Source organism: Micromonospora sp. LOL_024, assembly GCF_048060415.1.
Taxonomy (GTDB): domain Bacteria; phylum Actinomycetota; class Actinomycetes; order Mycobacteriales; family Micromonosporaceae; genus Micromonospora.
Window position 1 is genome coordinate 111,039 of sequence record NZ_JBHMIS010000004.1, and the last position, 56,082, is coordinate 167,120.

Sequence of the window (56,082 nt, forward strand, 5' to 3'; positions counted from 1 at the left end):
GCCCTCGGCGACGACGCCGCACGGGCACTGGGCGCCCGCCCGGCGCTGGTCCGGGCGGCGGTGATCGTCGCCATCACCCTGCTCTGCGGTGCGGCCACAGCCGCCTGCGGGCCGATCGTCTTCGTCGGGCTGCTGGTGCCGCACCTGGTCCGCGTCCTGACCGGGCCGGACCTGCGCTGGCTGCTGCCCTACTGCGCGCTGCTCGCCCCGGTGCTGCTGCTCGGCGCCGACGTGCTCGGCCGGGTGCTCGGCCGCCCCGGCGAACTCCAGGTCGGGCTGGTGACCGCCGTGCTCGGCGGCCCGCTCTTCCTGTCGCTGGTGACCCGGACGAGGACGACCCAACCATGATCGTTATTCGTACCGCCCGCCGGTTCTCACTGCGGCTGCGCCCCCGCGCCCTCGCCGTCGGCGCCGCCGGCCTGCTGCTCGCCCTCGCCGCCGGAGTGCTGGCCGTCGGTCACGGCGACTACCCGATGTCCCCGGCCGACGTGCTGCGCACCCTCACCGGCGGCGGTAGCCCCGCCGAAAAGTTCATCGTCACCGAGCTGCGGCTGCCCCGGCTGGTCACCGCGCTGTCCGTCGGCGCCGCGCTCGGACTGGCCGGGGCGGTGTTCCAGTCGCTGGTCCGCAACCCGCTGGGCAGCCCGGACGTGCTCGGCTTCACCCAGGGCGCGGCGACCGGCGCACTCGTCGTCGTGGCCGTCGGCGGCAGCAGCGCCGCTCTCGCCGGCTCCGCGGCCCTCGGCGGCATCGCGACCGGCGTGCTCATCTACCTGGTCGCCTGGCGGCGTGGCGTGCACGGCTACCGACTGGTCCTGGTCGGTATCGGCATGTCGGCCATCCTCACCGGCGTCAACGGCTACCTGATGACCCGGGTACCGCTGATGAGCGCCTCCCGGGCGATGCTCTGGCTCACCGGCAGCCTGGACGGCCGCGGCTGGTCCGACGCCGCGCCGCTGCTGGCCGCCCTCGCGGTGCTGGTGCCGGTGCTGCTCGCCTGCTCTCCGGCGCTACGGATGACCGAACTGGGCGACGAGGCCGCCAGCGGGCTGGGGGTGAACGTGCACCGGCTCCGGATGCTGCTGCTCGCCGCGGCCGTACTGCTGGTCGCCCTGGCGGCGGCCGCCGCCGGACCGGTCTCGTTCGTCGCGCTCACCGCACCGCACCTGGCCCGCCGGCTGACCCGGGCGCCCGGAGTCAACCTGCTGCCGGCGGCGATGATCGGTGCGCTGATCATCGTCCTGGCCGACCAGGTGGCGCTGCGCGTCCTACCCGGCCAACTCCCGGTCGGTGTGGTCACCGGCGTGATCGGCGGCGGCTACCTGGCCTGGCTGCTGGCCACCGAACGCCGGGCAGGCCGGCTGTGACGACGACCAGGCCGGCGGGCCCGCTGTGACGAACCCCAACCAGAACGGAGCAACCAGCATGCCGATCTCCCGGCTTGGTGGCAGCGGGCTGCGGCTCGCCTACGACCGGCGGATCGTCGCCGAGGAGCTGACCGTCGCCGTGCCCGACCACTCGTTCACCGTCATCATCGGCCCCAACGCGTGCGGCAAGTCCACCCTGCTGCGTGCCCTGTCCCGGCTGCTCAAGCCGGCCGCCGGGTCGGTGCTGCTCGACGGTGAGGACATCCACCGGCGGCCCGCCCGCTCCGTGGCCCGTACGCTCGGGCTGCTCCCACAGTCGCCGACCGCCCCGGACGGCATCGGCGTCGCCGAACTGGTGGCCCGGGGTCGCTATCCGCACCAGGGGCTGCTGCGGCAGTGGTCCCGCGACGACGAGCGGGTGGTGGCCGAGTCGATGGCCGCCACCGGAGTCGGCGACCTGGCCGACCGGCTGGTCGACGAGCTCTCCGGCGGCCAACGGCAGCGAGTCTGGCTGGCCATGGCGCTGGCCCAACAAACTCCGCTGCTGCTGCTGGACGAACCGACCACCTACCTCGACATCGCCCACCAGGTCGAGGTGCTCGACCTGTGCGCGCGGCTGCACGAGGAGCAGGACCGCACCCTGGTCGCGGTGCTGCACGACCTCAACCACGCCGCCCGCTACGCCAGCCACCTGATCGCGATGCGCGACGGGCGGGTGGTTGCCGCCGGTGAACCCCGGCAGATCGTCACCGCCGAACTGGTCGAGGAGGTCTTCGGGCTACCCTGCCGGATCATCGACGACCCCGAGACCGGCACCCCGCTGGTGATCCCGGCGGCCCGTGCCCGAGTCGGTACGGTGGCACCGTGAGCGAGCGGCGTTATCGCGACGCGTACGGCATCCCGCACCTGCGCGCCGACGACCACGTGTCGCTGGCCTTCGCCCAGGGCCGGGTCACCGCGCTGGACCGGGCCTGGCAGATCGAGGTCGAACGGCACCGCTCCCAGGGTACCTCCGCCTCCTTCCTCGGCGCCGAGGCGGTGGCCTGGGACTACTTCGCCCGTCGGGCCCGGCTCGACGACACCGCGCGACGCTGCCACGCCGCTCTCGATCCGGCCACCGCGCAGTGGATGGGTCGCTACGTCGACGGGGTCAACGCCACTCTGGCCGTCGGTGCGGCGCGGGCCCCGGAGTTCTCCGCCACCGGCCTGCGACCGGGCCGCTGGCAGCCGTGGACGCCGCTCGGGGTCTGGCTCAGCCACCACGTGCTGTTCGCCGGTTTCGGCACCAAACTCTGGCGCGACCACGTGGCCCGCCGACTCGGCCCGCAGGCGACCGGCCTGTTCGCCGCTGACAGCCACGTCACCTCGGGCAGCAACGGATGGCTGCTTTCCGCCGAACGCACCGCTGCGGGTGCCGCCCTGATCGCCGGTGATCCACACCGGTTCATCGAGGCGCCCGGCATCTACCAGCAAATCCGCCTGGCCTGCCCGGAGTACGACGTGCTCGGCTTCGCCGTGCCCGGTGTTCCGGGCATCCCGCACTTCGGCCATGCTGGCGGAGTCGCCTGGGCCATCACCAACGCGATGGCCGACTACCAGGACGGGTACGCCGAACGACTACGCCGCCAGGGCGACCGGGTGGAGGCGTACGGGCCGGAGGGCTGGCGGCCCGCGCACCGGCACGTCGAGACAATCGAGGTCACCGGCGCCGACGCGGTCGAGGTCGAGGTGATCGAAACCGAGCGGGGGCCACTGGTGTCCGGCGGACCGGACGACGACCCGGCCGTCACGCTCAGCCTGCGGTACCCGCCCCGGGTCCTCGGTGAGCTGGGCTTCGGCGTGCTGCCGGCGCTACTACGGGCGCGTACCGTCGGCGACGTCGACGCGGCGCTGGACGGCTGGGTCGAGCCGGTCAACGTGGTGCTGGCCGCCGACACCGCTGGCGGCCTGCTGCACCGGGTGGCCGGCCGGGTGCCTCGGCGACATCCCGACAACGCGCTGCGGATGGTCCCCGGCTGGGCGGCCGACCACACCTGGCAGGGCTGGCACCCGATGCCGAAGACACCGGTCGACCAGGTGGCGGTGATGGCCAACGACCGTGGCATCGCCGCCGCGCTCGGCGTGGAGTTCGCACCGCCGTACCGGGCCGACCGGATCCGCGAGCTGCTGGACACCGCCGGCGACTGGCGCTCCGAGCAGTTGGCGGCCGTGCACGCCGACACCTACCTGGCCGCCGCAGCGCCGCTGCTGGAGCTGCTCGCCGCGCCCGACGGGCTCGGTCCTGCCGCCGTCGGGCTGCGGGAACGCCTGCTGGCGTGGGACCGACGGATGGCCACCGACAGCGTCGACGCCGCGTCCTTCGCCGACCTGCGGGCGGCCGTGACCCGCCGGCTCGCCGCCCACCCCGCGTTCGCGGCGCTGACCGAACCCTCCGCCCACCCGGAGGTGTTCCGGCCATGGCTGGCCCTGCTGCCCCGGATCGGGTACGCCGTGGTCCCCCTGCTGCACGCCGACCTGCCCGGCCTCGACCGCGCCGAGGTGCTGCGCGAGGCCCTGGAGGAGGTGGCCGCCGACGGGGACAACCGCCGCTGGGGTGAGCGGCACCGGCTGGTGCCGTGGCAGGCGCTGCCCGACCCGGCCGCGCCCCCGGGGCCGCAACTATCCGGTGACCACGACTGCGTGCTTGCCACCTCCAGCGTTCCCGGCGTCACCGACCTGTGCCTGCGCGGGCCGGCGGCCCGCTACGTGTGGGACCTGGCCGAGCGGGCGGACAGCCGGTGGGTGGTGCCGCTCGGCGCCACTGGCGCCGGGCCGCACCACGCCGATCAGCTGCCGCTGTGGGTACAGGGCGACCTGATCCAGGCCACCTGCGACTGGGACCGACTGACCGAGGAGCACGATGACTGACCGCCATCACTACGAACGGCAGGTGCCCCGATTCGGTGTGGTCACCTTCCGGCCGGTCGACCCGGACGCCGACGCCGATGTGATCCATTCCTGGATCAGCCAGGAACGGGCCCGGTTCTGGGGGATGCGGGACGCCGACCGGGACCGGGTCACCGAAACCTACCGGTTCGTCGACTCACTGCCCACCCATCACGCGTACCTCACCCTGCGCGACGGGAAGCCGGTGGCCTTGTTCCAGACCTACGAACCGGAGCACGACCCGGTCGGCGAGTGCTACCCGGTGCGCCCCGGCGACCACGGCGGGCACCTGCTGATCGGTACCCCGGTGCGGCCCGAGCCAGGATTCACCGGCGTCCTGCTGGACGAGTTCGTCGCCTTCGTCTTCACCGACCGTCGCCGCCGACGGCTCGTGATGGAGCCGGACGCCCGCAACGACAAGGCGGTCGCCCGGCTGCGCCGGGCCGGCTTCGTCGAAGGCCCCCTGATCGAACTGCCGCACAAGCAGGCCCGCCTGATGTTCCTCGACCGCCCCGCCACGCCAGGCGACCGGTACCGCTGATGTCACTTCAGGACAGGTCTGCTGCTTCTGTCTGCTGCTTCTCGAAGCTGAAGGACGAGGACATCCATCGGTGGTATACCGAGTGGATAGGCGTGGCGACGGGTTGCCAGCCCCAGTGTTGGTAGATGTGGCGAGCTGACGCGGCGGGGTTTGAGCACAGTGTTGCCAGGTGTTCCACCGCCGCGATCACCGCCAGCCGGGCACCGCTGCTGCTCAATCTCGGCGGTGACCCGCTGTCCGAAGCCGTGTCATCGGCCGCGAGCAATCGTCATGTCGCGTTCGTGCAGACCAACCTCGACCAAGCCGACAGCCTCGCCACCGCGCTCCACGAGCGAATCGCCGCCGACACCATCGTCATCACCCTCGGCAGGCACGGCGTTTTCGCCCGCACCGCCACCGGAACGGTTCACGTCAGCACCGACTCGCCATCGGGCTCGGGCTGGTGTGAGCGCGACCGCGCCGTTCCTGTTCCCGGTGCTCAGTCCGCCGGGCAGCGCTCGGACAGGGCGTAACGGGTCAGCACCACGTCACCGATCTGACGCGCCTCCAGCACCCTGGCCCGCCGCCCCGGATGCCACGGGAAGCTGCCCTCGCCGACGAACCTCGGCGCCCGCCTGTCCCCCACGAAGAACGGTGCCACCACCAGGTGAAGCTCGTCGGCCAGGCCCGCGGCGAGGAACTGGCCGTGCATCACCGCGCCGCCCTCCACCAGCAGCCGGCGTACACCCCGGTCGGCGAGGTCGGCCAACACGCGTACCAGGTCGAGCGGGTCACCGGCATCGACAACGGTGGCCAGCTCACCCAGCCGGTATCGGGTCTTCTCCACCCCACCGCTGGCGCTGTAGACGATCCGATCGGTGTCACCGACGGTGAAGAGCCGGGCACCGGGGTCCAGGTCGCCGCAGCCCGTCACGGTCACCCGGGTCGGCGAGGCCGGCAGCCCACCGGCGAGGCGTTCGGCCCGGCGGCGGTCACTCCGCACCAGTAGCCGGGGATCGTCGCGGCGGACGGTGCCGGCGCCCACCAGGATCGCATCGCAGTCGGCCCGGACCGCGTCGACGCGGTCGAGGTCCGCGTCGTTGGACAGCAGCAGCCGCTCGTCGGTGGCGTCGTCGATATAACCGTCGATCGAGGTGGCGCAGCTGAGCAGCACGTACGGCTGGGTGGCCGTGGGCGAGCCGGTCACCGCACGAACGGCAGGTCGGCGGCGCGGGCGGCCCGGTCGGCCTTGGCCGCGAGATAGTCGGCGTTGGCCGGAGAGAGGAAGACGCCGGTGGGTACCTGCTCGGTCACGGTCACCCCGAGCCGACCCAACTGCTCGGTCTTCTCCGGATTGTTGCTCAGCACCGCGACCGGTCCGACGCCGAGCGCGGCGAGCATCTGGACGGCCACCGTGTAGTCGCGCTCGTCCTCGTCGTGGCCGAGCGCCACGTTGGCCTCGTAGGTGTCCAACCCGGCGTCCTGCAACGCGTACGCGTCGAGCTTGGCGTACAGGCCGATGCCCCGGCCCTCCTGGCGCAGGTACAGCAAGTAGCCGCCGACGTCGGCGATCCGCTGCACCGCCTCCCGTAGCTGCGGGCCGCAGTCGCACCGTTGACTGCCGAACACGTCACCGGTGAGGCACTCGCTGTGCGGACGGACCAGTGGCACCCGCGCGTCCCGCTCCCTCGAGCCGCTGGTGTCACCGAGGGCGAAAGCCAGGTGTTCCCGGCCGTCGACGAGCCCGTCGAAGGTGTACAACCGGGCCGTGGTGGTGTAGCCGTCAGAGAACCGCAGCGGCACGGTGACCTGCGTCCGGACGGTGGCGGCAGGCAGTGATTCGGACATGGTTCTCCTCGTCAGACGGTGGCTGGTACACGGAGGCGTCGAGCCAGCAGCACGGCGGCTCCGGGCAGGCTCGCGACGAGCACGAGAGCGCCGTACACCGTCGCGGTGGCCACCCCCTCGGCGGCGGTCAGGCCGGCGGCGGCGAACGCCCACGCGGCCACCCCCTCGCGGGGACCGAACCCGGCGACGTTGGCCGGTACCCCCATCGCGAGCAGGGCCAGCAGGGTCAGTGGCAGCAGCAGGCTCAACGGTGCGGTGGACCCCGCGGTGCGCGCCGCCACCAGGAACGTCGCGAGGTGTCCGGCGATCGCGAGCGCCGAGGCGAGCAGCACACCGAACCAGGTACGCCGGGCCAGCAGTCCACTTCGCACGTCGGACACGGCGGTGCCCACCGTCCGGGTGAAGCGGGAGGCGCCGGTGTGTGGGAGCAACCGGCCGGCCAGCAGGACGGCGACAAGCAACGCCACCACCACGGCGGTCGCCACCGGCAGGAACGGCCGCACCGGCGACGGGAAGGCGAACAACAGCACCACGGCTACGGCGACCAGCACCACCTGCCCGGCGATCCGTTCCCACACGACCGCCCGGATGCCGCGACCGACGTCACCGACGTCCCGGCCGTGCCGCACCGCGCGGTGCACGTCACCGAGGATCCCGCCGGGCAGGGTCGCGTTGAGAAACACCGCCCGGTAGGAGTGAGCCACCGCGTCCCGCAGCGGCAGCCCCACGCCGAGACCACCGGCGACGAGGCTCCAGCGCCAGGCGGTGCAGAACGTGGTGAGCACACCGATGGCGAGCGCGGCGGCCAGCGCAGGCGCGTCGATCAGCCGCAGACCGGCCAGGAACGGTCCGGTGCCGAGCCAGCACAGCAGCCCCACGATCACGCAGAGCCCCAGCGCCAGCCGTACCCCTGCCCAGAACGACCGGCCCAGCGGGGCGGCCGTGGACACGGCGCCACCAGCTTCGTCCCCCACTCGCGCCTCCCCAGGCATGACGATCTTTCCTGACTGTAGGCACGCAGCGGGCGGGCCGCCGGTTCAACGGCCCAGGGCCAGCAGGTCAACATGATCGACCATTACCCCGAGCCGGCCGGTTTCAGCCTCAGCCAGCCGACGTCGCGCGTACTCGCCGGTGCGGTCGGTCAGCTCCGGTCGTTGGGCGCGGGCGGCGGCGAGCCAACCGGTGAACCAGTGGGCCGCCAGGGTGGCCTCTCCCGGGCCGAGCAGCCACGGGCTGGGGCGGACGTCGGCGACCACGCCGTTTCGGGCGAAGGCGGCTGCGCAGTGCTCGGCGGCGTCCGGGCCGAGCAGCCGCCGGCCGCCGACGGCACGGCGCTGGTGGGCGTTGAACGCCGCACCGACCTCGGCGTCCAACGGATCGGCCGGGGTCAGTCGCACCGTACCGGTCACCGAGATCAGGAACAGCGTCGGGCAGCCGGCCTTCGCGCAGGCGGCGACCAGTTGGTCAACCTCCTCGGCGGTCAGCATGTCGAGCAGCGCCGAGGCGGTGACCAGGGAGGCGTCGGCCAGTTCGGTGGCGGTCAGCCGGGTCAGGTCACCCCGGCGCGTCTCGACCGTCACCGGCGTGCCGTCGGCGGCGGTACCGGGCATGCCGGCGCGGGCCCGGGCCAGCAGGTCCAGATCCTGGTCGTAGAGGATCCAGTGCTGCGGCCCCGGCAGCAGCGGGGCCAGCCAGCGGCCCAGCGAGCCGGTGCCGGCACCGAGGTCGTGCACGACGAACGGTGCACCGCCGGCCAGCGCCGCGCGGACCGTGTCGACCAGATCCGTCGACCGGGCCGCCACGTCGGCGGGTTCCCGCAACGCGAGCCACCACGCGAAGTCGGGTGGGAGATCGATGCTCATGTCGACGCCTCCTTGAGGGCCATGGTGATCAGGGCCACAGTGCTCGTCCAGTCGTGCAGGGCGGCACGCCGGTGGCGGGCGGCACGCCGCAGGTCCTCACGTAGGGCCGCGTCGTCGAGCCACCGGCCGAGCGCGGCGCCCAGGGCCGATGGGTCATCGGGTGGCACCAGCAGGCCGGGACGTTCTCCGGTGGCCGTGTGCCCGAGGGTGTCGGGCAGCCCGCCGACGGCTGTGGCGAGCACCGGGACGCCGCGGGCCAACGCCTCGGTGACGACCATCCCGTACGTCTCGCCGCGTGAGGGGTGCACCAGCAGGTCGGCGGCGGCGTACGCGGCGTCGAGCCCGGCACCGGTACGCGGGCCGGTGAACCGGACCCGGTCGCCGAGCCGGTGGACGGCGATCCGGTCACGCAGCCGGTCGACGAACTCCGGTTCCCGGTGCAGCGGTCCGACACAGGTCAGCGTGCAGGATCGGTCGGCGACCGCGGCGAGCGCCTCGACCAGCACGTCGTGCCCCTTGTGTGCGGCGACCGCCGCGACGCAGAGCAGCGCCGACCCGGCCGGTGAGCCCGGCGCGGGTGCCGCCGGATCCACCCCGGGCGCGGCGACGTGCACCCGGTGGGCGGGCAGCGCGTACCGCCGCACCAGCGCATCGCGGGTCCAGGTGCTGGTGGCGACGACGGCGGTCGCGGCGGCCAGGGCGCGGGCCTCGCTGGCGTCGTCACGGGGCAGGTGCACCAGCGCGACCAGGCGCAGCCGGCGGGCGTGCGCGGCGAGGGCGTCCGGCACCACCGAGGCGACCAGGCCGTCGATCAGGATGAGCGCGGCGTCCGGAAGGCCCGCCAGCAGATGGGCCACCGCGGCCCGCTCCGCCGGGGTCGGGTCGGGCCAGGCACCGGGCACCGCACGTTCGCGCACCGACCAGCCGGCGTCGGCGAGCCCCGCGCAGATCCGTCGGTCGTAGCCGTTGCCGCCGCTGGGCGACGCCGGGTCGTCGATGTCGCCCGGCAGGACCACGTGCAGGATCGGCACGTCAGGCGGTGCCCACACCGGCGTCGGCGGCCGGCAGTGACCGTTCGTAGCTGGCCCACGCGACGTGTGACTCGCGCAGGGTGACGGTGAGCCCGGTGAGCCCGTGGGCTCCGACGCCGAGACCGCCGGCGCGCACCCGGTCGGCGAGCCGGTCGGCGACGGTGCGGGCCAGCACCTCGGTGGTGGTGTTGGTGCCGGCGAAGGCGGGCTCCTCGTCGAGGTTGCGGTAGTTCAGCTCGCCGAGCACCGCCTTGAGCTGGTCGGCGGCCAACCCGATGTCGACCACGATGCCGTCGTCGTCGAGGTCGGGGCGACGGAAGGCGGCGTCCACCACGAAGGTCGCGCCGTGCAGCCGCTGAGCGGGGCCGAAGACGTCGCCGCGGAAGCTGTGGGCGATCATGATGTGGTCACGGACAGTCACGCTGAACATGGGTCACTCCCCGTCGTAGGTAATGAGGTGGCACAGGGCGGGCAGAGTACCCCCGCTGAGCCGGGCGAGCACGTCGGGTAGCTCCGCGAACGGCGACCGCCCGGTGACCAGCGCGTCGAACGCCGGATCGGCGAGCAGATCGAGGGCGAGCGCCATCCGGTCGGCATAACTGCGGCTGCCGCGCCGCGCGGGGGCGACCATGCCGACCTGGCTGCCGCGGATCGTCAACCGTCCGGAGTGGAACGCCCCACCGAGCGCGAGCTGAACCGGTCGGTCGCCGTACCAGCTCAGTTCGAGCAGGGTGCCCTCCGGCGCGAGCAGGTCCAGGCCGCGTTGCAGCCCGGCCGCGGTGGCGCTGGCGTGCACCACGAGATCACGCCCGCCGGTGGCAGTTTCTCCGGTGGCGAAGTCGACGCCGAGGGCGGCGGCCACCCCGGCGCGGGTCGCGTCGGCGTCGACCAGCTCCACCCGGACGCCGGGGAAGCGGGCCAGCAGGGCCGCCACCGCGCAGCCGACCATGCCGCCACCGACGACGCTGACCCGGTCGCCGACCAGTGGTGCGGCATCCCACAGCGCGTTGACGGCGGTCTCCACGGTGCCGGCGAGCACCGCGCGGGCCGCCGGCACCCGGTCCGGGACGACGGTTACCGCATCCGCCGGCACCACGTAGGCGCTCTGGTGCGGATGCAGACAGAACACCGTCCGGCCGAGCAGGTGCGCCGGCCCGTGTTCGACCGCGCCGACACTGAGGTAGCCGTACTTGACCGGGGCCGGGAAGTCGCCCTCCTGAAACGGCGCGCGCATGGAGTCGTACTGGCTGACGGGTACGCCACCGGCGAAGACCAACGTCTCGGTGCCCCGACTGATCCCGGAGTAACGGCTGCGTACCAGGACCTCACCGGCGCCCGGCTCGGTCAGCGTCAACGGACGGATCTCACCCTCGCCCGGTGCGCGTAGCCAGAAGGCGTGGGCGATTCGCGTCACGGTATTTTTCTCCCAAACTGCGTCCGGACCGATCCGATCCGTCGTATTTTCCGTAGTTCCCTGACAGGGTCGTCGATCATAAACACGGAGGCACTGTGTCAACAGTTCGAACCGGTCCGCAGATCGGGTTGATTGTCCAGATTGTCCTACTGGTGGCGCTCGCCACGACGGTCGATCTCGGCATCGCGGGCTGGCTGGCTGGCCTGGCGTACGGTGCCGGGACCTGCCTCGCGCTCGTACGTGGCCTGCGTCATGCCGGCTCGAACCGACTGGGTCCGGCCGACTGGGTGACGATGGGACGCGGTCTGCTGGTCGGCGGGGTGACCGCGCTGATCACCGACGCGCTGATCGGCGGCCGTCCGGCGCCCGTGGCCGTGCTGGTGACGCTGACCACGGTAGCGCTGGCGCTCGACGCCGTCGACGGCAAGGTGGCGCGCCGCACGAAGACGGTCAGCGCCCTCGGCGCCCGCTTCGACATGGAGGTCGACTCGTTCCTGGTGCTGATACTGAGCCTCTACGTCGCCCCCTCGGCCGGGATCTGGGTGCTCGCCATCGGCGTGATGCGGTACGCGTTTCTCGCCGCCAGCTGGGTACTGCCCTGGATGAACAAGCAGTTGCCGCACCGGTACTGGCGTAAGGTGGTCGCCGCGGTTCAGGGGATCATGCTCGCGGTCGCCGCCTCCCAGGTGCTGCCGGGCCTGGCGACCACCCTCGTGCTGATGACAGCGCTCTGCCTGCTGGTCGAGTCGTTCGGGCGGGACGTCACCTGGCTGTGGCGGCGGCGGACCGCGACGGTCCGGCCGGTACCTGCCCTGCTGGTGCCGACGGTGCCGATCGGCGCCCGCCGGACCGAGCGGGCAGAGGACCGTGACCTGTCCACCGCGCCCGTACTGTCGCTGCGCTGACCTGGGAGACCCCATTGTCGATCTCCGACCCGAGATCCGTACCCGGCGCCGACCCCGCCGGTCCCGCCACCGCGCCGCTTGACGTCGAGCCAGGCACGGCCGACGAGGACGGATCACCCGGCCCCGGAGCCGACGGCGAGACCGAGCCGGGCACCCGCCGGCACCGGATCGCCACCCGGGTGGTCACGGTCCTGGCCGCGATGCTGGTGCTGGGCGCGCTGACCCTACCCAACCGGCCGTGGCAGCTGGAGCCCGGCGCGTTCCTGCGCATCCCGCTGGAGGCGCTGCTGCTGGCCGCCCTCCTGCTCGCACTGCCCGGCCGACCCCGCCGGGTGGTGGCGGTGGCGGCCGGGGTACTGCTCGGACTCGTCGCCGTGGTGAAGGTCGGCGACCTGGGCTTCTACTCGTCGCTGGGCCGCCCGTTCGACCTGGTACTGGACTGGTCGCTGCTCGACGAGGCGTTCGGCTTCGTGGCCGAGTCGATCGGCCGGCCCGGCGCGATCGGCATCGCGATCGGTGTCGGGCTGCTGCTGCTGGCCGTGCCGGTGCTGACCGCACTGTCCGCCGTACGGCTGTCCGGGTTCCTGGTCCGACACCGGACCGGCACCACGCGGGCCGTCGCGACGCTGGTCGTGGTGTGGGCGGTGGTCGCCGCCTTCGGGATACGCATCCTGCCCGCCATGCCGGTGGCCGACAGCAACGCCACCACCGTCGTCTACGAGCACGCCGCCGAGATCCGCGACCGGCTCCACGACCGCCAGAAGTTCGCCGACGAGGTCGGGATCGACCCGTTCCGCGACATGCCCGGCGACCAGCTGCTGACCGGGCTGCGCGACAAGAACGTGCTGTTCGCCTTCGTGGAGAGCTACGGCCGCGACGCGGTCATCGATCCGGATTTCGCCTCGATCCAGCGGGTGCTGGACGACGGCGCGGGCCGGCTGGAGGCAGCTGGTTTCGCCTCCCGCAGCGGCTTTCTCACCTCACCGACCATCGGCGGGGCGAGCTGGCTGGCCCACGCCACCCTGCTGTCCGGGCTGTGGGTCGACAACAACCAGCGGCATCGCAACCTGCTCGCCACCGACCGGTTCACCCTCGGCGAGGCGTTCCAACGGGCGGCCTGGCGGACGGTCGGGGTGATGCCGGCAGTGAACCAGGCGTGGCCGGAGGGGGCGTTCTACGGTTACGAGCAGTTCTACAGCGGGCCGGACCTGGGCTACCAGGGTCCGAAGTTCGCCTTCGCCCCGATGCCCGACCAGTTCGCCGTGCACGCCTTCCACCAGCGGGAACTCGCCGGTGAGCGGAACCGGCCGGTGATGGCCGAGCTGGCCCTGGTCTCCAGCCACTCGCCGTGGACCAAAGTGCCGTCGCTGGTCGGCTGGGACGACATCGACGACGGGGAGGTGTTCCGCCAGGGCATCATCGGCACCCCGACCGCGCAGGCCCGGACCGGCTACCGGCACTCGGTCAGCTACACGCTGCGTACCCTGATCTCCTACCTGGAGACGTACGGCGACGACGACACGGTGCTGGTCTTCCTGGGTGACCACCAGCCGGCGCCGGTGGTGACGGGCGAGAATCCCAGCCCTGACGTGCCGATCCACATCGTGGCCAAGGACCCGACGGTACTGGAGCGGATCGATGACTGGGGTTGGCAGGAGGGTCTGACCCCCGACGCGAGCGCCCCGGTCTGGCGGATGGACGCCTTCCGCGACCGCTTCCTCACCGCCTTCGGCCCCACCAACACCCGCCCCCAGGCCCAACCCCGCTAGCCCCCTCGCCGATCTAGGGGTAATCGCCGTCGCAGGAGATCACCTGGCAGCGGTTGTCCCTAGATCGGCGAGGGAGGGCTTGGCTGGCCGGGTTTGTGGGCTACCAGGATGTCGCGGACTATGGCCTGGTCCACGCGGTGGCTCAGCGCCTGCCAGGGGCCGTGGTCGAGGACGGTGAGGCCGGCGGCGGTCAACTGCTCGGCGGCGGCCTCGCGCCGGGCCACGTTGGTGTTCCACGAGATGCCGAGAGCGCCGCCGGGGCGCAGCAGCCGCACCCAGCCCGGCACGGCGGCGTCGAGCAGCGCGAGCGGGTCGCGGGCCAGCCCCGTCTCGGCGGTACGGCTGCCGTGCTGCACTCCGTACGGCGCGTCGGCGACCACCAGGTCGACGCTCTCCGGCCGGAAGAACTCGCCGACCCGGGTGGTGTCAGCGTTGACCACGTCGACCGACTGCACGTCGCCGGCCTTCTGCGCCTCCTTCGAGGCGGCCACCTCCATCCGCAGCCGCCGGCCGACGACCTTGCGTTCCCGGCGTACCGGTCCGGATTCCAGCACCCGGTGCTTGATCCGCTTGCGCTTGAGCCAGGTGGTGAGGAACGCCTGGTACGCCTCGAAGTCCTTGCTGTCGCGGTCCAGTCCGGCGGCGTCGAAGCCGTACATCATCGCCTGGTTGACGGTGGTGCCCCGGCCACACAGCGGGTCGATCACCCGGAACCGCCTGGTCAGCAGGTCACCGGCCCAGTCCGAGGCGAGCAGCGTCACATTGAGCAGCAGCTTGGTGAACTGCTCGTTGGTCTTGCCCTGGTACTTCTGAATGGTAATCAGATCGTCGTCGAAACGGTCCAGTCGACTGAGCGGCACCGGGCGCAGCAGGTCATCGACGAACTCGAAGAGCGCGTACACGCTGGAGAGGTTGCCGAGCAGCGCGGCGTCCCGCTCGCTCAGTCCGCCCTCGACGTCGAACGTGACGTAGCGGGCCCCGCCGATGGTCGCCGTCCGCACCGCACCGATCCGCCCGCCGAGCACCGAGCCGCCGAAGATTTCCAGCTCCGCCCGCGTCAGCTCGACGGCGGCGCCCGCGTAAACCCGATTGCTCGCGGGCAGAATCAATACCCCATACCTGTTCACGACCAGCAACTATCCCACCCTCTTCCGCCCGCTCGACCACCCGCCCCGACGGGCATCCGCACCCTTCCCGGACGGATCTCGCTCGCCGCCATAAGAACCTCCGCCACCCACCCCGTCGATCATGCAGTTGTGGCACCCGGATTGCCCCGGATCGGGACTTTCATCAGGTGCCACAACTGCTTGATCGACAAGAGCGTCAGGCGGGGAGGCCGCCGACCTGGGTGTTGATCCAGGAGCGGATGGAGGAGAGGTCACCGTAGATGGACGGGCCGGTGGCGCAGGTGGCGTTGTTGTTGCCGGAGCGGCTGGTCGCGCCGATCACCTGCCAGACTCCGTTGACGCGGCGCACCTGCGGGCCGCCGGAGTCGCCGTAGCAGGCACCGGAGCTGTTGGGGTTGTTGGTGCAGATCTCGTAGGTGGCGTTGATGCCGCTGCACCGGCTGTCCGACACGATCGACGTGTCCAGTTCGTACGCGGTCGTCGGTGCCGAGCCGCAGCCGCGTACCGGGCAGGTCAGGCCCCAGCCGATGATCCGGGTCGCGGTGCCGACCGCGCCGGAACTGGTCGGGATCCGCGCCGGGGCGTAACTGACGGAGCTGGACAACTGGAACAGCTTCACGTCGATGCTCGGGTGGTTGACCGCCCGGCTCACCTGGACCACCGTGCCGCCGCTGCTGCGGTTGGTGCTGCCCACCCGGACCGACGACGGGGTCGGGCAGTGCTTCGCGGTGACCACCCAGTTGGCCTTGATCAGAGTGCCGGTGCAGCCGGAGGTGTAGACCAGCCAGGGGTAGTTCTCTGTGGCCGGCCGGCCACCGACCACGAACGTGCCGAAGTCCGCGTCGTCCTCCTCCGTCCAGGTGTACGTGGCGGAGGCCTCCGACGCGCTCCGGCTGCCGGCGAAGAGCTGGTTGACCCGGCTCGCCTCGGCGGCGCTCGGGTTCGCGTTGGTGCAGGAGACCAGGGCGCTGCTGCCGGACATGAGGTCGGAGCAGAGTCCGGTGCGCCGGTCGGGCAGGCCGAGGATGTGGCCGAACTCGTGGGTGGCGATCCGGGTGCGGTGATAGCCCTGGTTGACCGCCTGCCAGCCCATCCAGATCCGGCCGGAACCGAGCCCGGTGACCTGCGCCCGAGGCCAGCCGCTGTCGACCAGGATGGTGACGTTGGCGGGCGTACCCGGCACCAGCCGGACGTTGCTGACCCGGCTGTTCCAGATCTGCGCGGCCTGGTCGAAGTTGGTCCGGAACTCGCCGGCCCGACTGGCGTCGTAGTAGACGGTCCGGGCGGCCGAGGCGGCGGTCGCGGTGGTGGCCACCTGCACACCGGTCGCCGCCAGTACCGCCGCCAGCGCGGCGGTTGCCGCGCGCAGCAGTTGTCGTCGGATCATCAGATACTCCCCTGGGGACTACGCGGCGCGCCGACACGTCGCGATCGATGTTTGTAAATATAGATCCTTACCGTTCGATGTTTGTCATCGCGAAAGCGTCATACCTCCCGCCCCTGTTACCCGGCGGTCACGCCCTGGTGAAGCCGGGCTCGGCGGCCTGCAGAAGTGCCGGGAGATCCCCGTGCCGGTGACCCTCAACGCCACCGCGCCGCTCGGCACGACACCCCGGTGAGCTAGCCGGCGGCTGCTCCGCCGGCGATGCTGGACGGCAGTGCGAACAGGGCGAAGTAGTCACTGCCGACGAACGAGGTGATGCCGGCGATCTGTTCGCCGCGTAGCGTCAGCACGGTGATCGACCAGCCATGATGTTCACTGATGCGGTCGGCACCCAGGTAGAACGCGACGGCCGGCTGACCGTTTGCGCTGGTTGACAGGGGACGCCAGCTGGGGCAGCGGCCCAGCGGTACCTGTGCGGCGAAGTCGACGACCGCGTCCAGCCCGGCGTACCACTGCGCCAGCGGTGGCATCGACCACGTGACGTCCTCGGTCAGCAGCGCGACCAGGGCGTCCACGTCCTGGCGTTCGAACGCCGCCGCGAACGCGGTGACGATCTGTCGTAGTCGCGCGTCTCCGATGTCGCGCAGCGTCTGTTGTTGCGTCGGTGCCGGCACCCGCTCGGCGACGACCCGGCGTGCCCGCGCCAACGCCGAGTTCACCGACGTGACGGAGGTGCCCATCATCGCCGCGATCTCGGCGACCGAGAAGCCGAGGACCTCGAAGAGCAGCAGCGCGGCCCGCTGGTTGCCGGGCAGGTGTTGCAGGGCGGCGACGAAGGCGAGCTCGACGGCTTCCCGCTGCTCGTAGCGGGCATGCGGCCCAGTCGCTCCGCCGGCCGCCCCGACGTCCGGGTACGGGCCCAGCCAGGCCGTGTCGGTCCGGGGTACGCCGTCGAGAACCACCCGTTCGCTGGACGGACCGAGATCGACCGGCATCGCGCGTCGCCGGCGCGTCTCGACGGCGTCGAGGCAGATGCGGGTGGCAATGGCGTAGAGCCACGCCCGCAGCGAGCCGCGACCCTCGAAGCGACCGATCCCCCGCCAGGCCCTTAGCAGGGCCTCCTGCACGGCGTCGTCGGCGTCGTGCACGGAACCGAGCATCCGGTAGCAGTGCACGTGCAGTTCCCGGCGCAGCGGCGCCACCGCCCGACCGAACGCGGTATCGTCCCCCGCTCGCGCCCGGACGAGATCGGCATCGTCGGCGCCGCGCGGCGCGGCGGCGCCCGGCTCCGAGGAATGGTCGTTCACGAGCGACGATTCTGCCCCACGCCGGGAGTCTTCTCCTCGACAGGGCACGACCGCCGACCCGACAGGAGATCCACCGACATGACCGAGCCGACGACGAAACTCGACCGCATCCACGACTGGTCGCTGGTCCACGCCGAGCGGGCGGCACTGGCGGCCGACCTCACCGGCCTGGTCACCGACCGCTGGTCGACGCCGTCGCTGTGTGCGGGGTTGACGGTGCGTGAGGTTCTCGCCCACCTCACCGCAGCGGCGAGCCTCACCCCGGCTCGCTGGATGCTGGGCGTGCTCCGGTGCCGGTTCGACTTCGACCGACAGGTGGCCATGCGGTTGGCCGAGCAGTTGGGCGTCAGCCCCGAAGAAACCCTCGACCGGTTTCGGCGGGTCATCGCCAGCACCACCAAGCCGCCACTGCCGGTGCTGGCGATGCTCGGGGAGCAGATCGTGCACGGCGAGGACATCCGCCGACCGCTGGGCATCCGTCGCCCGTACCCGATCGGCACCGTCACGCGGGTCGCCGGGTACTTCGCCGGCTCCGACCTCACCGTGCTCGCGAAGGGCCGGATCGGCGGGTTGCGCCTGGCGGCGGACGACGGGCCCTTCACCACCGGCTCGGGGCCCCTGGTGGCCGGATCGACGCTCGCCCTCACGATGGCGATGACCGGGCGCGGAGCCTACTGCGGGGACCTCACCGGCGACGGGGTCGCGATCCTGCTCGACCGCTGCGGTCCGGCGTGATCCGGCGTACCACATCCGCCCCGGTCACACCGGGGGCGGCTCAGGTGGGCGGACGCCGGCAACCGGCCATTGATGAGCCATTCTCGCGTTCGGTGTTGACCTTGGCGTCGGACCCTTGAGATATAGATACTCACGCATCGGCAGGACGTGCGGACGACGCACGCCCGCAGAGAAGGGCACGGATTGGAACACCCGTTGGAACACTCCGAGAACGGAGGCTAGGAGCCTGCCTGACCGTCGACGTCTACCTGAAGGCACCGTTCCATCTGGTCGCGAGTCTCGCGCCTGGCTCTACGGGGCGGGCAAGGCGCCCCGGACCTACTGACCAAGAGACGGGACGCCGAGTTCGGCCCGGCCGGAGTGCGCGTGAACCCGCATCGGGATACGACCGGCGCCCGCCCCCCGACGGGCGCCGGTCCAACCTGTCAACCCTTCACGCGGATTACCTGCTTGAGGTGCGCGACCACCTCGACCAGGTCCTGCTGCTGTGCCATCACCTCGTTGATGTCCTTGTACGCGCCGGGGATCTCGTCGACCACGCCGGCATCCTTACGGCACTGGACACCCGACGTCTGCGCCGCCAGGTCCTCGACGCTGAACGTCCGCTTCGCCTGCGCCCGGGACGTCCGCCGCCCCGCCCCGTGCGAGGCCGAGCAGTACGCCCATTCGTGGCCGGCGCCCCGCACGATGTACGAGCCGGTGCCCATCGACCCGGGGATGATGCCCAGGTCACCGCGGACCGCCCGGATCGCTCCCTTACCCGTCACCAACACGTCCACCCCCTCGTAGTGCTCCTCGGATACGTAGTTGTGGTGGCAGCTGATCGGCTCGTTGTAGCCGACCCGCAGGAACCGCTCCCGCACCAGGTTCATCAGCACGGCGAGCAGCACCGCACGGTTGCGGCGCGCGTACTCCTGCGCCCACCACAGGTCCCGGCGGTAGGCGTCCATCTCCGGCGTGCCGGCGAGGAAGACCGCCAGGTCCCGGTCGGGCGGGCCGGCGTTGTGCGGCAGCCGGCGGGCCACCGCGATGTGCCGCTCGGCCAGTTCCTTGCCGATGTTGCGGGACCCGGAGTGCAGCATCAGCCAGACCCTTCCGTGGCCGACGCCGCCCTGCTCCAGACAGACCTCGATGAAGTGGTTCCCACCGCCGAGCGTGCCCATGGCGATGACCAAGCCCACGGTGGCGCCCTTGCCGAAGCGCACGTCCGGCATGACCGCGACGCCCTGCACCCACGGCAGCGCACCGATGTCGCGCAACGCGCGTAGGCGCAGTGAGCCTGCCCACAGGCGGTGGGGTGAGGTGGCCGATCGGGGGCGCGCTGGCTAGGTGGTGTCCACCCGCCGCGCCGAGAAACCGCAGGCTTGGGCAGGTCCCTCCGGCCTTCTTGCGTCAGCGCAGGCTGTCGAGGACGTCCCGGCGGGAGTGGTCGCGGTCAGCCGGCCGAGGAGCGGGCGACCGGCAGGTCGAAGTAGGTGTCCGGCCAGGGTTCGTCCCGGTAGCGGAAGTGCCACCACTCCCGGTCGTAGCCGACGAACCCGCCGTCGGTCATCAGCTGCCGCAGCAACCGCCGGTTCTCCCGGGCGGTGGCGTCGATCCGGGCCGAGCCGACATGCGCCGACGGGTCGAAGCAGTCGAAGCCGGTTCCCATGTCGACGCTGTTGTCGGCGAAGCGCTGGGCACGGCCGGCGGTGCAGGCGACGAGCGGCTGCCCCGGGACGTACCGGGGCTGCTCGGGCGCCGGCACGTCGACCAGCGTGACGTCGACGGTGCTGCCCCGGCTGTGGGCGCTGGGCGCGCCGAGGTACCCGAGGTCGAACAGCTCCGACTTCGCCACCGAGGGGTAGAACTCGGTCTTCATCGCGTCCTGGCCGGGCTCGCCGGCCCAGCGGACGAAGTCGTCGGTGGCGCGCGTGGGGCGGTAGCAGTCGTACACCTTGAGGCTGTGCCCGGCGGCCAGCGCGGCATCCTGTACCCCGCGCAACGCCTCGGCGGCCGGGGTGGTGAGCAGACACAGTGCCTCCGGGTAGCCGTCCACCGGCCGGCCAGTGAAGTTGTGCGCCGTGGCGTACCTGATGTCGGAGAGGATGCGCTGATCCATCTCGGACAGCACCACGAGGCCGGGCTGCGGCGGCGCCGGCGACGGCCGGGGCGACGGTGGCGGCTCCGGCGTCGCCCGCCCGCACCCGGCCACCACCAACGCCACCGCGACGCCCGTGGCCAGTTTCGCCACCCGTCTACGCCAGGCCGACGGCGGGCGGGACACCTGCACGGTCACACCCTGCGGGACGAAATCGCCTTGCCTGCGGTGCGCACCCGGCAGCCAAACAAACCGGCCACGAGCAGAGCTAGGCCGACTGCGAGGCCGATCAGGGAGGCCGATCGGAGCTGTCCGGCGAAGACGAGCTGGTCACCCTGCTCGGCACCGGACGCGCCGCCGGGCAGCGCCTGCGGCGGTACCGAGGCGGGCGGCGGCGAAGCGGACGGCGCCGCGGCGTTGGCGGCGCCTGGGCTTACCAGCACACCGACCGAGGCGGTCCGGGGCAGCGCGAATCCCCAGTCGAGCAGCGCGGCACCCTGCTGCCAGCCCCGTTTGTCGATCACGTCCGCGCCGAGCAGGGTGACCACGAGTCGCCGCCCACCTCGTTCGGCGGCACCGACGTAGGTGTGCCGGGCCAGGTCCGTGTACCCGGTCTTGCCGCCCAGCGCGCCGGGATAGTGGTAGAGCAACTGGTTGTCGTTGTCGATGGTGAAGCTCTTCGCGCGTTGCCTCGGCTGGGCCGGGATGACCGCCTCCCGGGCGGCGACGTAGCGGCGGAAGTCGGCGTCGCCGAAGCAGGCCCGCGCGATCAGCGCGAGGTCGTACGCGCTGGTGAACTGCCCGGGACCGTCCAGGCCGGAGGGGGTCGCGGCATGCGTCTGGTAGGCACCGAGCAGCCTGGCCTGCTCGTTCATCGCCCGCAGCCCGCCGGCCATGCCGTCCGCGCCGCCGCCGAGGCGCGCCAGCGCGTTCGCCACCTCGTTGCCAGAGCGCAGCAACAGCCCCAGCCAGAGCGTGTCGACCCGGTACCGGCCGCCGTCGACCAACCCCACGGCCGAGCTACCCGGCTCGATGTCGAGGTCACCTGCGGTGATGGTGACGAGGTCGGCCGGGTCCAGTCGGGGCAGCATGGTCGCGGCAAGCAGCAGTTTCTGCACGCTGGCCGGTGTCGCGTACTCGTGCGGGCCACAGCCGCCCAGCACCTCGCCGCTGTCCAGGTCGGCCACCAGCCACGAGGTGGCGGCCACCTCGGGTGGCGGCGGCACACCGGGCGGCACGACCAGGCCGGGCGTGGCCAGCCGGGCTCCGCCGAGGGCCCGCTGCACCGGATCCGGCGAGGGCGTCACCGATGGTGTGGGACCGGGAGCGGGCGGCGCCGGACGCGGACACGGCAGCGGTGCCGCGACGGTGGCGGCAGGGACGAGTGGCGACGCCAGCAGCACGGCGGTCAGCGCGACGGCCAGGCCGGGGACTCTCACAGTCAGCGACACTATCGGGTGAATTCCGGTGGGTCCGGCAAATCGATCAGCTTCGCCGGTTCGGCCGGCGGCGGCTACTCCGAGGCGGCCGGACGGTCGGCGATCTGGGCGCCGGACGGGTCGGTGCTCGCCCGGGCCGGGACCGCGCCGGGCGAGTTCACCCGCACGACGGTGACCTGACATCGGGCAGGAGTCAGTCGTCGGCAGGCAGCGTCGTCTCCAGCCGGTCGAGCAGATCGTCCAGCCGGCCGGCGACGTCCTCCGGGAGCCGCCCGCGATCCACCTCGTGGTCGAGGCGGTCCCGGAGGTCCTCGATCTGCTTCTCGTGATCCTTCGGCCGGCCCCCGACGAACTCGCCGAACTCCTTGCGGAGCCGGTCGGCGGCCTTGTTGTCGATCTCGCCGGTGAGCTGTGCCGCGGCGAGCAACGCGACGAGTTCGGCAGCCGCCTGCCGCAGGCTCACCGGCGCCGGCCGGTCAGTCGGCGGCGTGGCACTGGGCGTGGGAGCGGCGGGCGCGGTCGTGGTCGGCGGGGCGGCCGACGAGGCGCTGGGTGCGGCAGCCCGCGTCCCGTCGTCCCGGTCGCCGAGGGCGAACACCGCGGTCAGGCCGACGAGCAGCGCCAGCCCGGCCGCCACCAGGGCACCCACGGGCGGTCGGGCCGGCCGCGGCTGGCGCTGCGGCCCTGCGCCGCGTGCCGTCGTCCGGCGTGGACCACCGGCCCCGGCCGTCGCGGGCCAGCTGCCGGCAGCCGCCACCAGGGTCGGTGGATGTCCCGGCAGCGGCCGGGTGACGGAGTCGTCCGCCGCGTCGTGACTGCTGGCGGTCGCCGCCGTAGCGGACACGAGAGGCAGCACGGCGGTGGACGGGCCCGCCGCAGCACCGGCGGCCCCGGCACGGAACCGGGCGGCCACCTGCCCGGCCGTGGGGCGTCGCTGCGGGTCGGGGTCGAGGCAGGCCCGCGCCAGTTCGGCGAATTCGGCCGGCAGGCCCGGCGCCCGCAGCGGCGGTACCGGTGGACGGCGCGTGTGCACCACCACCGCGTCCTCCCAACTGTGCACCGGCAGCGGAACCTCACCGGTCACGGCGCGGTACAGCAGCACGCCGAGGGCATAGAGGTCGCTGGCCGGGTCCGGCACGTCGGCGCTCAGCCGCTCCGGTGCCGTGTACGCGGGCGTGCCCATGATGGTGCCGTCGGCGGGCCCGGACCCGGCTTGCTCTGGACCGGTGGGCGCGGCGATGCCGAAGTCGAGCACCTTGGCACCGGTCTCGGTGAGCATGACGTTGCCGGGCTTGATGTCGCGGTGTACCACGCCGATGCGGTGCGCGGCGGCCAGGGCGGCGGCGACCTCGGCGGCCATCCGGAACGCCGGCTGCCAGTCCAGTGGCCCGGCGGCCAGCCGGTCGGCCAGGTTCTGCCCGTCGACCAGCTCCATCACCAGGTACGGCACGACCGTGCCGCCGGCCAGGGCCGCCTCGCCGTAGTCGTAGACCTGGGTGACGTGCGGGTGAGCCAGGCGCGCCGCGGCGCGGGCCTCGCGCCGGATGGTGGCCCGCAGGTCCGGGTCCACGGCGTACGTGCCGGCGAGGACCTTCACCGCGACTTCTCGGCCCAGGATCTCGTCCTCGGCGCGCCACACCTCGGACATTCCGCCGAGGCCGATGCGGTCGTGCAGCACGTAGCGGTCGTGCAACCGCAGGCTGGGGGTGAACGGCGACATGGGCCTCCAGTCTGCCTGCTCCCCACCCGGCGCACCACCCACCCGCCGGTCAGGGCCGGCAGGCGGATGGTGCACGCCGACCACCGCTACTGCGTGCAGGTGGTCCGTGCCGGCCGGGCGGCCGGCTGGATCTGGTCGGCGAGCCGGCGCAGAGCCCCGGCGGCGAGCCGGCGGGTGGCCACCAGCCGCACCGCGCGGGGCGGGTCGGGACGGACTGGCGCGTCCGGCCGGGCGGACATCACGTGACGCGTGACGGCGTCAACGGCGAAGACGAAGCCGGCGGGCTGTTCCATGGTCAACTCCTCGGTACGGGTCCGGAGCTGGTCCGGACCACGAGCGTGGTGGGCAGCAGAATCTCGCGCGTGGTGGCGTCCGGCGGCGGATCGAGCAGCAGCGCGGCGGCTCTGCGCCCCTTGTCCTCGCCGGATTGGCGCACGGTGGTCAGCCCGGCCGGCGCGGCCTCGGCGATGTCGTCGAAGCCGGTCACCGAAACCCGCCGCGCGGCCGGGCCGGCGGTGCGCAGCACGTCGAGTGCGCCGAGTGCGAGAACGTCGGAACAGGCCAGCAGCGCGGTCGGCGGCTCGGACCCGGCGTGCAGTTCCCGGACGGCTGCGGCGCCGGCCACCCGGGTGTTGTCGGGGGCGGTGAGCACCGTGATCTCGGGCCAGCCGACGCCGACCGCCGCGAAGGCGTCGGCGAAGCCGGCCAGCCGGTCACGGGTGGTGGGATGCGGCACACCGGCGACGCCGGTCACCCGCAGCGGCCCGGTGGGGGCGTCGGGTAGCACATCGTGGCCGAGCAGGGCGACCCGTCGGTGACCGAGGCCGGTCAGGTGCTCGGCGACCGATCGAGCGGCGGCCCGCTCGTCGATGCCGACCCACCGGTCGCCCGCCAGGGGTCGCGCCGAGGTGGTGACGAAGGGCAACCCACGGCCGCGGATCGTGCCAGCCGGGTCGGTCAGCAGCGCCGGCCGGTCACCGTGGGGCGAGGTCGGCGATGATGCCTTCGAGGATGGCCGGCGTCCGCTCCGGCGGCTCGGCCTCGACGCAGAGCCGTTCCATGGCCACCGCGTAGAAGTCGAGATCCTCGCGTTTGTCCAGGTAGAGGGCGCTGGTCAGCTGCTCGATGTAGACGATGTCGGGCAGATCCTGGTCACCGAAACGCAGGATGGTGAAGGCGCCACCGGCGGCGGCGTGACCTCCGGCGGCGAACGGGATCACCTGCAGCCGGACGTTCGGCGTCCGGGTCGTCTCGAGCAGCGCGTCCAACTGGCCACGCATCACCTGGGGCCCACCGATCGGGCGGCGCAGCGCCGCCTCGTCGACCACCACCCAGAGTCGCGGTGGATGTGGTCGGTGCAGCAGGTCCTGGCGTCGCATCCGCAGATCCACCCGACGGTCGATCTCGGCCGCGCCGGCACCGCCGTGACCGAGCAGCACCACGGCCCGGGCGTACTCCCGGGTCTGCAACAGGCCGGGCACGAACTGGACCTCGTAACTGCGGATGAGCGCCGCCGCGGCCTCCAGGCCGAGGTACGACTGGAACCAGGATGGGAGGACGTCGCCGTAGCGGTGCCACCAGCCCGGATTGTTCGCCTCCCGGGCCAACTTGAGCAGGGCCGTGCGTTCCTGCTCGGCAGTCACTCCGTAGAGCGTGAGCAGGTCGGCGACGTCGCGTTCCTTGAACCCGACCCGCCCCAGCTCCATCCGGCTGATTTTCGATTCGGAGGAACGGATCTCCCAGCCGGCGCTCTCCCGGCTCACCCCGCGTGATTCCCGGAGCCGCCGCAACTGGGCGCCCAGCAGCATCCGCAGCACAGTCGGGCCCGCCGCTGGGCTCTCCTCGGCGGATACCATGGTCACCTGCCGTCCTCCGCATGCTGTCGTCGGTCGAATCGGTGGACCGACCCGACCGACGTGTAAGCATGCCATGAACCGTCGGTGGGATGAACCTCCGTCCCGGTGCGGCGAATCCCGCTGATGGGACGGAGATCTCAGCCGATCAGGTGATCGAAGTCACCGTCCCGAGCACCGAGCACGAACGCCGCGATCTCGGCCACTGTGTAGATCAGCGCGGGACCGTCAGGATGCCGGGAGTTACGCATCGCGATACCCCCGCCCCCGGGCAGCTCCGCCAACTCGACGCAGTTCCCACTGGGATTGCTGCGCCGGCTCTTCTGCCAGGCGAGGGGCGGCAACTGGTGGACGTGAACACCGTTGGGCGGCTGCTGCTGCATGGTGGCGTCTGGTCTCTCCGTTAGGCGCCGGTGCCGTGGGAGGAGCGGTAGCGGCAAGAGGGGCGGCATCGACTCATTCTGCACGTGCATCTGCTATTGCATCTGCATTGGACAACGAGCATGATAACGCACGTACGCTGTGCGTACCTGCTCACGTTCTGTATCGCGATCCCGGCCGCCATCAGGGGAAACGAGGTGTCTGGCAGCACCTGTTCACCGGTGCTGGGTCCGCTTCGCGGCGAAGGGAGATGTCGGTGCCGGATCCGCTGACCGTCGCGTCCGGTATCTGCGCCGCAGGGGCGCTGCTCTCGTCCTGGCAACTGGGCCGTCGGGCCGTCCGCGCCGAGGCCGAAATCGACCGGCTTCAGGCCGAACTCACCGCAGAACGCCACGCCGCCAGCCACGATCCGCTGACTGGGCTGCCCAACCGGCGCGCCTTCTACCGCCTCGCCGCCACCCTGCTGACCGACGGCTCCGGCCGACCACTGGTCGCGGTCGTGCTGGACCTCGACGACTTCAAGCAGGTGAACGACCGATACGGGCACGCCGCCGGCGACCAAGTGCTGATCAGCGTCGCCGAACGGCTGGCCGCCTTTGCCGGCGACAACCTGGTGGCCCGGCTCGGCGGTGACGAGTTCGCCGGCCTGCTGGCCAGCCCGACCCTCGATCGGCGGTGGATCGAGCACGCCACCCGACGGCTGTGCAACATGCTCGCCGCGCCGATCCCGGTCGGCACGACAAGCCTCCAGGTGACCGCCTCGGTCGGTCTGGCACCAGTGCACGGGAGGCAACTCACCGAAGCACTCGACCGCGCCGACGCGGCGATGTACGAGGCCAAGGGAATCGGCGCCGGCCGCCCGGATCGGGTACTGCGCGACACCGCACACCTGGCCGAGTGCTGACGGCGGTCGAACCGTGATCAGTGCCAGCCGTACCCGGCGCGCAACGCCTGCCCCACCCGGTCGAACCTGGCCCGGTCCAGCACCGCGCCCTCGCGGCGGATGCTGTCCTCGCGCATGGTGAGCACCCGGTCAAGCCGTACCCAACTCGGACGCTTGTCCCGGTCCCACCCACCCGGTCCGAGAGCCAGCCAGTGCCGCTGCCCATCGCGATCACCCTGGCTGGAGAGCATCAACCCGAACAGCGTGCGGCTGCGCCGGCCCACCACCAGCACCGGCCGGTCCTTGCCCTGTCGGGGATCGTCCTCGTAGGGGACCCAGGTCCACACGATCTCACCCGGATCGGCGTGCCCGTCGGGCTCCGGCGCGTACGACAACTCGCGGCGCTGCAACGCGGTGACCTGACGCGGTCGCGCGAGCTTCGCCGGACTCGGACCCACCCGCCGCGGCGTCGGGATGACCGCGCCGACCCGAGCTGCCATGCTCCTCAACAGACCTGCCACGGCGGCAGCCTATCTGCCAGGACCGACCGCGCCGACGGCAGGGACCCGGTGCCGGCGCAGGGATCACCTACACGTCAGGGACCCGCTGGGCCCAGTCCGGCGGTCGCGTCGATTCCGTCGCCCCCGGCAGGTCCCCGCAGCCGGGCCACCATCTCCTCGAACTCGCCGACGGTCACCGTCTCGCGCAGCGTCGCGAAGACCGCCGCGGCACCGACCGCCGCGGTCTTCTCGTCGACCCCGGCCCGCCGGCCCACCCGGCGCAGGAAATCGGCGGGTTCGGCCGCCGATGCCCGGCCAGCGCCGGTCAGCTCGGCTGGCAAGTAGCCGGTCGGATCGGCCGTCGGGCCGCCGGTCATCCGCTGCACCACGGTCTGCAGCACCACCCGTGCCACGGTCGCGGCGAGCTCAGGCGCCAGCCCGGAGCGACGCGACACCGCAGCGACGAATAGGGGAAACCGCACGGCGCCCTCCTGTCCTCGGCGCCCGGCTGGTTACCCGGACCACCACCCGACAAACAACCACCGCGGCTATCAGGGCGGGACGTCGCCAGCGGCGACGACATCCCCTAGATCGACGGGGCTGGCGGGGGTAGGGAGGGGGGTAATTGGCGGGCCTCGCGCCAGCGCTCGGACCGGGTGCGGTCCATGGTGTAGCACAGTTCCCGAGGAGCCTCCGGCCGACCGGCGACCCGGACGAACGGCAGCCCACGGCCGGCGTAGTCGTAGTACGCCTTCAACAGCCGGGTCAGCCCGGCCATCGCCCCGACGATCTTCTTTCGGGGTCGGCCGGTGGCCTGGGCCAGGTCCGGCACCGTGAACAGCCGATCCGGCTCGGCGGCGAGCACCACCGTCACCGTCCGATACGTGGCGCGGCCGCCCTGGCTGAGCCGGCGCAGGTCCTCGACCCCCCACTGGGCGGCCGGCGTCGGGTGACCGGCCCGAAGTGCCGCACGCCGCCGCGGCACCGGCTCGACCCACTGCCGGGCGTCGAGGTCGGCCAGCAGGCGAGCCACCTGCGGGACGTACGCCAGCGGCACCGCCACCAGGACCATCCCCTCCGCAGACGCGCCCACCGGCGACGGGTACGGCGGCGGAGCCGGCCCACTCACGACATCGACTGCGTTGCCGTGGCGGGCACGAACCGGTACCCGAGGCCGCGTACCGTGACGATTGTCGGGACCTGCTCGCCGTCGCGCGCGAGCCTCCGACGCAGCCGCTTGATGTGCACCGTGAGCGTGTTCGACGTGTCGTCGGAGATCCCACCCCACACGTTGGCGAGCAGCTGCTCGCGGGTGACGGTCCGCTCGGCGTGGCTCATGAAGAAGTAGAGGAGCCGGAACTCCTTCAACGGCAGGGCCACCGCCTGACCGTGCAGGCTCACCTCGAACGTCGCCGGGTCGGCCCGCAGTCCGCCCAGCTCGATCGGCGGATCCAGCGCACCGGCGGTCTCCGGGCGGATCGCCCGCAGGATCGGCAGCACCTCCTCGGGCCGGTACGGCCGCCGGACGCAGGCGGTGGCGCCAGCCTTGAGCGCGGCCACCGCGACCGCGCCGTCGTCGTCGCCCACCCCGACGACGGTGGGGATGCCGGCCCGACCGGCGAGCAGTCGCACCAGTTCCGTACAGCTCATGGTGGCCAGTCCGGCTGCGACGACGGCCGCGTCCGGTTGCAGGGCACCGGTCGCCAGCAGGGCCTCGGCGGCGTGCGGGAAGTGATGTCCGCGTACCCGGTGGTCGGCCAGCTGGGCGACCAGCGCGGCGCCGACGCTCTCGTCGTCGTCCACCACGAGCAGCACGAAACGCCCGTCGGACCGAGGGTCACCCCTGGTGACCTCGACGAGATTGTTCATCGCACACCGGCTCCGGTTCAGTAGAGGCCCATCGCGACACCTTCGGCCACCCAGGACGGCCGCTGTACTACGACCGTGCGGCGGGTGGGCACGCTCGAGCGCCAGCCCGGTGATCCACCCCTGACCGCGACCTCGCCGTCAGCCGAAGCGTCCGGTGATGTAGTCCTCCGTGCGCTTGTCGCCCGGATTCGTGAACAACCTGCCGGTCTGGGTGAACTCGACGAGCCGGCCGTGCCGCTCCTGCTCCTCGTCCACCTCGGCGGTGAAGAAGGCGGTGTAGTTGCTGACCCGAGCGGCCTGCTGCATATTGTGCGTGACGATCACGATCGTGTACTCGCTGGCCAGCTCGAACATCAGATCCTCGATCTTCGCGGTGGCGATCGGGTCCAGCGCCGAACAGGGCTCGTCCATGAGGATGATCTCGGGCCGTACGGCGATCGTCCGGGCGATGCAGAGCCGCTGCTGCTGCCCGCCGGACAACGACAGGCCACTTGACTTGAGCTTGTCCTTGACCTCGTCCCACAACGCCGCGTCACGCAGCGCCTTCTCCACCACCTCGTCCATGTTGGAGACCTTCATACCGGTAACCCGAGGACCGTACGCCACGTTGTCGTAGATCGACTTCGGGAACGGGTTCGGCTTCTGGAACACCATGCCGATCCGACGCCGCACCTCGATCGGGTCGACGTCCTTCGCGTACAGGTCCTGGCCGTGGTACGTGACCGAGCCGGTGACCCGGGCACCGGGGATCAGGTCGTTCATCCGGTTCAGCGATCGCAGGATGGTGGACTTGCCGCATCCCGACGGGCCGATCATCGCGGTGATCTGCTTCTCCTGGATCGGCATCGAGGTGTCCCGGACGGCCTGGTAGCCGCCGTAGAAGACATCGACGCCGTTGAGCTCCATAACCGGCACGGTCGACGTGGGCTGGCGACCTGCGGTCTCGTTCCCGCCGACGGCGGAGATGCTGACCGCCGGGCGGCTGGTGGTACCGGGGGTGTTCACAGTGGTCACCTCTGGGTCGTGGTCGGGGCGGCGATACTGCTGATCTGTTGACACAAACGTCACCACCGCTTCTCGAAGCGGTTCCGCACGAAGATCGCCACCGAGTTCATCGCCAGCACGATGGCCAGCAGTAGGACGATCGCGCCGGCCGCAAGCTCGGTGAACTCAGCCTGCGGACGGGTGATGAAGGTGTAGATCTGGATCGGCAGTGCCGTGTAGGCGCTGTCCAGCCCGGTCGGGTTGAAGGTGATGAAGGTGACCGCGCCGAGCACGATCAGCGGCGCTGCCTCGCCGATGGCCCGGGACAGGGCCAGGATGGATCCGGTCGCGATGCCGGGCACCGCCGAGGGCAGCACCTGCCGGGACACCGTCTGCCACTTGGTGGCGCCGAGTGCGTACGAGGCCTGCCGAATCGACTGCGGCACGGCCCGGATGGCCTCCCGAGTGGCGATGATGACCACCGGCAACACCAGCAGCGACAACACGATCGCAGCGGTGGTGATGGTGAAGCCGAACCCGAGCGCCCGGGCGATGATGCCGAGGCCGAGGATGCCGAAGATGATCGACGGCACACCGGCCAGGTTCTGGATGTTCAACTCCAGCAGCCGGTTGTACCAGCGGGTGTTGTCGGCGTACTCCTCCAGGTAGATGGCGGAGAGGATGCCGATCGGCAGGCAGATCACCGCGACCAGTGAGATGATCCAAAGCGTGCCGACCAGGGCGGACTGCACCCCGGCACCGTCCAGTCGGCTGGTCAGGCCGGTGGGCATCTCGGTCCACAGCCGGGAGTCGAGCCGGTTCCAGCCCTTGACCAGGACCCAGGTGAGCAGCGCGGCGAGCACGCCGAAGGCGATCAACAGGCAGGACTGCATGGCCAGCCGGAAGGCCAACTCGCCGGGCCTGCTGCGACGCTGGGTCAGCGCGGCACCCGGCGCGGAGGGTTCCGGCCGGGTGAGGGTGGGGGCGCTCACTCGTAGACCTCCCTGAAACGACGGACCATCCGGATCGACACGGCGTTGAGCGCGAAGGTGATGAGGAACAGCAGCGCGCCGACGGCGAAGACCGAGTCGTAGTCGAGCGAACCGATAGGAATGTCACCGGAGGAGATGTTGGCGATGAACGCGGTCATGGTGGCCGCACCCTCCAGCGGGTTCACCACCACCCGGTCGGAGGTCAAGCCACCGGCGATGGTGACGATCATCGTCTCGCCCACCGCGCGGGAGATGCCCAGCACGATCGCGGCGACGATGCCGGAGATGGCCGCCGGGACCACCACCCGGGTCGACACCTGCATCTTCGTCGAGGCCAGCGCGTAGGCGCCCTCCCGCAGGCTGCGGGGAACGGCGGCCATCGAGTCCTCGGAGATGCTGGCAATCGTCGGCACGATCATGATGCCCATCGCGATGCCCGCGATGAGCAGGTTCTGGAAGCCAGGACCGTTCTCGGTGGGCCACCACCGCTGCAACAGCGGGTTCAGCGCGAAGAGCGCCACGAAGCCGTACACCACGGTCGGCACCCCGGCGAGTAGCTCGACGATCGGCTTGAGCACCCTACGGGTGGCCGGCCTGGCGTACTCGGACAGGTAGATCGCCGAACCGAGACCGATCGGCACCGCGATGATCAGCGCGATGACCGTCACCACGAGGGTCGCCGAGAGCAGCGGCAACACGCCGTACGCCTTCTGCGCGAAAGTGGGCGTCCAGCTGGTGCTGGTGACGAACTCCACGATGCTGACCTGCTGGAAGAACTCGATCGTCGGTTCGGCCAGCGCGATGATGATGCCAACCGTGGTCACGATCGACACGGACGCGGCGGCGACGAGCAGCACCTTGACGATGCTCTCCACGGGGCGGCGCTGGCCCCGCCGCAGGGAGTTCCCTGCGGCGGGGCCGACACTCTGGGTGCTGGTGGTCACGTCAGATCGCAGCCTTCAGCGCGTCGAACTCGGACTTCAGGGTGGTCTTCTGCTCCTCGGTCAGCGGGACGAACTTCGCCTCCTTGACGATGTCGTCGATCGTCTCGATGTAGAAGGTCACGAAGTCGGCGACCTGTGCCTTCTTGGCACCGGCGTCGCTGACGTAGATGAACAGTGGGCGAGACAGCGGCTTGTACGTGTTCGCCTGCGCGGTCTCCAGGCTCGGCTCGACGCAGCCGTCGCCACCGTCGACCTTGAGAGGCTTGAGCTTGTCGGCGTTCTCCTCGTAGTAGGAGAAGCCGAAGTAGCCGAGGCCGCCCTTGGTACCTCCCACGCCCTGGACCGTGACGTTGTCGTTCTCCGAGGCGGTGTAGTCGGTACGGCTGGCACCTTCCTCACCGTTGATCTCGTCGGTGAAGTAGTCGAAGGTGCCCGAGTCGGTGCCCGCGCCGAAGAGCTTCAGCGGCTCGTTCGGGAAGGACGGGTCAACCTGGTTCCAGCTGGCGACCTTGGAGTTGGGCTCCCAGATCTTCTTCAGCTGGTCGACGGTGAGACAATCGGCCCAGGTGTTCTCCTTGTTGACAACGACGGTGAGGGCGTCGTTGGCGACGATAAGTTCCTTGTACTGGATGCCGGCCGCCTCACAGGCCGCCTTCTCGGTGTCCTTGATCGGTCGCGAGGCATCGGAGATGTCGGTCTCACCCTTGCAGAACTTCTCGAAACCACCACCGGTGCCGGAGGTGCCGACCGCGACCCGAACGTCGGGCTGCCCGGCCTGCTCGCCGTAGAGCGAGGCCGCGGCCTCGCTCAGCGGAGCCACGGTGCTCGAGCCGTCGACCTTGACCTCGCCCGAAAGCGCCTCGCCGCCAGCGGCGGAGTCACTCTCGGCGTTATTACCACAGCCGGTAAGCGCGAGCGCGGCCAGCGCGACGCCGGCGAGGACGCGCCGCGAAAGCACGTTGCGGTTCACCAGGTAAGCCTCTCTATCGGGGTGCATCAGCCCGTTCGGGCCGTACGCCAGTCAAGGTAGGAGGCGCAGGTAGCCGGACTCCCGGACCCAGGTGAACGAAAAGTGAACTTGGCGGCTCCGGCGGTGGCCGCAGCAATGCCGGGATGTGACGTTCGGACCATCACCGCACCGGATGACCGAAATGAGCCACCCGGGTAACCCCGGTGGCGCACTCAGAGACGGATCGTCCCGGTGACCAGGAAGACGACCTGACGGGCGACGTTGACCGCGTTGTCGGCGTACCGCTCGTAGTAGCGGCCGAGCAGCGCCAGGTCGATCGCCGACTCCACCCCGTACGGCCAGCCGGCCACCAGCATCGACAGCAGGCGTTCCTGGGCGGCGTCGACCTCGTCGTCGTCCAGCCCGAGCTGCATCGCGTCGAGCCGGTCACGGGTGGCCAGCACGACGGCGGTCTTGTCGGCGATCCGGACCGCCGCGTCGGCCATGCCGGTGATGACCGGCAGCGCCGGCTCGGGCACCACCCCCACCGGATGCCGCATCAAGGCGATCTTCGCGATGTGCACCGCCAGGTCACCCATCCGGTCGAGTGCGCTGGCGATCCGCAGCGCGCACACCACCAGGCGCAGGTCGGAGGCGACCGGCTGGTGCCGGATAAGCACCTCGGGAATCATCGCCTCGACCTCGGCCCGCCGGACGTCGAGCACGGCGTCGCCGGCCACCACCATTTCGGCCGCACCCCGGTCCACCTCGAGCAGGGCGGTGCTCGCGCCCCGGATGGCCGCACCGGCGTCCCGACTCATCGCCGCCAGCACTCCGGTGAGCCGGTCGAGCTGTTCGTCGAAGTTGTCCCGACTCATCGCGCGCTCCCTCCGTCCGATCAGGCCGGCGCACGACCGGGCCCGTCGCGAGCATCCTGTCAGGCGGCCAGCACGTCCAGCAGGAGCGCCGCCGTCCAGCTGAAAGCCGGCGAGCCCAGGCCGACACCGGTGTCCGGATGGAAGTACTCGTGGCATCCGGCCGTACCGACCAGCTCGATCATCGAGGCGCGCAGCCCGGCGGCCAACCCGTCTCGCCCGTGCGCCAGCAGCCCGTGCCGGACCAGCCAGTTGATGTTCATCCAACTGGGGCCGCGCCAGTATCGCAGCGGCTCGAAGTCGGCTGCGGTGCGGTCGTGGCTCGGCAACGGCCGGGCCATCCGTGTGGCCAGCCCGAACCGGTCCGACGTGGCCTCGGCGAGCACCGCCTCGACCTGCCGCGCCGGCAGGCCGGTCAGGATCAGCGGAGCCAGGCCGAGCACCGTGCGGGCCGGGGTGAGCCGGTTGGTGCGCAGGTCCCGGGGGCGGAAGGTGCCGGTCTGCGGGTCGTACAGCCGGGCCAGGACCGCCTCGGTGATCCGGGCCGCCCGCTCACGGTGCGGACCCGGGTCCGCACCGATCTCGGCGGCGATTCCGGCGAGCGCCTGCTCGGCGGCGCCCCGGGCCGCGTTGAACAGGGGACACTCCACCAGGAACGGGTGCCGGTCGGGCAGGCTGGCGTCGCGGTAGCCGCCCGCGCGGTACGCGGTGACGATCGCGACGTAGCGCGCGTAGTCCAGGTCGGTGGGCCGGTGCGCGGCAGCCGCGTGCACGGTGTCGCGCCGCCGGTACCCGCGAAGCGACGCCGCGTCGGCCGGCACCGCGGACATCGGCGCGTCCCAGGCGGGACTGTTGTCCACTCCGGACTCCCACGGATGCACGATGCTGGCCAGCCCGGCACCGCCGATGTCGCGGTCGGTGGCGAGGTAACGCTGCTGCGCCACCAGACCTGGATAGAGCCGGCGCAACATGGTGCGACCCTGCTCCGACCGGGCACGGCGGTACGCGTGCCAGGCCGCCAAAGCGTGCACCGGCGGCTGGACCAGCCCCGAGGTGACCATCGGCGGCGTCCCCTCGACCTGCGCCGAGGCCCAGAACCCCGGCCCGGGGAAGTAGGCGCCGCTCGGCACCAGCGGATTGAACACGATGTGCGGCACCCGGCCGTCGCGCCACTGGGCGCGGAACAGGCTGTTCAACTCCGACCAGGCACGCTCGGGACGCAGGTGGGCCCAGCCGATCGCGATGAACGCCGAGTCCCAGCTCCACTGGTGTGGGTAGAGGGTGCGCGAGGGGACGGTGTGGTCGTGCTCCCAGTTGGCGTCCAGGGTCGCGCGGGCCACCTGCCACAGCGGGCCGTGCTCTCCGGAGGCATCGCCGGCACCGCCGCCCGGTGCCGTGCCCGAGCCGGTCGACGAAACAATCCGGTTCACCATGTGTCACATCCTGGTAGCGCTACGCCCGCCAGATTAGACGATCGTGGCAGAGGTCACGGCGCACCGGTGCACCGGAGCCCACGGACAGCACGGGTCCCGGCCGGATACGGTGGGCGGATGGGCAACCCGACCCGCTGGGTCACCGAAACCGGTGCCGAGCACTCGCAATGGTACGTCGACCGGTTCCGGCAGCTGGCGGCCGAGGGCGCCGACCTGGCCGGCGAGGCGCGGCTGCTCGACACACTGGTGCCGCCGGGCTCCCGGATCCTCGACGCCGGCTGCGGCACCGGCCGGGTCGGCGCCGAGCTGGCCCGGCGCGGGCACACGGTGGTGGGGGTGGACGCCGACCCGGTCCTCATCCACGCCGCCCGGACCGACCACCAGACGCCACGCTGGCTGGTCGCCGACCTCGCCGAGCTGGACCTCGCGGCGGCCGGCGAGAGCGAGCCGTTCGACGCGGCGGTGCTGGCCGGCAACGTGCTGGCCTTCGTCGCCGCCGGTACCGAAGGCACGGTGCTGCGCCGCGTCGCCGCGCACCTGCGCCCGGACGGGGTGGTCGCGGTCGGTTTCGGCACCGATCGGGGTTACCGGCTTACCGACTTCGACGCCGACGTGGTGGGTGCCGGACTGCGCGTCGAGCACCGGTTCGCCACCTGGGACCTGCGTCCCTGGCGCGACGACGCCGACTTCTTGGTGGGCATCCTGCGCCGGGTTTGATCGGTAACCTGTGCCGATGCCCCCGCAGCTCCCCCACAACGAGCCGGGCGTGCCGGACACGAGGGGGCCGCTCTGGTACATCTGGTGGCTGGTCCGCCGCCAGCCGTTGCGGGTGCTGCGCGGCGGCCTGATCGGCACAGCCTGGATGCTCGGGCTGTCGATCCGGCCGTACCTGGTGGCCCGCGCCATCGACGACGGGCTGCGCGCCGACGACTTCCGGGCGCTGTCGTGGTGGGTGGCCGCGATCGTCGCCGCGGGGATCGGCCTGGCGTACCTGGGTATCGTGCGGCACCGCACGATGACCTTCGTCCGGGAGGACGCGTCGGCCCGGTCCGCTGCCGTCCTGCTACGTCACCTGTCCCGGATCGGCGCTGTGCTGCCGCGCAGGACCGCCGCCGGGGAGGTCGCCACCGTCGGCGGTGCCGACATCACGCACACCTCGGCGGTGCTGACGATGACCGGGCCGGGCGTCGGCGCGGTCATCGCGTACGCGTTCGTCGCTGTCGTGCTGTGGTCGGTCGCCCCGCTGCTCGCGCTGTTCGTGTTGCTCGGCGTGCCCGCGGTGCTGCTGGTCATCGGCCCCCTGCTGCGCCGCCTCGAACGGGCCGAGTCGGTCTACCGCCACCGGCAGGGCATCCTCACCACCCGCGCCGCGGACATCGTGGCCGGGCTACGCGTACTCGCCGGGGTCGGTGGGCGGGCATTGTTCGCCCGCCGGTACGCGGCCGGCTCCCAGCAACTGCTGACCGAGGGGTACCGGGTCGGCGCCGTGAACAGCTGGATCGAGGCGCTGACCATAGTCATCCCGGGGCTCTTCCTGGCCGCTGTGGTGTGGCTGGCGGCGCGGATGGCCGCGGCCGGCGACATCACGATCGGGCAGATGGTCGCCGTCTACGGGTATGTGGCGGTCCTCGTCGTGCCGGTGTGGTTTCTGCTCGAAGGCGGCTACCAGGTGATCCGGGGCCGGGTCGCCGCCCGCCGGATCGTCGCGCTGCTCACGCTGCCCCCCGACGATGCCGCCCCGCCACGGGCCGGCGGGACCCAAGTCCGACCCGCACCGGAGCGCGGCGCCGAACTGCACGATCCGACCAGTGGGCTGACCGTACCCGCCGGGCGGCTGCTCGCCGTGGCCGCCGACGACCCGGCCGAGGCCATCGCGCTGGCCGACCGCCTCGGGCGGTTCGTCGCCAGCGACGTGACCTGGGGCGGCGTGCCGCTGACCGGGATCGCACTCGACGAGGTACGGGCCCGGATCCTCGTCGCCGACCACGACTCCTACCTCTTCGCCGGAACACTGCGCGAGATCCTCAGCACCCGGCCGGACATCGGCGACGCCGAGTTGAGAGGGGCCCTGCGTGCGGCATCGGCGGAGGATGTCGTAGACGCCCACCCTGGCGGGCTCGCCATGCCGGTCGGGATGCGGGCCCGGACCCTCTCCGGCGGTCAGCGGCAACGCGTACGCCTGGCCCGAGCCCTGCTCGCCGAGCCCGACGTGCTGATTCTCGTCGACCCGACGTCGGCCGTGGACGCGCACACCGAGGAGCGCGTGGCGCAGCGCCTGCGAGCGGCGCGGGCCGGGCGAACCACGGTCCTGCTGACCACGTCACCGCTGTTGCTCGGTCGCACCGACCTCGTCGGGCACCTGCGCGACGGCCGGATCGTGGCCGCCGGCAGCCATGTCGAGCTACTCGAACACGACCGGAGCTATCGGGCCCTGGTGTCCCGTGACGGCGAGTCCACCGACGTCGACGGTTCGTTGCGGTGAGCGGTCTCCCGGTAGCGGACCGCAAGGTCGTCCGTCGGTCCGCGCTGGACCTCATCGTCGTGGACCGCCGCGCGGTCACCGTCGTGCTGGTGCTGCACGGTGCTGCCGCGGTCGCCGGGCTCGCCGCGCCATGGCTGCTGGGCAGGATCGTGGACGAGGTCGCCGCCGGTACCGGCGCCACCGCCGTGGACCGCCTGGCGCTCGCGATCGGTGGCTTCGTGCTGGCCCAGGGGCTGCTCACCCGCTACGCCCAGTACGCCGGCCACCGCTTCGGTGAGCGGGCCGTCGCCCCGCTGCGCGAACAGTTCGTCTCGCGGGCGCTCGACCTGCCCATCTCCGTCGTCGAACGGGCCGGTACCGGCGAACTCGCCACCCGCAGCTCGGTGGACGTGACGACCGTCGGGACCACCGTCCGCGAGGTGGTGCCAGTCATGGTCATCGCCTCGACACAGCTGCTGCTCCTCTTCGGCGCGATCTTCCTGCTGCACCCGCTGCTCGGCCTGGTCGCGCTGACCGGACTACCGTCAATCTTCGCGGTCACCCGCTGGTACCTGCGTCGCGCTCGGCCGGCGTACCTCGCCGAGGGTGCCGCGACCGCCGAGCTGACCGACGCGTTGACCACGACCGCGGAGGGCGCGCGCACCGTCGAGGCGCTGCGCCTCGGCGCCGACCGCGTCGCGTACGGCAGGCAGCGCATCGCCCGGGTGTGGGCCACCCGCCGGGCGACCCTGGCCCTGCGGTCGGTCTTCTTTCCGGTGGTCGAGGCGAGCTACGCGCTGCCGATCGCCGTGGTGCTGCTGTTCGGCGGGTTCCACCTGAGCAGTGGAATGGTGACACTCGGCGAGGTGGTCGCCGCCGTGCTCTACCTCCAGCAGGCGATCGAGCCCCTGGACCGGCTGTTGCAGTGGATGGAGCAGGCCCAACGCGGCCTCGCCTCGTTCGCCCGCGTACTCGGCGTCGGCCAGCAGGCCGGGTCCGCCGCCGCCACCCCGTTCGCCACCGGTGCACCGCAACCGCGCGTCCCGACGCCCACCCGGTCCGGCAGGCTCGTCGTGCGCGGCGCACGATTCTCGTACGCCGACGGCCACGACGTGCTGCACGGCATCGACCTGGAGGTGCGACCCGGCGAACGGCTCGCCATCGTGGGCCCATCGGGCGCGGGGAAGTCCACCCTCGCCCGGCTGCTCGCCGGGATCGACGCGCCCCGCGATGGCGTGGTGAGCATCGACGGCCGCCCGGTCACCGACCTGGACCCGGCCGAGCGACGCCGCCGGATCGCCCTGGTCACCCAGGAGCACCACGTGTTCATCGGCTCGCTGCGCGACAACCTCGCCTTCGCCGCACCCGGCGCGTCCGACGAACAGATGCGCGCCGCACTGGCCGCTGTGGGCGCCGACTGGTGTGCCGACCTGCCCGACGGGCTCGACACCCCACTCGGCGGCGGAGCCCGCGAACTCGGTGCCGCCGACGCCCAACAGCTCGCGCTGGCCAGGCTCGTGCTCGCCGACCCGCACGCGCTGATCCTCGACGAGGCGACCGCCGCGCTCGACCCGACGACCGCCCGTCGTACCGAGCGAGCGCTCGCGGCCGTGGTCACCGGCCGTACCGTCATCGCGATCGCGCACCGGCTCAACACCGCACACGACGCCGATCGGGTGGCGGTGCTCGAAGACGGCCGGATCACCGAACTCGGCAACCACGACGACCTCGTCCGCGCCGGTGGTGCGTACGCCGCCCTCTGGCGCTCCTGGCACGGGTAGCACGGTACCTGCTTGCCCGCCCTCGGGCCGGTTCTCGGGCTGGGTGGAGAGGCACTTGTGGTCACGAGCGTGATGTCACACAGACATACACATGTCGGTGTGACATCACGATCACCGCTTGACGCTCTGCCCGTCCGCCGACGGCCGAACCCTGCTTGGGGTACTCGACCTGCGTGCCGCCGGTGACGGCGATCGGCTCGTACGAGTCCGCAAGCTGGATGGGATTGTCGTCTGCGAGGTACCGGTACCTCGTGTGCATCACCGTGTCGCCGGGGTCGCCGGGTTGGATGCCAAGTTGGCCCGCGATGTGCGGCGTCGCGGGAACCTTCTCGCTCTTCGACTCCCATCTTGGTCGCTGCCCGGCCGCCTCGCTGTCCCGCGCGAACGGCGACGTGCTACCGGGACGCTTGCGCATGTCGCGGGAGTGGGCGCGACGAACAAGCCGACTCCGGTCGCGCACGTAGTTGCCGGAGCCGCGTCGACCCTCGATGAGCCGCCCGGTCGCCCGTACCCTCCTCGCCGAGATCATCCAACGCGGGGCGGCAGCGGCCGACGTGGCCCGACTGGCCACCATCGTCGGTCTGACCCGCCAGCCCTGACCTGCTCAGGCAGGTGCGGCCGGCTGTCTGGCCGCCTCCGGATCCAGGGTGGCCCCGGCGGGAATCAGGCTGACCAGCCCTGCCGGCATACGGACAGGCTCCACCTCGGCGTAGCCGAGCATGCCGGTCACGTCGGTGCCGGCGAGCACGTACCGCCGACCGAGGTCGGTCACCACGGAGATGGCCCCGCCGGTGGCGCCGGGCGCGGCGACGGATTCGACCACCGCGCCCCGGCCCGGCTCCACCAGCACGTGGTCGGCCACCACCGGGCCGGCCGCCGCACCGACGGTGGGCGGCGCGGCGGCCAGGTCCGGCAGGTCCACACCGACCCGCAGCTCGACCGGCCCCGAGTCGTCACCGACCCGGGCGCACACCGGCGAGGCGTCCACCGTGACCAGGTGGGGCGGCGCGCTCGGTGGCGCGTCGGGCCCGGCGGGGACGAAATCCGCCACCTGGGGCAGCGCGGCGAAACGTCCGAGGCTGACCTGCTCCGGCTCCCGCTGGCCGGTGCGTGCGAGCAGCAGGCTGGCCTGCAACTCGGTGATGCCGGCCAAGCCGTCGCGCAACACCACCGCGTACTGCCGCCCGCCGCCGAAGTTGCTCACCAGCAGCACGTCACCGATCCGGGACCCGGCGATCCGGGTGGACGGCCGGCCCAGGCCGGGCGGGTTCAGCGGGGCCAGGTCGACACCGACCGGCACCGTGTTGAGCAGGGCCGCGGCCACCGGCACGGCCCGGGACCGGGTGGTCGCCAGCGCCGCCAGCACCCGGTCGGCGTCGCGGATCAGGTGCCGCCGCTGGTGGGCGACGAGGTGCAGTCGGCCGTCCGGGGCGCGCAGCAGCAGCGCGTCCTGACCGAGGGGTTGTCCGCCGGCTCCGCCGGCTCCGACCATCAGCACCGAGCGCGGTTCGGGCCGGTCCTGCGGCGCGACCATCGAGCAGACCGTCCACGCTGCGGTGGCGAGCCGACCCGGGGCGGGCAGCGAGTCGGGTGCGTCGGCGATGCCCAGCGGCAGCCCGCGCGGCACCCCGTCGATCGACCGGCGTGACACCAGCACCGTCCGCGGCTGCTGGGCACCGATGATGAGCAGCGCGGACGCGTAGTTGAGCACTGGATGCAGCCGCTCCTCCCGGTAGACGAACCGGGCACCGGACTCCTTCTCCACGACGACCGCGCCGCTGTCCCGCCACTTCGTGCCACCACCGGCGAACAGGCCGTAGAGGGCGGCGGCACCCAGCCCGATGACCGCCACCAGGACGCCGGCCATCCCCGCTCCGGCGAGCCGGCGCATCGGGGACTGCACCGGATCGGTCTCGCGCATCACCAGGGCGGCGACCGCCCGCTGGATGGTGAACTGGTACGAGTGCAGCTGATCCTGCCGCGACGGCATCAATTCCCCTCACGCGAACGGTCGGGCACAGGATATGCGGTGCGCCGATGTTTCGAGGACCGTGCGTCACCGCGCCGGCCCGCTCTGCACCGCCGGTAGCATTCCGGCGGTGAACGCACGTTTCGAGGAACTGGCCTGGCGGCCCACCCCGCTCGGTGAGATCAGTCTGCGGCGGCGCCGCGATCCCCGGCTCGACCTCGAGGTGTACGAGGTCAAGCTCGACGACGAGTTCCTGATGTCGAGCCTGTTCACCGCCGGTGAGGTCGAGCTGGCCCGGCTGGGACTGGCGCCGCTGGCCGGCGACCGCCTCGATGTGGTCGTCGGCGGGCTGGGGCTCGGCTACACCGCCCGCACCGCGTTACAGGACGATCGGGTCGCCTCGCTGCTGGTGGTGGAGGCCGTCGAGGACGTCATCGACTGGCACCGGCAGGGCCTGCTGCCCTTCGCCGACGGGCTGGCCACGGATCCGCGTACCCGGCTGGTGCGGGCCGACTTCTTCGCCCGGGTGGCCGGCCCCGACGGCCTCGACCCCGACGACGCCGGGCGCCGTTTCCACGCCGTGCTGCTGGACGTCGACCACTCTCCCCGGCATCCGCTGCACCCGAGCCACGCGGCCTTCTACCGACCCGAAGGGCTGCGCCGGCTGGCCCGGCTCCTGCACCCGGGCGGGGTGCTTGCCATCTGGTCGGACGACCCGCCGGACCGAGACTTCGAAACCGCACTCGCCGCCGTGTTCGCGACCCACCGGAGCCAGGTGGTCCGCTTCGCCAACCCGTTGACCGGGGGCGAGTCGACCAACACCGTCTACCTCGCGCAGACCCAGGGGTAAACCGGTCCCGACCTGCGTGAACCGCATGATCCGGGCGGAACCGGGTAGGGCTCCCGGCGAGCCGCCCGGACCGACCGGACGGCGGTACGGGAGGTGGAGATGCGCGCCCTACTCTGGGTCGTCGGCGTGGTCGCCGGCGTACTGATCCTGCTCGGGCTGCTCCTCGAAGCGGTCCAATGGTTGGTCATCATCGGCGTCATCGCCCTCGCCGCAGTGATCGTGCTGGCCTTCGTCAAGGGCCGGCAGGCGACCCACCACCGCGCCGGCCACCGCTAGGGCGGCCGGCGGGTCGAACCAGGAATACCCGAGTCAGGCGGCGGCGAGGGCCGGGGCCGGACGGTCGGCGGCGTCGTCGATCGGTGCGGCGGGGGCTGCGGGGCGGCGCCGGTTCGGCAGGGCCAGCCGGAAGACCTTGTGCCAGGCCGAGAGGACCTGCCGGGGCATCGACCCGGTGGTGTACTTCAGCCCGTAGCGGTGGAAGAGGGCCCGGATCTCGGGGGCGATCTCCTGGTAGCGGTTGCTCGGCAGGTCGGGGAAGAGGTGGTGCTCGATCTGGAACGACAGGTTGCCGGTCATGATGTGCAGCAGCCGGTTACCGCTGATGTTCGCTGAACCGAGCATCTGCCGCACGTACCACTCGCCCCGGGTCTCGCCCTCGGTCGAGGTCTTCTCGAAGGTCTCCACGCCCTCCGGGAAATGCCCACACATGATCACCGAGTGGCTCCACAGGTTGCGCAGAAGGTTGGCGGTGAAGGTCGCGGCCATGGTGTGGAAGAACGACGGGCCGGACAGCAGCGGGTGCACGACGTAGTCCTTGAGGACCTGGCGACGGATCTTGCGGCCGACCGCGCGGACCCGGGCCCGGAACTCCGGGGTCTTGTGCCGCCCGTGCTTGAGGTTCTTCGCCAGCTCAAGATCGTAGGCCGCGATGCCGTACTCGAAGAAGCAGGCGTTGGCGAAGTTGTAGAACGGCTGACCCAGGTAGGCCGGGTGCCAGGGCTGGTCCTCGTCGACCCGCATGATGCCGTAGCCGAGGTCGTTGTCCTTGCCGATGACGTTGGTGAAGCGGTGGTGCAGCTCGTTGTGCGAGTGCTTCCACTGGTCGGCCGGAGAGACGTGGTCCCACTCCCAGCTGGTCGAGTGGATCTTCGGGTCGCGCATCCAGTCCCACTGGCCGTGCAGGATGTTGTGCCCGATCTCCATGTTCTCCAGGATCTTGGCCACGGTGAGGCCGGCGGTGCCGACGATCCAGGCCGGCGGGAACAGCGAGAACAACAGCACCACCCGGCTGCCGACCTCCAGCTTCCGTTGGGTCGAGATGACCTTGCGGATGTACGCCGCGTCCCGCTCGCCCCGGGAGGCGATCACCCGCTCCCGGATGGCGTCGAGCTCCCTGCCGAGATTCTCGATGTCCTCGGCGCTCAGGTGGGCGATCGGGTTGTCGGCCTTTTTCTGGATGACAGTCACGTCGGCGGGTCTCCGATCAGATTTCGAGTTCGCACGGGCCGGCCGCGGCAGACACGCAGGTCTGCACGCGCACGCCGTCGCCCGGCAGGGCGGTGGTGAGCTGGCCGTTACGCAGGTCGCGGACCGCGCCCTGACGCAACGGCAGGACGCAGCCGAAGCAGATTCCCATCCGGCAGCCCGACGGCATCAGCACCCCGGCGTTCTCGCCGGCGTCGAGCAGCGGGGTGGCGCCGGCAGCCTCTACGGTCACCGACGAACGGGTGAAGGTGACCGTCCCACCGTCACCGGCAGTGATCACGGTGGGCCGGAACCGCTCGGTGTGCAGCTGCTCGGCCCGACCCCGAGCCGACCAGTGCTCCTCGGCTGCGTCGAGCAGCCCGAGCGGGCCACACGCCCAGGTCTGGCGTTCCAGGTGGTCAGGGAGCAGGGCGTCGAGCTCAGCCACGTCCAGCAGGCCGTCGACGTCGGTGTGCCGTTCCACCAGCCGCACGGTGCCTCGCTCGGCGAGGGCACGCAACTCCGCGCCGAAGACCACGTCGGCCGCGGCGGGCGCCGAGTGGACCAGCACCACGTCGCTGCCGGCCAGCGCACCCGAGCGCAGCATCCCGGCGACCGGGGTGATACCGCTGCCGGCGGTGAGGAACAGCACCCGCGACGGTGCCGGCTCCGGCAGCACGAAGTCGCCGCGCGCCTGGTCGAGCTGCACGATCGTGCCCGGCCGGACCCGGCGAACCAGGTGATTACTGACCACCCCGTCGGGGATCGCCTTGACCGTCACGGAGATCGGGTCGGTGCGGCGGCCCGGCGCCGAGGTGACCGAGTAGGCCCGCCACTGGCGGACGCCGTCGACGTCGACGCCGAGCCGGACGTACTGGCCCGGCACGTGTCCGCGCCAGCTGCGCCCAGGCTGGATCACCAGGGTCGCGGCGTCCGGGGTCTCCGGCCGCACCGCTATGATCCGGCCGCGCAGCTCGGCTCCGGCACGCAGCGGGGCGACCAGGTCGAGGTAGTCCGACGGCAGGACCGGCGTGGTAACCGTCTCGGCGAGCCGCCACAGGCGGCGCCGGAAGGACATGTTCGCGTCCGGTCGCGGGATGGTGGCGGTCATAAGACGATGGTCGCGGCCCACTGGCATAAACTCTTGGTCTGCGAAGGTAAAGCAATCCACCCCTTTTGTGCGGAGAGAACAACCGTGGCGGAACCCTCGGGCACCACCAATCGGGCCGCCCGCATCGAGCTGGACGAGCGGGTGGCCCACGAACTGCGCGACCTGCTGCCACTGGTCGCCGGACGCACCGTCACCGCGATCACGGCCGAGGTGCCCAGCTACTCCGGCACCCTGACCGGCCAGATGCGGGACAAGATAGAAAACGCCGTACAGATCGCCCTCGGCACCTTCCTCCAACTGGTCGAGCAGTCCCGGACGGCCGACCGGACCCAGGCCAGCGACCCCAGCACCCCGCTGGTACCGGCGCTGGAGGCCGCGTACGCCCTCGGCAGCGGCGAGGCCCGCTCCGGCCGCAGCGTGGACGCGCTGCTGGCCGCGTACCGGGTCGGGGCCCGGGTCTCCTGGCGGGAGATGGCCGCCGCGACCGTGGCGATCGGGCTGCCGGCCGCCACGGTGGCCGAGTTCGCCGAGCTGATGTTCGCCTACATCGACGAGCTCTCCGCGGCCAGCGTGGCCGGGCACGCCGACGAGTTGGCCAGCGTGGGCCGGGCGCGGCGACGGAACCTGGAACGGCTCACCCAGCAGCTGCTCCTCGGCGAGCCGGAGGAGATCCTGCAACGCAGCGCGAAGCGGGCGGACTGGCCGGTGCCACAGACCCTCACCGTCGCGCTGCTGCCGCAGGCCAAGCTGCGTGGCGCGCTCGCGCTGCTGGACGAGCACACCTTGGAGAGCAGCGAGGAGATGCCGGCCGGCGAGCCCGGCGAGGAGACGGCGGTGCTGCTCGTACCGGACATGCACGGCGACCGGCGGCGGCAGCTCGCCCGGGTGCTGCAGGGGCGTCGTGCGGTGCTCGGTCCGGCCCGCCCCTGGTCCCGGGCCTGCTCGTCCTACCGGCGGGTGGTCCGGGTGGTCGCCCTGGGCATCGCCCGGCCCGCCGACGGTGAGCCGCTGGACACCGACCGGCACCTGTCCGAGCTGCTGCTCAGCGCGGACGTGGAGGCACTCGCTGATCTGCGCTACCGGGTCCTGCAGCCCCTCGCCGAACTGCCCGCGGCCACCGCCGAGCGGCTCACCGAGACGCTGCGCTCCTGGCTGCTGCACCAGGGCCGGCGCGACGACGTCGCCGCCGACCTGTTCGTACACCCGCAGACAGTGCGCTACCGGATGGGTCAGCTACGTCAGCTGTACGGCGAGCGACTCACCGATCCACGCAGCCTGCTCGACCTCACGGTCGCCCTGGCGCTACCGAACGGCATCGCACCGGCCGACCTCGCCCCGGCCGGCTGAGATCCGGCCCGTCGAAATCCGGCTCCGTCGCCGCCGGCCATCGCGGGTCACTCGGTGGCCGTCGGCCCCAGCAGGCGAATCTCCTCCGCGTCCCGGCTGGCCTGCAACTCGCGCAGCACGGTGTCGTCGATCTCCCGGCGATCACGCATCCGGGTGATCTCACGGCGCTTGTGTTCGAGCGCACCCAGGCGCAGCCGGCGCTCCTCGGCGAGTTCGAAGGCGGTCGGCGCCGCTCCCCCGGCGCGCAGGCGGGCGACCATCAGGGTGTCCCGGTGGGTCCGGGCGAGCCAGGCGGCGGCGTCGACGGCGGGCGTGCCGGAGAGACCGCGCAGCAGACCCTCAGACGGCCACCCTGCGGTCCGTGACCACCTCGCGGGCCTACGCCACCAACCTCGCGGAGAACTACGTCGGCCCGCAGTCGATTCCGGACGGTCGCGGGAACCGGCGGGGCAGCGCGCCCGACTAGGTGATCAGGTCGGCATCCGGGCGTCGGCGACGGCTGGCCCGAGGGCACGGGCCCGTTCACACCTACACCTGCTACCCGATCGGAAATGCGCATGTCTCTGACCGAGCTGTCCGGCGCGGCGGGGCCGGACCCCGCCGCCGACGCGGCACCAACCGACCGCGGACCGACTGACCGGCTACCGCGGCGCAGCACGCCGCTGGCGGCGCTGCTGGTCCGGCTGCACTTCTACGTCGGCGTACTGGTCGCCCCGTTCCTGGCGGTAGCGGCACTGACCGGCCTCGCCTACACCGTCACGCCGCAGTTGGACCAGGTTCTCTACGGCGACCAGCTGACCGTCGCCGTCGTCGGCGACCAGCCGAGACCGCTGGCCGAACAGATCGCCGCAGCCCGGGTCGCCCACCCGGACGGCAGCCTCGTGACTGTGGCGCCCGGTGCCGGTGACCGCACGTCGCAGGTGGTCTTCGCGCTGCCGGAGCTGGGCGAGAAGCAGCACACCGTCTACGTCGACCCGTACACCGCCGAGGTACAGGGGCAGCTGACCACCTGGTTCGGCTCCACTCCCACCACCACCTGGCTCGACGACCTGCACCGCAACCTGCACCTGGGCGACCTCGGGCGGCACTACTCGGAGATCGCCGCCAGCTGGTTGTGGGTCCTCGCGCTGGGTGGGTTGATCCTCTGGTGGCGTCGGCGCAGCAATGGCCGAGGGCGCGTGAGGCACCTGCTGGTGCCGGACCTCTCGGCCGGCAAGGGAGTGCGACGCACCCGTGGCTGGCACGCCACCACCGGGGTGTGGCTCGCCGTCGGCCTGCTCTTCCTCTCCGCGACCGGGCTGACCTGGTCCCGGTTCGCCGGGGAGAACTTCGGCACCGCCCTGACCGCGCTCGACGCACGTCGGCCCGCGGTGTCGACCAGCCTGACCGGCGCACCGACGGTCGGCGGTGGCGAGCACCAACACGGCGGTGCGGCACCGGTGGCGGCGGCCGATCCGGTGACCTTCGACCGGGTGCTCGCCGTCGCCCGGGATGCCGGCCTGTCCGGACCGGTCGAGATCGGCCCGGGCGAGCCCGGCACTGCCTGGACGGTCACCCAGACCGACAACACCTGGCCCATCGGGCGGGACCAGGTGGCGATCGACCCGGCCGCCCAGACGGTGACCGCCCGCAACGACTTCGCCGACTGGCCGCTGCTGGCGAAGCTGAGCAATCTCGGCGTCCAGGCCCACATGGGCCTGCTCTTCGGGGTGGTCAACCAGATCCTGCTGGCCGCGATCGCGATCGGGCTGCTCTGCGTCGTCTTCTGGGGCTACCGCATGTGGTGGCAGCGCCGCCCCACCCGCACCGACCGGCGGGCGCTCGTCGGGACGCCACCGGCCCGGGGCGGCGTACGCGGGCTGCCGTTGTGGGCGCTGCTGATCGGGGTACCGCTGGTGGTGGCCCTGGGTTGGGCCCTGCCGTGGCTCGGCGTGCCGCTGCTCGGCTTCCTCGTCGTCGACATCGTGCTGGGCCTTCTCGCTCGTCGGCGCGCCGCCGGTCGTTGATCTGCCGCCCGTCGCCGTCCGGGCCGCGCGGTCCGGACGGCGACGGGCGGCCCCCACGGTGCGACCGGTTCGGCCAGACACAAATGCGGCAGCCATGGCGCGCGGCGGCGTTACGGGGTAGAAATTGTCAACCCGTTCTGCACACCCTGACACAGGTCCCGCCGTTCGAGAGAGCGCTCTCATGCCCTCCCTCGTCCACCACGTCGTCGGCTCCGGACGGGCCGGCGGAAAGGACGTACGCATGCCGACCCCAGCACAACCGCGACGGCGACTCGGACGCGCACTGGCCCTCGGCCTCGTGCTGACCACCACCACCGTGGCCACGAACACCCCGGCCAGCGCAGGCCCACCCCGACCCGCCCCCGCCGACCTCGGGCCCCACGTCACGATCTTCGACCCGAGCATGCCGGTCAGCCAGATCCAGGCGACCCTCGACACGGCGCACGCCGCGCAGGTCGACGACGAGATGGGTAGCACCCGGCACGCCTACCTGTTCCGGCCGGGTCGCTACGGCACCGCCGAGCAGCCCCTGCAGATCAAGGTCGGCTACTACACCGAGATCTCCGGCCTCGGCGCCTCCCCCACCGACGTGGTCATCAACGGCAAGATCGAGACGTACAACCGCTGCCTCACCGAGGGCGGCGCCGGCAACTGCATCGCGCTCGTCAACTTCTGGCGCACGCTGAGCAACCTGTCGCTGTCGATCAACGCCGCCGGTCAGGACGACTGCCGCGCCTCGGCCAACTTCTGGGCGGTGTCCCAGGCGGTGTCGATGCGTCGACTGGACATCAGCGGCGGTGGGTTGTCGCTGATGGACTACTGCACCAACGGGCCGCAGTACGCCAGCGGCGGCTTCATCGCCGACTCCCGGTTGCCGGCCACCACCAACGGCTCCCAGCAACAGTGGCTGACCCGCAACAGTGAGGTCGAGAGCTGGTCCAACGCCGTGTGGAACCAGGTGTTCGCCGGGGTGGTCGGCGCACCCGACGACGCCGGCTTCCCCGACCCGCCGTACACCACGCTCGACACCACCACGCTGAGCCGGGAGAAGCCCTACCTGTTCGTCGACGGCAGAGGTAAGTACCAGGTTCGCGTGCCCGTCGCGCGCCGCGACACCCGCGGCATCACCTGGGGTACGCGGACGACGCCCGGCCGGACCATCCCGATCGGCGACTTCTTCGTCGCCACACCGTCGGACCCGGTGCGGCTCATCAACCGTGAACTCGCGCGTGGCAAGCACCTGCTGCTCACCCCGGGGATGTACGACGTGGCCCGCAGCATCGAGGTCCGCCGGCCCGACACGGTCGTGCTCGGCATCGGGCACGCCACCCTCACCGCGGTCAACGGCGCGGTGCCGCTCGACGTCGCAGGGGTGCCTGGCGTCGTGGTCGCCGGGGTCACCGTCGACGCGGGCCCCAAGGAGTCACCGGTGCTGCTGCGGGTCGGCCGCAAGCACGGCCGCAACCACAGCACGCCACACAACCCGATCACGCTCTCCGACGTGTACTTCCGGGTAGGTGGGCCGCACATCGGCAGGACGCACACCGCGCTGGAGGTCAACAGCGACCACGTCCTGATCGACCACACCTGGGTGTGGCGGGGCGACCACGGTGTCGAGGGCTTCACCGAAGGTGTCAACGGCGACACCGATCGGTGGCGGACCAACACCGGCCGCTACGGCGTGGTGATCAACGGCGACCACGTCACCGCCACCGGCCTGTTCGTCGAGCACTTCCAGCGGCACAACACGGTGTGGAACGGCGAGCACGGCACCACGATTCTCTACCAGAACGAGTTGCCCTACGACCCGCCGACGCAGGCCGACTGGCGCGACGGCAAGGTCAACGGCTGGGCCGGTTACAAGGTCGACGACCGGGTCCGCCACCACACCCTGCACGGCGGCGGCGTCTACGTGTTCAACCAGAACAACCCGTCGATCCGCACCGAGAACGGCTTCGAGGTGCCGGTGCGGCCCGGCGTCCGGCTGCACCACATCATGACGGTGAATCTCAGCGCCGGAGTCATCGACCACGTGGTCAACGGCGTCGGTGGGGCGGCCGACATGGACCGGGTAGGCACGCCCGTCTACATGACCCAGTACCCCTAAGGAAGGAGGGCCCCTTCTCAACGCCCGAGGTACATGAAGGGGCCCCCATTCAACAGGCGGCGCGCCCGGTCACATCACCAACGGGCTGCGTCGCTCCAGCAGGACGACGTCGCGCCAGCGGCCGTGATGGCGGGCCACCCGCTCCCGGGTGCCGATCACCCGGAAACCGGCCCGCCGATGCAGGGCGAGGCTGGCGGCGTTCTCGGCGAAGACGCCGGACTGGATGCTCCAGACGCCCGCCGCCTCGGTCGAGGAGATCAGCGCGTCGAGCAGCAGCCGGGCCACGCCACGCCCTCGGGCGGCCGGGTCGACGTAGACGGAGTGCTCCACCACCCCGGCGTAGACCGCCCGGGACGAGGTCGGCGACACGGCGATCCAGCCGAGCAGTGTCCCGTTCCCGTCCACCGCCACCATGCGGTGCGCCGGCAGCCGTCCGGCGTCGAAGTCCGCCCACGACGGCGCGACGGTCTCGAAGCTGGCGTCCCCGCCGTCCAGCCCGGCCTGGTAGATCGCCAGCACCCGGTCGGCGTCGTCGGCCCTCAGGGCACGCAGTGTCACCAGCGCCGTCATCGGGGTGGGCCGGCGTACAACCGGCTGATCGTCTCGGCGACGCAGACCGGCTTGTCGCCGGTGTCACTGTTCACGGTCACCGTAATCAGCAGCTGCGCGCCGCCCTCGATCGGCTCCACCCGGCCGACAGTGGCGGTCGCCCGCACCGAGCAGCCGACGCGCACCGGGGCCGGGAACCGGACACGGTCGAGGCCGTAGTTGACCCCCATCCGCACCCCGTCGACCCGGTAGAGCCGCCCGAGCAGGACCGGCAGCAGCGACAGCGTGAGGTAGCCGTGGGCGACGGTGCAGCCGTACGGCCCGGCGGCCGCCCGCGCGGGGTCGAGGTGGATCCACTGGTGGTCGTCGGTGGCGTCGGCGAACAGGTCGACCCGGCGCTGGTCGACCGGGTACCACGTTCCCGGGCCGAGGGTCTCGCCGACCGCGGCGGCCAGTTCGTCGATGCTGGTGAAGGTCCTCACGCCAGGTGCCCACCGATCTTGGTGTAGCCGCGCAGCAGGTCCCGCGCGATGATCAGCCGTTGCATCTCGTCGGTGCCCTCGAATATCCGGTAGAGGCGCACCTGCCGGTACCAGCGTTCGATCGGCAGTTCACGGGTGTAGCCCATGCCGCCGTGAATCTGGAGCACCCGGTCCACCACCCGGTTGACCATGCCGGCGCCGTGGAGCTTCGCCATCGAGGACGCGTGCCGCGGGTCCAGGCCCACATCCACCGTCCAGGCAGCCCGCAGAATCAGCCAGCGGGCCGCCTCCAGCTCGGTCTCCGAGTCGGCGATCATCCACTGGATGGCCTGGTTGGTGCCGATCTTCGCGCCGAAGGTCTCCCTGGTGGTGGCATGCTCGATCGCCATTCGCAGCGCGCGTTCGGCGATGCCGACGGCGTGCGACGGGATGGTGTAGCGACCCTTGCCGATCCACTGCATGCCGAGGGTGAAGCCCTGGCCGATCTCGCCGAGGATGTTGCGGTGCGGTACACGTACGTCGTCGAAGACCAGCGACGCCGGCCCGCCCTCGCCCATCGTGGGGATGAACTCCGACCGCCAGCCCATCGACCGGTCCACCAGGAACGCGGTTGCTCCGCCGTCGCGGGCCCCCCGCTGCGGGTCGGTGACCGCGATGACGATGGCGAAGTCCGCCTCGTTGCCGCCGGTGATGAAGGTCTTCTCGCCGTTGAGGATCCAGTCGTCGCCGTCGCGGCGAGCGCTGAGGCGGATGTTGGCCGCGTCCGAGCCGGCGCCCGGCTCGGTGATGGCGAAGCAGGAGATCCGCTCACCGGCGATCGTGGGCAGCAGAAACTCCTGTTGCTGCTCCTCGGTGGCGTGGAAGAGGATGTTGTCCGCCTCGCCGCCGAACCGGAACGGCACGTATGTGCGACCGATCTCCGTCCAGATCAGCGACTGGCCGACGGCGGGCAGGTCCATGCCGCCGTACTCCTGCGGCGTGGCCAGCCCCCAGAAGCCGAACGTGCGAGCCTTGAGCTGCAACTCGCGCAGCTCGGAGCGTTCCAGGCCGACCTGGTGGGCCCGTTCCCGCCGCAGCAGCTCCTGCTCCAGCGGCATGACCTCCCTGGCGATGAAGTCGCGGGCGGTGTCGCGGATGGCCCGCTCCTCGTCGGACAGCCCGAAGTCCATGTGCTCACCAGTTCCTTTCCGCGGGCGCGCTCAGCGCGCGCCACCGTTGACGTAGCGGGTCTGGCCGCTGACGTGGGACGCGTCGTCACCCACGCAGAGCCGGGGCAGCCATCGTCTCCGCTGCTCGGGGACGCCGTGGGCGGCGATCGACTTGGCGACCAGGCCGAGCGAGACCGACACGACGCCGCGTGCGCCGGGGTCGCGCCGGCCGAGTTCCTCCGAGACCAGGCATTACGCGAGGTGGTCGCCGCCGGTCCCAGTCGGCCGCGTGCGGCGTCACCTCGCGGTCGACGAGGTAGGCGGCGAGGCGACGGACCGCGGCCTGCTCGGCCGAGAAGTGAAGGTCCATGACCGCTAAACTAGCGCTGCAAGTTTTAGGCTGTCCAGACCTCCGGTGTGGCAAAGTTCCGGGGCGAGCCACCAACACCGAGACACCGACCGCGAGTCAGCCAGAGGAGGAAGCCGATGCCCCGGCCGCGACAGGCGCTGCTCAACCGGCAGCGGATCGTCGAGGCCGCCACCGCGTTGATCGACACCGAAGGGCTGGCGGGTTTCTCCACCCGCCGGCTCGCCGCCACGCTCGGGGTGCGCGGGCCTTCGCTGTACAACCACTTCGGCACCAAGGACGCCATCCTCGACGCGGTGGCCGACAGCATCACCAGCCAGGTCGACGTCTCCTACTTCGGAGAGGTCGACTGGCGCGAGGCGCTCCGACGATGGGGGCACTCCTACCGGGCGGCCCTCGCGGCGCACCCGAACATCGTGCCGCATCTCGCGCAGGGCCCCGGGCGGCGCCCCGCCGCGCTGGCCATGGCCGACGCCGTCTACGGCGGCCTGGTCCAGGCCGGCTGGCCACCGGCGCGGGCGACCCACATCGGCGCGATCATGCGCTACCTCGTGACGGGCTCGGCGCTGGGGTCGTTCGCCGGGGGCTTCGTCGAGGACCCGGGCCTCTACGCCGACCAGTACCCGCACCTGAGCCAGGCCCACCGCCTCGCCGAGCACCAGCAGCGCGTCGACGAGGGCGCGTTCACGCTGGGCCTGGAGGCGCTGATCGACGGGTTGTCCCGCACGTACGAACGCGCGATCGGCCCACTGCCGCCCCTCCCACAGACAGGTGAGGCGTACTAGAGTGCCAACTTGCACCGCTAGTTTTCCGAGGTGAGGGGCGTATGAAGTTCGCAAGGACCGACTTCTACCTCGACGGACGGTGGGTCGCCGCCGGCGGCGGATCGCCGTTGCAGGTGCACAACCCGACGACCGAGGAAATCGTCGCGACGGTGCCCGCCGGCACCGCCGAGGACGTCGACCGCGCGGTGGTGGCCGCCCGCACGGCCTTCGAGAGCTGGGCGGCGACCGACCCGGCCGACCGGGCCGCCCACCTCGACCGGCTGCACGCCGCGCTGACCGCCCGCGCCTACGACATCGCCCGCACCGTCGTGCTGGAGCTCGGCACCCCGCTCAAGGTCGCCACCCGCATCCAGACCGGCCTGCCGCTGGCCGTGCTGCGCAGCTACGTCGACCTGGCCGCCCGGCCGCCAGCGCCGCAGACCGTGGGCAACTCCCTGGTGGTACGCGAACCCGTCGGCGTCATCGGTGCGATCACCCCGTGGAACTACCCGCTGCACCAGGTGATGACCAAGGTCGCCGCCGCCCTCGCCGCCGGCTGCACCGTCGTGCTGAAACCCAGCGAGCTGACCCCGCTGACCGCGTACCTGCTCTTCGACGCCGTGCACGAGGCCGAACTACCGCCGGGTGTGGTCAACCTGATCACCGGCACCGGTCCGGTGGTCGGCGAGGCGATCGCCGGCCACCGGGACGTGGACCTGGTCTCGTTCACCGGGTCCACCGCCACCGGACGACGGATCGCGCACCTGGCCGCCGACCGCGTCGCCCGGGTCTCCCTCGAACTGGGCGGCAAGTCCGCCAACGTGATCCTCGACGACGCCGACCTGCCCACCGCGGTCAAGGTGGGCGTCGGCAACGCCTTCCTCAACTCCGGGCAGACCTGCACCGCGTGGACCAGGATGCTGGTGCACCGCGCCCGCTACGACGAGGCCCTCGACCTGGTCGCCAAGGCCACCGAAAGTTACCGGCTCGGCGATCCGCTCGACCCCGGCACCCGCCTCGGGCCACTGGTCTCCGCGTCCCAGCGGGACCGGGTACGCGAGCACATCGCCCGAGGGCTGGCCGACGGCGGCCGGCTGGTCGCCGGTGGGCCCGACGCACCGGTACCGCAGCAGGGCTGGTTCGTCGCCCCGACGGTGATCGCCGACGTCGACCCGGACAGCGCGCTGGCCCAGGAGGAGGTCTTCGGGCCGGTCCTCGCGGTCATCCCGGTGGACGACGACGACCATGCGGTGGCGGTGGCGAACAACTCCCGCTACGGTCTGGCCGGCGCGGTCTTCTCCGGCGACGAGGAACGGGCGCTGCGGGTCGCCCGGCGGCTGCGCACCGGCGCCGTCGACATCAACGGCGCACAGTTCAACCCGATGGCCCCGTTCGGCGGCTACAAGCAGTCCGGCCTCGGGCGCGAGTTGGGCCTGCACGGGCTGGAGGAGTTCTGCGAAGTGAAGGCGATTCAACGGTGAGGGGCCTGGTCGCCCGGGCCGCCGGAACGCCGCCCCGGGTCGAGCGGATCGGCCTGCCCGCCACCGGCACCGGGCAGGTCCGGGTACGCATCCGGGCCGCGGGCGTCTGCCACTCCGACCTGTCCATGGTGGACGGCACCCTGACCACGCCGTACCCGCTGCTGCTCGGCCACGAGGCCGCCGGTGTGGTCACCGAGGTCGGCGACGGCGTCGACCGGGTAGCCGCTGGCGACCACGTGGTGCTGAACTGGGCGCCCGCCTGCCGCAGCTGCTGGCACTGCACGCACGGCGAACCCTGGCTGTGCGTGGGCGGCGGCGCGCCCGCCGCCGCCCGTGGGCACACCGTGGACGGTGAGCCGCTGCACGTCACCCTCGGCCTCGGTGCCCTCGCCGAGCAGGTGACGGTGCCGCAGGAAGCCGTGGTGGCCGTACCGGCCGAACTGTCCTTCTCCGACGCGGCGCTGCTGGGCTGCGCCGTGCTCACCGGCGTCGGCGCGATCCGCCGTACCGCCGGGGTCCGTCCCGGCGACTCGGTCGCCGTCATCGGCATCGGCGGCGTCGGCCTGTCTGCGGTGGCCGCCGCCCGCGCCGCCGGTGCCAGCACCGTCATCGCCGTCGACGTCTCACCCGCCAAGGCCGACCTGGCCGCCGCCGCGGGCGCCACCGACTTCCTGCTCGCCGACGAGACCCTCAACCGGTCGGTACGCGCCCTCACCGGCAAACGCGGCGTCGACCACGCGATCGAGTGCGTCGGTCGGGCCGCCACCATCCGCACCGCCTGGCGGACCGCTCGGCGCGGCGGGCAGGTCATCGTGGTCGGCATGGGCGGCCGGGACGACATCGTCGGCCTGAGCGCCCTGGACATCTTCCACTCCGCACGCACGCTGCGCTCCTCGGTCTACGGCTCATCCGACCCGGACCGGGACGTGCCGGAGCTGGCCCGCGCGGTGCTGGACGGCACACTCGACCTCGGCTTCCTGGTCACCGACCGGGCCACCCTGGACGAGGCACCGGCGGCCCTGGACCGGATGGCCCGAGGCGAGGGGGCCCGCACGGTTATCCTGTTCGACTGAGCAGGTGGAGATCGCTCACGGGTGCC

At 71.8% G+C, this 56,082-nt stretch carries 57 protein-coding genes and 1 pseudogene (1 of these 58 cut by a window edge); 21 read left to right on the top strand and 37 right to left on the bottom strand.

The genetic code is table 11. The annotated features are described in order from the left end of the window. From ACFHWY_RS07640 to ACFHWY_RS07665, 6 genes are all read left to right on the top strand, one after another. Window positions 1-348, top strand: the end of a protein-coding gene (locus ACFHWY_RS07640) for a FecCD family ABC transporter permease (RefSeq protein ID WP_416579398.1). 648 nt of this gene lie to the left of the window's left edge; 348 of the gene's 996 nt are visible here — the last part of the coding sequence; its start codon lies beyond the left edge, outside the window; its stop codon occupies window positions 346-348. Further along, window positions 345-1,367, top strand: coding sequence for a FecCD family ABC transporter permease (locus ACFHWY_RS07645; RefSeq protein ID WP_416579399.1), 1,023 nt, complete (start codon window positions 345-347; stop codon window positions 1,365-1,367). The genes ACFHWY_RS07640 and ACFHWY_RS07645 overlap by 4 nt, the downstream gene beginning before the upstream one ends. A gap of 58 nt (window positions 1,368-1,425) precedes the next feature. Then, window positions 1,426-2,235 carry an ABC transporter ATP-binding protein gene (locus ACFHWY_RS07650; protein WP_416579400.1) on the top strand — a complete coding sequence of 270 codons (810 nt, stop codon included), beginning with the start codon at window positions 1,426-1,428 and terminating at the stop codon, window positions 2,233-2,235. Then, window positions 2,232-4,274, top strand: coding sequence for a penicillin acylase family protein (locus tag ACFHWY_RS07655; RefSeq protein WP_416579401.1), 2,043 nt, complete (start codon window positions 2,232-2,234; stop codon window positions 4,272-4,274). The genes ACFHWY_RS07650 and ACFHWY_RS07655 overlap by 4 nt, the downstream gene beginning before the upstream one ends. Continuing rightward, window positions 4,267-4,833, top strand: coding sequence for a GNAT family N-acetyltransferase (locus tag ACFHWY_RS07660; protein ID WP_416579402.1), 567 nt, complete (start codon window positions 4,267-4,269; stop codon window positions 4,831-4,833). Before ACFHWY_RS07655 ends, ACFHWY_RS07660 begins: the two co-directional genes overlap by 8 nt. Window positions 4,834-4,958: 125 nt before the next feature. Further along, window positions 4,959-5,345, top strand: coding sequence for a hypothetical protein (locus tag ACFHWY_RS07665; protein ID WP_416579403.1), 387 nt, complete (start codon window positions 4,959-4,961; stop codon window positions 5,343-5,345). Here ACFHWY_RS07665 and ACFHWY_RS07670 read toward each other — a convergent pair. From ACFHWY_RS07670 to ACFHWY_RS07700, 7 genes are read right to left on the bottom strand one after another with little or no spacing between them, the layout of a single operon-like run. Beyond that, entirely contained in the window at window positions 5,312-6,019 is a 708-nt protein-coding gene (locus ACFHWY_RS07670) for a RibD family protein (protein ID WP_416579404.1), read from the bottom strand. The two genes, ACFHWY_RS07665 and ACFHWY_RS07670, sit on opposite strands and share 34 nt — an antisense overlap. Continuing rightward, the gene (locus ACFHWY_RS07675) at window positions 6,016-6,660 is read right to left on the bottom strand and encodes a GTP cyclohydrolase II (protein WP_416579405.1); all 645 of its coding nucleotides are present in this window, start codon (window positions 6,658-6,660) and stop codon (window positions 6,016-6,018) included. Before ACFHWY_RS07675 ends, ACFHWY_RS07670 begins: the two co-directional genes overlap by 4 nt. Window positions 6,661-6,671: 11 nt before the next feature. Then, entirely contained in the window at window positions 6,672-7,652 is a 981-nt protein-coding gene (locus ACFHWY_RS07680; RefSeq protein WP_416579406.1) for a lysylphosphatidylglycerol synthase domain-containing protein, read from the bottom strand. A 45-nt stretch (window positions 7,653-7,697) separates the two neighbouring features. Continuing rightward, a complete protein-coding gene (locus ACFHWY_RS07685) occupies window positions 7,698-8,522 on the bottom strand; it encodes a class I SAM-dependent methyltransferase (RefSeq protein WP_416579407.1) in 825 nt (274 codons plus the stop codon). Then, entirely contained in the window at window positions 8,519-9,553 is a 1,035-nt protein-coding gene (locus ACFHWY_RS07690) for a glycosyltransferase family 4 protein (protein WP_416579408.1), read from the bottom strand. The genes ACFHWY_RS07685 and ACFHWY_RS07690 overlap by 4 nt, the downstream gene beginning before the upstream one ends. Window position 9,554: 1 nt before the next feature. Then, complete coding sequence (locus ACFHWY_RS07695) at window positions 9,555-9,983, bottom strand: 6-pyruvoyl trahydropterin synthase family protein (RefSeq protein ID WP_416579409.1); 429 nt, start codon at window positions 9,981-9,983, stop codon at window positions 9,555-9,557. A gap of 3 nt (window positions 9,984-9,986) precedes the next feature. Then, window positions 9,987-10,967, bottom strand: coding sequence for a zinc-dependent alcohol dehydrogenase (locus ACFHWY_RS07700; RefSeq protein WP_416579410.1), 981 nt, complete (start codon window positions 10,965-10,967; stop codon window positions 9,987-9,989). A 95-nt stretch (window positions 10,968-11,062) separates the two neighbouring features. Here ACFHWY_RS07700 and ACFHWY_RS07705 point away from each other — a divergent pair. Further along, a pseudogene (locus ACFHWY_RS07705) lies at window positions 11,063-13,641 on the top strand (CDP-alcohol phosphatidyltransferase family protein). 59 nt (window positions 13,642-13,700) lie between these two features. Here the strand turns inward: ACFHWY_RS07705 and ACFHWY_RS07710 are convergent. The 3 genes from ACFHWY_RS07710 to ACFHWY_RS07720 form a co-directional block, all read right to left on the bottom strand. Beyond that, window positions 13,701-14,768, bottom strand: coding sequence for a TRM11 family SAM-dependent methyltransferase (locus tag ACFHWY_RS07710; protein ID WP_416579411.1), 1,068 nt, complete (start codon window positions 14,766-14,768; stop codon window positions 13,701-13,703). 196 nt (window positions 14,769-14,964) lie between these two features. Continuing rightward, window positions 14,965-16,155, bottom strand: coding sequence for a snapalysin family zinc-dependent metalloprotease (locus tag ACFHWY_RS07715; RefSeq protein WP_416579412.1), 1,191 nt, complete (start codon window positions 16,153-16,155; stop codon window positions 14,965-14,967). Between the two features lie 233 nt (window positions 16,156-16,388). Continuing rightward, window positions 16,389-17,459 carry a sigma-70 family RNA polymerase sigma factor gene (locus ACFHWY_RS07720; protein ID WP_416579413.1) on the bottom strand — a complete coding sequence of 357 codons (1,071 nt, stop codon included), beginning with the start codon at window positions 17,457-17,459 and terminating at the stop codon, window positions 16,389-16,391. 78 nt (window positions 17,460-17,537) lie between these two features. Between ACFHWY_RS07720 and ACFHWY_RS07725 the strand changes: the two genes are divergently transcribed. Next, window positions 17,538-18,194, top strand: coding sequence for a maleylpyruvate isomerase family mycothiol-dependent enzyme (locus ACFHWY_RS07725; RefSeq protein WP_416579414.1), 657 nt, complete (start codon window positions 17,538-17,540; stop codon window positions 18,192-18,194). Between the two features lie 425 nt (window positions 18,195-18,619). Here the strand turns inward: ACFHWY_RS07725 and ACFHWY_RS07730 are convergent, their stop codons facing one another. The 3 genes from ACFHWY_RS07730 to ACFHWY_RS07740 form a co-directional block, all read right to left on the bottom strand. Next, window positions 18,620-19,483 carry an RtcB family protein gene (locus ACFHWY_RS07730; protein ID WP_416579547.1) on the bottom strand — a complete coding sequence of 288 codons (864 nt, stop codon included), beginning with the start codon at window positions 19,481-19,483 and terminating at the stop codon, window positions 18,620-18,622. A gap of 146 nt (window positions 19,484-19,629) precedes the next feature. Then, entirely contained in the window at window positions 19,630-20,466 is an 837-nt protein-coding gene (locus ACFHWY_RS07735) for a M15 family metallopeptidase (RefSeq protein ID WP_416579415.1), read from the bottom strand. 2 nt (window positions 20,467-20,468) lie between these two features. Beyond that, window positions 20,469-21,713: a D-alanyl-D-alanine carboxypeptidase family protein gene (locus ACFHWY_RS07740; RefSeq protein WP_416579416.1), complete on the bottom strand. Its 1,245-nt coding sequence runs from the start codon at window positions 21,711-21,713 to the stop codon at window positions 20,469-20,471. Window positions 21,714-21,731: 18 nt separating this feature from the next. Between ACFHWY_RS07740 and ACFHWY_RS07745 the strand changes: the two genes are divergently transcribed. Next, the gene (locus ACFHWY_RS07745; protein WP_416579417.1) at window positions 21,732-21,893 is read left to right on the top strand and encodes a hypothetical protein; all 162 of its coding nucleotides are present in this window, start codon (window positions 21,732-21,734) and stop codon (window positions 21,891-21,893) included. A 13-nt stretch (window positions 21,894-21,906) separates the two neighbouring features. Here the strand turns inward: ACFHWY_RS07745 and ACFHWY_RS07750 are convergent, their stop codons facing one another. The 5 genes from ACFHWY_RS07750 to ACFHWY_RS07770 form a co-directional block, all read right to left on the bottom strand. Further along, window positions 21,907-23,433, bottom strand: coding sequence for a serine/threonine-protein kinase (locus ACFHWY_RS07750; RefSeq protein ID WP_416579418.1), 1,527 nt, complete (start codon window positions 23,431-23,433; stop codon window positions 21,907-21,909). 86 nt (window positions 23,434-23,519) lie between these two features. Further along, entirely contained in the window at window positions 23,520-23,726 is a 207-nt protein-coding gene (locus ACFHWY_RS07755; RefSeq protein WP_416579419.1) for a hypothetical protein, read from the bottom strand. Window positions 23,727-23,728: 2 nt separating this feature from the next. Next, complete coding sequence (locus ACFHWY_RS07760) at window positions 23,729-24,358, bottom strand: substrate-binding domain-containing protein (RefSeq protein ID WP_416579420.1); 630 nt, start codon at window positions 24,356-24,358, stop codon at window positions 23,729-23,731. Between the two features lie 49 nt (window positions 24,359-24,407). After that, on the bottom strand, window positions 24,408-25,289 hold the full coding sequence (locus ACFHWY_RS07765) for a helix-turn-helix domain-containing protein (protein ID WP_416579548.1): 882 nt from the start codon (window positions 25,287-25,289) through the stop codon (window positions 24,408-24,410). A 137-nt stretch (window positions 25,290-25,426) separates the two neighbouring features. Then, window positions 25,427-25,669: a DUF397 domain-containing protein gene (locus ACFHWY_RS07770; protein WP_416579421.1), complete on the bottom strand. Its 243-nt coding sequence runs from the start codon at window positions 25,667-25,669 to the stop codon at window positions 25,427-25,429. 254 nt (window positions 25,670-25,923) lie between these two features. On the opposite strand from ACFHWY_RS07770, the gene ACFHWY_RS07775 reads away from it, so the two are divergent. Further along, window positions 25,924-26,571, top strand: coding sequence for a GGDEF domain-containing protein (locus ACFHWY_RS07775; protein WP_416579422.1), 648 nt, complete (start codon window positions 25,924-25,926; stop codon window positions 26,569-26,571). Between the two features lie 17 nt (window positions 26,572-26,588). On the opposite strand, the gene ACFHWY_RS07780 is transcribed toward ACFHWY_RS07775, so the two are convergent. From ACFHWY_RS07780 to ACFHWY_RS07825, 10 genes are all read right to left on the bottom strand, one after another. Then, entirely contained in the window at window positions 26,589-27,071 is a 483-nt protein-coding gene (locus tag ACFHWY_RS07780; protein ID WP_416579423.1) for a type II toxin-antitoxin system PemK/MazF family toxin, read from the bottom strand. Window positions 27,072-27,145: 74 nt separating this feature from the next. Further along, on the bottom strand, window positions 27,146-27,532 hold the full coding sequence (locus tag ACFHWY_RS07785; protein ID WP_416579424.1) for a DUF2267 domain-containing protein: 387 nt from the start codon (window positions 27,530-27,532) through the stop codon (window positions 27,146-27,148). A 104-nt stretch (window positions 27,533-27,636) separates the two neighbouring features. After that, window positions 27,637-28,143, bottom strand: a complete 507-nt coding sequence (locus tag ACFHWY_RS07790; RefSeq protein WP_416579425.1) for a hypothetical protein — start codon at window positions 28,141-28,143, stop codon at window positions 27,637-27,639. A gap of 32 nt (window positions 28,144-28,175) precedes the next feature. Then, complete coding sequence (locus tag ACFHWY_RS07795; protein ID WP_416579426.1) at window positions 28,176-28,919, bottom strand: response regulator transcription factor; 744 nt, start codon at window positions 28,917-28,919, stop codon at window positions 28,176-28,178. 138 nt (window positions 28,920-29,057) lie between these two features. Continuing rightward, window positions 29,058-29,924 (bottom strand): phosphate ABC transporter ATP-binding protein PstB, encoded by an 867-nt coding sequence (gene pstB, locus ACFHWY_RS07800; protein ID WP_416579427.1) that lies wholly within the window; start codon window positions 29,922-29,924, stop codon window positions 29,058-29,060. 59 nt (window positions 29,925-29,983) lie between these two features. After that, on the bottom strand, window positions 29,984-30,895 hold the full coding sequence (pstA, locus tag ACFHWY_RS07805) for a phosphate ABC transporter permease PstA (RefSeq protein ID WP_416579428.1): 912 nt from the start codon (window positions 30,893-30,895) through the stop codon (window positions 29,984-29,986). Then, on the bottom strand, window positions 30,892-31,839 hold the full coding sequence (pstC, locus tag ACFHWY_RS07810) for a phosphate ABC transporter permease subunit PstC (RefSeq protein WP_416579429.1): 948 nt from the start codon (window positions 31,837-31,839) through the stop codon (window positions 30,892-30,894). The genes pstA and pstC overlap by 4 nt, the downstream gene beginning before the upstream one ends. Window position 31,840: 1 nt before the next feature. Then, window positions 31,841-32,809 carry a PstS family phosphate ABC transporter substrate-binding protein gene (locus ACFHWY_RS07815; protein WP_416579430.1) on the bottom strand — a complete coding sequence of 323 codons (969 nt, stop codon included), beginning with the start codon at window positions 32,807-32,809 and terminating at the stop codon, window positions 31,841-31,843. Between the two features lie 212 nt (window positions 32,810-33,021). Then, window positions 33,022-33,666 carry a phosphate signaling complex protein PhoU gene (phoU, locus tag ACFHWY_RS07820; protein ID WP_416579431.1) on the bottom strand — a complete coding sequence of 215 codons (645 nt, stop codon included), beginning with the start codon at window positions 33,664-33,666 and terminating at the stop codon, window positions 33,022-33,024. A 59-nt stretch (window positions 33,667-33,725) separates the two neighbouring features. Next, on the bottom strand, window positions 33,726-35,096 hold the full coding sequence (locus ACFHWY_RS07825; RefSeq protein WP_416579432.1) for an MGH1-like glycoside hydrolase domain-containing protein: 1,371 nt from the start codon (window positions 35,094-35,096) through the stop codon (window positions 33,726-33,728). A gap of 117 nt (window positions 35,097-35,213) precedes the next feature. Here ACFHWY_RS07825 and ACFHWY_RS07830 point away from each other — a divergent pair, with 117 nt between their 5' ends. From ACFHWY_RS07830 to ACFHWY_RS07840, 3 genes are read left to right on the top strand one after another with little or no spacing between them, the layout of a single operon-like run. After that, window positions 35,214-35,813 (top strand): class I SAM-dependent methyltransferase, encoded by a 600-nt coding sequence (locus ACFHWY_RS07830; protein WP_416579433.1) that lies wholly within the window; start codon window positions 35,214-35,216, stop codon window positions 35,811-35,813. A gap of 16 nt (window positions 35,814-35,829) precedes the next feature. Then, on the top strand, window positions 35,830-37,578 hold the full coding sequence (locus ACFHWY_RS07835; RefSeq protein WP_416579434.1) for an ABC transporter ATP-binding protein: 1,749 nt from the start codon (window positions 35,830-35,832) through the stop codon (window positions 37,576-37,578). Next, entirely contained in the window at window positions 37,575-39,338 is a 1,764-nt protein-coding gene (locus tag ACFHWY_RS07840) for an ABC transporter ATP-binding protein (RefSeq protein ID WP_416579435.1), read from the top strand. Before ACFHWY_RS07835 ends, ACFHWY_RS07840 begins: the two co-directional genes overlap by 4 nt. Window positions 39,339-39,399: 61 nt before the next feature. On the opposite strand, the gene ACFHWY_RS07845 is transcribed toward ACFHWY_RS07840, so the two are convergent. Then, a complete protein-coding gene (locus ACFHWY_RS07845; protein ID WP_416579436.1) occupies window positions 39,400-39,753 on the bottom strand; it encodes a UTRA domain-containing protein in 354 nt (117 codons plus the stop codon). A 189-nt stretch (window positions 39,754-39,942) separates the two neighbouring features. Continuing rightward, window positions 39,943-41,328: a type VII secretion protein EccB gene (eccB, locus tag ACFHWY_RS07850; protein ID WP_416579437.1), complete on the bottom strand. Its 1,386-nt coding sequence runs from the start codon at window positions 41,326-41,328 to the stop codon at window positions 39,943-39,945. Between the two features lie 109 nt (window positions 41,329-41,437). Between eccB and ACFHWY_RS07855 the strand changes: the two genes are divergently transcribed. Continuing rightward, window positions 41,438-42,157 carry a spermidine synthase gene (locus ACFHWY_RS07855; protein ID WP_416579438.1) on the top strand — a complete coding sequence of 240 codons (720 nt, stop codon included), beginning with the start codon at window positions 41,438-41,440 and terminating at the stop codon, window positions 42,155-42,157. 99 nt (window positions 42,158-42,256) lie between these two features. Then, window positions 42,257-42,433 (top strand): hypothetical protein, encoded by a 177-nt coding sequence (locus ACFHWY_RS07860; RefSeq protein ID WP_416579439.1) that lies wholly within the window; start codon window positions 42,257-42,259, stop codon window positions 42,431-42,433. 33 nt (window positions 42,434-42,466) lie between these two features. Here ACFHWY_RS07860 and ACFHWY_RS07865 read toward each other — a convergent pair whose 3' ends face one another. Both ACFHWY_RS07865 and ACFHWY_RS07870 read right to left on the bottom strand, forming a co-directional pair. Then, on the bottom strand, window positions 42,467-43,624 hold the full coding sequence (locus ACFHWY_RS07865) for a fatty acid desaturase family protein (protein WP_416579440.1): 1,158 nt from the start codon (window positions 43,622-43,624) through the stop codon (window positions 42,467-42,469). A gap of 16 nt (window positions 43,625-43,640) precedes the next feature. Next, window positions 43,641-44,732, bottom strand: a complete 1,092-nt coding sequence (locus ACFHWY_RS07870; RefSeq protein WP_416579441.1) for a ferredoxin reductase — start codon at window positions 44,730-44,732, stop codon at window positions 43,641-43,643. Between the two features lie 84 nt (window positions 44,733-44,816). Here ACFHWY_RS07870 and ACFHWY_RS07875 point away from each other — a divergent pair, with 84 nt between their 5' ends. Next, complete coding sequence (locus ACFHWY_RS07875; protein WP_416579442.1) at window positions 44,817-46,079, top strand: PucR family transcriptional regulator; 1,263 nt, start codon at window positions 44,817-44,819, stop codon at window positions 46,077-46,079. A gap of 47 nt (window positions 46,080-46,126) precedes the next feature. On the opposite strand, the gene ACFHWY_RS07880 is transcribed toward ACFHWY_RS07875, so the two are convergent. Further along, window positions 46,127-46,339 carry a hypothetical protein gene (locus ACFHWY_RS07880; RefSeq protein ID WP_416579443.1) on the bottom strand — a complete coding sequence of 71 codons (213 nt, stop codon included), beginning with the start codon at window positions 46,337-46,339 and terminating at the stop codon, window positions 46,127-46,129. 297 nt (window positions 46,340-46,636) lie between these two features. Here ACFHWY_RS07880 and ACFHWY_RS07885 point away from each other — a divergent pair, with 297 nt between their 5' ends. Then, window positions 46,637-48,085 carry a PepSY-associated TM helix domain-containing protein gene (locus ACFHWY_RS07885; protein WP_416579444.1) on the top strand — a complete coding sequence of 483 codons (1,449 nt, stop codon included), beginning with the start codon at window positions 46,637-46,639 and terminating at the stop codon, window positions 48,083-48,085. A 241-nt stretch (window positions 48,086-48,326) separates the two neighbouring features. Continuing rightward, window positions 48,327-50,192, top strand: coding sequence for an adenylyl cyclase (locus ACFHWY_RS07890; RefSeq protein WP_416579445.1), 1,866 nt, complete (start codon window positions 48,327-48,329; stop codon window positions 50,190-50,192). Window positions 50,193-50,261: 69 nt separating this feature from the next. Here the strand turns inward: ACFHWY_RS07890 and ACFHWY_RS07895 are convergent, their stop codons facing one another. The 4 genes from ACFHWY_RS07895 to ACFHWY_RS07910 are packed head-to-tail and all read right to left on the bottom strand — an operon-like array spanning window position 50,262 to window position 52,572. Beyond that, window positions 50,262-50,762 (bottom strand): GNAT family N-acetyltransferase, encoded by a 501-nt coding sequence (locus ACFHWY_RS07895; RefSeq protein ID WP_416579446.1) that lies wholly within the window; start codon window positions 50,760-50,762, stop codon window positions 50,262-50,264. Continuing rightward, window positions 50,759-51,223, bottom strand: a complete 465-nt coding sequence (locus ACFHWY_RS07900) for a MaoC family dehydratase (protein ID WP_416579447.1) — start codon at window positions 51,221-51,223, stop codon at window positions 50,759-50,761. The genes ACFHWY_RS07895 and ACFHWY_RS07900 overlap by 4 nt, the downstream gene beginning before the upstream one ends. Continuing rightward, window positions 51,220-52,392 carry an acyl-CoA dehydrogenase family protein gene (locus tag ACFHWY_RS07905; RefSeq protein WP_416579448.1) on the bottom strand — a complete coding sequence of 391 codons (1,173 nt, stop codon included), beginning with the start codon at window positions 52,390-52,392 and terminating at the stop codon, window positions 51,220-51,222. Before ACFHWY_RS07905 ends, ACFHWY_RS07900 begins: the two co-directional genes overlap by 4 nt. A 30-nt stretch (window positions 52,393-52,422) precedes the next feature. After that, window positions 52,423-52,572 carry an acyl-CoA dehydrogenase family protein gene (locus tag ACFHWY_RS07910; RefSeq protein ID WP_416579449.1) on the bottom strand — a complete coding sequence of 50 codons (150 nt, stop codon included), beginning with the start codon at window positions 52,570-52,572 and terminating at the stop codon, window positions 52,423-52,425. Window positions 52,573-52,857: 285 nt separating this feature from the next. On the opposite strand from ACFHWY_RS07910, the gene ACFHWY_RS07915 reads away from it, so the two are divergent. From ACFHWY_RS07915 to ACFHWY_RS07925, 3 genes are read left to right on the top strand one after another with little or no spacing between them, the layout of a single operon-like run. After that, the gene (locus tag ACFHWY_RS07915; protein ID WP_416579450.1) at window positions 52,858-53,523 is read left to right on the top strand and encodes a TetR/AcrR family transcriptional regulator; all 666 of its coding nucleotides are present in this window, start codon (window positions 52,858-52,860) and stop codon (window positions 53,521-53,523) included. Window positions 53,524-53,564: 41 nt separating this feature from the next. Then, complete coding sequence (locus tag ACFHWY_RS07920; protein ID WP_416579451.1) at window positions 53,565-54,983, top strand: aldehyde dehydrogenase family protein; 1,419 nt, start codon at window positions 53,565-53,567, stop codon at window positions 54,981-54,983. Next, window positions 54,980-56,056 (top strand): zinc-binding dehydrogenase, encoded by a 1,077-nt coding sequence (locus ACFHWY_RS07925; RefSeq protein WP_416579452.1) that lies wholly within the window; start codon window positions 54,980-54,982, stop codon window positions 56,054-56,056. Before ACFHWY_RS07920 ends, ACFHWY_RS07925 begins: the two co-directional genes overlap by 4 nt. The last annotated feature ends 26 nt before the right edge of the window (window positions 56,057-56,082 follow it).

Coding starts and splice junctions, on each gene's coding strand:
- ACFHWY_RS07645 (WP_416579399.1), top strand. CDS start 345: ATGATCGTTATTCGTACCGCCCGCCGGTTCTCACTGCGGCTGCGCCCC.
- ACFHWY_RS07650 (WP_416579400.1), top strand. CDS start 1,426: ATGCCGATCTCCCGGCTTGGTGGCAGCGGGCTGCGGCTCGCCTACGAC.
- ACFHWY_RS07660 (WP_416579402.1), top strand. CDS start 4,267: ATGACTGACCGCCATCACTACGAACGGCAGGTGCCCCGATTCGGTGTG.
- ACFHWY_RS07665 (WP_416579403.1), top strand. CDS start 4,959: ATGTGGCGAGCTGACGCGGCGGGGTTTGAGCACAGTGTTGCCAGGTGT.
- ACFHWY_RS07675 (WP_416579405.1), bottom strand. CDS start 6,660: ATGTCCGAATCACTGCCTGCCGCCACCGTCCGGACGCAGGTCACCGTG.
- ACFHWY_RS07680 (WP_416579406.1), bottom strand. CDS start 7,652: ATGCCTGGGGAGGCGCGAGTGGGGGACGAAGCTGGTGGCGCCGTGTCC.
- ACFHWY_RS07685 (WP_416579407.1), bottom strand. CDS start 8,522: ATGAGCATCGATCTCCCACCCGACTTCGCGTGGTGGCTCGCGTTGCGG.
- ACFHWY_RS07695 (WP_416579409.1), bottom strand. CDS start 9,983: ATGTTCAGCGTGACTGTCCGTGACCACATCATGATCGCCCACAGCTTC.
- ACFHWY_RS07715 (WP_416579412.1), bottom strand. CDS start 16,155: ATGATCCGACGACAACTGCTGCGCGCGGCAACCGCCGCGCTGGCGGCG.
- ACFHWY_RS07725 (WP_416579414.1), top strand. CDS start 17,538: ATGACCGAGCCGACGACGAAACTCGACCGCATCCACGACTGGTCGCTG.
- ACFHWY_RS07750 (WP_416579418.1), bottom strand. CDS start 23,433: ATGTCGCCGTTCACCCCCAGCCTGCGGTTGCACGACCGCTACGTGCTG.
- ACFHWY_RS07755 (WP_416579419.1), bottom strand. CDS start 23,726: ATGGAACAGCCCGCCGGCTTCGTCTTCGCCGTTGACGCCGTCACGCGT.
- ACFHWY_RS07765 (WP_416579548.1), bottom strand. CDS start 25,289: ATGGTATCCGCCGAGGAGAGCCCAGCGGCGGGCCCGACTGTGCTGCGG.
- ACFHWY_RS07770 (WP_416579421.1), bottom strand. CDS start 25,669: ATGCAGCAGCAGCCGCCCAACGGTGTTCACGTCCACCAGTTGCCGCCC.
- ACFHWY_RS07795 (WP_416579426.1), bottom strand. CDS start 28,919: ATGAACAATCTCGTCGAGGTCACCAGGGGTGACCCTCGGTCCGACGGG.
- phoU (WP_416579431.1), bottom strand. CDS start 33,666: ATGAGTCGGGACAACTTCGACGAACAGCTCGACCGGCTCACCGGAGTG.
- ACFHWY_RS07825 (WP_416579432.1), bottom strand. CDS start 35,096: ATGGTGAACCGGATTGTTTCGTCGACCGGCTCGGGCACGGCACCGGGC.
- ACFHWY_RS07830 (WP_416579433.1), top strand. CDS start 35,214: ATGGGCAACCCGACCCGCTGGGTCACCGAAACCGGTGCCGAGCACTCG.
- ACFHWY_RS07835 (WP_416579434.1), top strand. CDS start 35,830: ATGCCCCCGCAGCTCCCCCACAACGAGCCGGGCGTGCCGGACACGAGG.
- ACFHWY_RS07845 (WP_416579436.1), bottom strand. CDS start 39,753: ATGCGCAAGCGTCCCGGTAGCACGTCGCCGTTCGCGCGGGACAGCGAG.
- eccB (WP_416579437.1), bottom strand. CDS start 41,328: ATGCCGTCGCGGCAGGATCAGCTGCACTCGTACCAGTTCACCATCCAG.
- ACFHWY_RS07860 (WP_416579439.1), top strand. CDS start 42,257: ATGCGCGCCCTACTCTGGGTCGTCGGCGTGGTCGCCGGCGTACTGATC.
- ACFHWY_RS07870 (WP_416579441.1), bottom strand. CDS start 44,732: ATGACCGCCACCATCCCGCGACCGGACGCGAACATGTCCTTCCGGCGC.
- ACFHWY_RS07880 (WP_416579443.1), bottom strand. CDS start 46,339: ATGGTCGCCCGCCTGCGCGCCGGGGGAGCGGCGCCGACCGCCTTCGAA.
- ACFHWY_RS07885 (WP_416579444.1), top strand. CDS start 46,637: ATGTCTCTGACCGAGCTGTCCGGCGCGGCGGGGCCGGACCCCGCCGCC.
- ACFHWY_RS07890 (WP_416579445.1), top strand. CDS start 48,327: ATGCCGACCCCAGCACAACCGCGACGGCGACTCGGACGCGCACTGGCC.
- ACFHWY_RS07895 (WP_416579446.1), bottom strand. CDS start 50,762: ATGACGGCGCTGGTGACACTGCGTGCCCTGAGGGCCGACGACGCCGAC.
- ACFHWY_RS07905 (WP_416579448.1), bottom strand. CDS start 52,392: ATGGACTTCGGGCTGTCCGACGAGGAGCGGGCCATCCGCGACACCGCC.
- ACFHWY_RS07915 (WP_416579450.1), top strand. CDS start 52,858: ATGCCCCGGCCGCGACAGGCGCTGCTCAACCGGCAGCGGATCGTCGAG.
- ACFHWY_RS07920 (WP_416579451.1), top strand. CDS start 53,565: ATGAAGTTCGCAAGGACCGACTTCTACCTCGACGGACGGTGGGTCGCC.